Here is a 57,297-nt window from a genome sequence, read left to right on the forward strand (position 1 = left end):
CCCTCAGGTAGTCACCGAGGTAGACGGACAGCGGCTGCACGCCGTCCACCGGCCGTCGCCCCGGCAGGACGCGCACCCGCTGGTCCTACTGCACGGCTGGCCGAGCACCGTGGCCGAGTTCCGCTACGTGATCGACGAGCTGGCGGAACCCGATGATCCTGCCCGGCCGGCGTTCCACGTGGTCGTCCCCTCGCTGCCCGGGTTCGGTTTCTCCGGCCCGCTGCGCGAGGGTGGATGGGGGGCTCACAGGATGGCGCGGGCGATCGACGAGCTGTTGCGCCGCCTCGGGATCAACCGCTACCTGGCCCACGGTGGTGACGCCGGCTACCAGGTCGCAGCCGCACTGGGACGGGTCGCGCCGGAACGCGTGGCGGGCGTGCACCTGAACCTTGGCGGCGTGGGACTGGCCGGACGGCACCGCACGGACGAGCCCGCGGACGAGCAGGAGGCGTTGGCCCTCCGGCGCTACGCCGAGTACGTACAGGACGGCTCGGCGTACGCGCTGCTGAACGCGACGCGTCCGCAGACCGTTGCCTACGGGCTCGCGGACTCGCCGATCGGGCAGCTCGCCTGGATCGCGGAGAAGTTCATGGCATGGGCGGACGCGGCGAGCCCGGTCGCGCAGGACGACGTGTTGACCACGGCCTCGATCTACTGGTTCACCGAGACCGCCGCCTCTTCGGCGCGGTTCTACGGCGAGGAGTACACCCCCAACAGGCCACCGGGTACCGGGCCTGCCCTTGAGCGGACCTATGTGGACGTGCCCACGGCGGTCTCGTCGTTCCCGGGCGAGATCGTGCCTCCGATCCGCCGCTGGGCCGAGGAGCACTACCGCATCGTGCGCTGGACCGAGCACCCGGCAGGCGGCCACTTCTCGGCGCTCGAACGGCCGGATCTGCTGGTCGAGGCGTTACGCGGCTTCGCAGCACAAGTCGCCCCGTCGGTGGCGTGACGACGCACCACTGGGCCCGGGTCCGCGATGACCCGGGCCCAGTGGCGGTGCGGCCTCAGCCGGGCATGAACCGCCCGCCGTCCACGATGAGGATCTGGCCGGAGATGAACTTTGCGTCGTCGCTGGCGAGGAACGCGGCGGTGCTCGCCACGTCCTTGGGTTGAATCCGGCCTTTGATGGGCTGCTGGGCGACCAGCTGCTCGATACGGGACTCGTCGACGGTGCCCGTCAGCGCCTCGGTGGCGATGACCCCGGGTGCGATCGCGTTGACCGTGACCCCCCAGTTGCCCAGCTGGGCGGCGGTGTACTTGGTGAGACCGTTGATCCCGTACTTGGTCCAGGCGTAGCTGTACGACCGCAGGCCGGGGAACTCGTCCGTCGGACCGGTGTAGGTGTAGCTGTAGGCGTTGGTCGAGGACTGATTGATCACACGCCCGTGCGGGCTCTTCACCAGGTACGGAGCTGCGGCGCGCATGACCGCCCACTGGCCCAGGAGGTTCACGTCGGTGATCTTCTCGAGGTACTCGAAGCTGTCGTCCTTCGGCTTCCAATCGCCGAAGATCGCGGCGTTGTTGATCAGGACGTCCAGTCCTCCGAGACGTTCGGCCGCAGCATCGACCGCGGTGTCGACGGAGTCCTTGTCGCCCACGTCGACCGACATGGCGAAGACCTTGCCGCGCTCGGCCAGCTCCGCCGCGGTCTGCTCCGCCAGCTCGATGTTCAGATCGAGGATGGCGACCTGTGCACCCTCGTCGAGGAACCGCTCGACGTAGGCGCGGCCGATGCCGCGTCCGCCGCCGGTGACGATCGTGCGCCTGCCTTCGAGTTTCATGCGGCCTCTTCCTGTTGGGGGAGGGGAACAATGGCGGTGCGCGCCGCGCGGGTCTCGGCCGTGGCCGGGCGGTGGATCGAGGCGAACCGCCGGGCGAGCACCGTCCACGCGTAGTACCGCTGATGCGTCCACGGCCACTGCACGACGTTCTTGCCGCTGGCCGAGGTGTAGAAGTTGTTACAGCCGGACTTCCAGGTCTCCACTTTGGAGATGGCCTCCTGCAGGACGCGCTGGAACCAGGCGTTCGCCTCGGGTCGTACCTCCAGCGTTCCGCCGCCGCGCTTGCGCAGCCTGCGCACGTCCTTGGCCACGTACTCGGCCTGGCGCTCCAGGACGAAAGAGACGACCGTGCCGTGTGTGTTGGGGCCGTAGAGCATGTAGAAGTTGGGAAAGTTCGGTACCGAGATACCCAGGAATGCCTCGGGGTCCAGACCCCACTGGTCGTGCAGGTCCGTCCCGCCCCGGCCGGTGACCTTCACGGTGGTCAGGAACTCGGCGGCGCGGAACCCGGTGGTCAGCACCACCGCGTCCACCTCGTGCTCCTCACCCGTGCTGTCCACGACGCCTCGTGGGGTGATCCGCTCGACGCCGCGAGGGACAAGGCGGACGTTGTCCTGTTTGAGAGCCGGGTAGTAGATGTCAGAGAAGACGTTCCGCTTGCACCGGGGTTGGAACGTCGGGGTCATCGCCTCGGCCAGATCGGGGCGGTCGTCGAACGCCTCGTTGATCCGCGCGGTCAGTCGCTTGCGCTGCGCCTCGATCATCTCGGGGTCGCTGCCGTGGCCCTTGTCCATCGCGCGGATCATGTCGAAGCGGGTCTTGCGGGCCCACCCGAACCGCCTGCGTTCCTTGCGTTCCTCGGGGGTGAGGTCGCGGTCGCCCTTGGGCAGTACCCACGTGGGCTCGCGCTGGAAACTGAGCAGTTCGGCGACCCGCGGTTGTAGTCCGGGAACGACCTGGGTCGCCGAGGCCCCCGCCCCGACGACGGCGACACGTTTGCCGTCCAGTTCCGCCTTCGGGTCCCACCGGGCCGAATGGAACAACGGCCCCTCGAAGGTCTCGATGCCCGGCCAGTCCGGAACCTTCGGGACGTTCAGCATGCCGACGGCGCTCACCACGACGTCGAACCAGTGGGTCTCGTCGTTGTCGAGCGTCACGAGGTACTGCTGTCGCCGCTCGTGCCACTCCGCCGACCGCACGCCCACTCCGAAGCGGATGTGCTCGCGGAGCTGGTAGTCGTCGATCGTCTCTTCGACGTACTGCTGGATCTCCTCCTGGCTGGCATGGGTGCGCGTCCAGTCGTGGGGCTTGAACGAATAGGAGTAGAGGGCCGACGGGATGTCGCACTCGGCGCCCGGGTAGCGGTTGTCCCACCATGTGCCGCCCGGACCCTCGGACTTCTCGAAAACGGTGAAGGTGCGGGTACCGCGGCGCGCCAGATGGACGGCTGCGCCGATCCCTCCGATCCCTCCGCCGATAATCGCGACCTCGATTGCGCGTGCACGTGACATCCGGTTTCCATCCTTCGTCGCATGGCTGGACCTTCTCATGATTACTGATGCTGACGTCAGTGTCACCACCTGCGTCTCACACATCGAGCAGCGCGTAGCTCTCGAGGTCGTCGACCGCGGTGCCCAGCCGGAGACAGAACTCGCGAGTGACGGCGGGCGCGACCTGACGGGTCACCGACCACAGGTAGAAGCCGTACGCCACGGCGGCGCGGTAATCGGTCCAGGCCTGCTCGCGGTCGGGGACGCCGGCTGCGCCGAGTTCGGTCAGGTGATCGAGATAGTGGTCGAGGAGATCGCGTTCGGTCGTGCGCCGTTGCTCGACCGAGAGGGCGGCCCCGACGTGGTAGGCGACATCGATGCTCCAGTGCGAACGTTGCAGCATCTGCCAGTCGATCAGGGCGACCGAGTCGGCCAGGAGGTAGATGTTGCCGGCATGGGCGTCTCCGTGGACGAGGGTTGCGTCCTGGTCGGCGGTGCGGTCCGCGAGTGCTCGCAGGCAGGCCGTGATCCGCTTGGCATCCCGCAGTTCGCCCGGCAGCGAGTCGCCGCGCGGGTCGTCCATCAGATCCTGGTGTTCCGCCTCGGTGCGCAGTGGTGCCGCCGCGAGGTCGTCGAGTCGGTTGCGCAGCCACGAGGGGCCGTCCGGTCGCCCCCAGTTCGCGGCGTGGAGGGTGGCAAGTTCCCGCAGGCTGGAACGCGCTTCCTCGGGCGTGTAGGGCTCCAGCGCAGTGAGGAAGCGACCGCCCTTCTCGACGATGTCCTCCATGATGATCACCCCGTTCCCCTGCTCCTCGTCCACCGCGGCGTACCGGCACGTCGGCACGGCGACACCCACCTTCTCGGCGAGATCGCGGTAGAACGACGTCTCGGTGCGGGTGATCCGGGCGTGCGCCGCGGCGGGCTCGTTCGTGAACAGCCCTTTCAGGCAGTAGTGGCGGTGGGTGCCTGCCTCGGTGTCGATCGTGAACCGGATCTTGGTCGCGACGCCGCCGATCGTGTCGGCGATCGTCACGCCGTGCACGGGCACGTTCAGGGCTTCGGTGAGCCACTCTGGCGAGAGGGCGACGTCCAGGGACATCGGGGCGGGGGACTGTATGACCATCGGGTACCGCGCCTTCGGTCGGGGGGTGGATCGTGCGTGCAGGTGACGGTAACGTCAGTGTTAGCGTAGCGAGGAGGTACGGATGAGCGGAAGGTCGGACGGGCCGATGCTGGCCGAGGTCATGGGGGCCGGGATGCGGTCCGACGAGCAGGGCGCGATCGTCGCGCCGGTGGCACGCGATCTCGACGAGGTGGCAGAAACGCTCACGCAATGGCTTGCGGTGCGCTTGCCCGATGCGTCGGACGTGAGGCTGAGCGGGCTGACGTATCCGCGTGGCTCGGGGCAGTCGGCCGAGACGATCCTGTTCGACGTTCACTACCGCAGCTCCGGCGTCGAGCACCGGGAAGGCCTCGTCATCCGGATCAAGCCGACGACCTTCCGGCTGTTCCGGCACGACCTGTTCGCCGACGAGTTCCGACTGATGCGTGCGTTGCACGAGCACGGTTCGGTGCCGGTGGCGCGGGTGCGCTGGCTCGAAGAGGATCCGTCGATTCTGGGCGCGCCGTTCTTCGTGATGGATCGACTCCCCGGCCGGGTGGCGGTCAGTGTGCCGTCCTATCTGGAGCAGGGTTGGGTCGCCGATGCGACTGCCGCGCAGCGTGCCGTGCTGTGGGAGAACTGCGTGCGGGCGCTCGCAGCTCTGCCGTCGGTGCCGTTGTCCACGGTGCCGTTCCTGGTCCCGGAGAGCGGCGACGGTTTCGGCGGGGAATGGGACCGTTGGGCGGGATTCCTCGACGAGCTCGACACCGCGGAGCGCCCGCTGCCGAAACACCGCGAGATCCTGCGGAAACTCACGGACGCGAAGCCGGACAACCGTCCCGAAGGGATCGTCTGGGGGGATGCGCGGATCGGCAACATGCTCGTCGACGACGATTTCCGGGTCCGCGCCCTGATGGACTGGGAACAACCCTCGGCGGGTGGAGCTCTCCACGACCTGGGCTGGTGGCTGATCAACCAGCGCGGAAAGAGCCTGCCGATGGGCGGGCGGCTGTTGCCGGGAATGCTCGACCGCGCGGACACGATCGCACTCTGGCAACAGGTCACCGGCCTGTCCACCGAGGGCATCGACTGGTACGAAGCGTTCGCCGCTTACAAGATGGCCTGCCTCATGGTCAACCTGTACGACCTGCGCGGTCAGCGTCCGCCGAACGGCGACTACGCGGCCCTGCACCACATCGGGTCGGCCCGCGACCTCCTGGCGGGCGCATGAACGCCGTCAAACTCCGGATCCGCGAGGTCGAGCAGGTCGCGGACGCGGTTGTGGCCGTCACCATGGAGTCCATGGCCGGGCTCGACCTGGCCCCGTGGGAACCCGGTGCGCACGTTGAGGTGGTGCTGCCGTCCGGGCTGGTCCGGCACTATTCGTTGTGCGGGGACCCGGCCGAACGCGGAACCTACCGCGTGGCGGTACTGCGTGAGGACGACGGGCGTGGCGGCTCTCGCGAACTGCACGACGTCGCAACGGCCGGGACAGTGCTCGAGGTCCGGCCGCCCCGCAACGCCTTCCCGCTCGAGCCTGCCGACGGTTACCTCTTCCTGGCGGGCGGGATCGGGATCACCCCGATCCTCCCCATGCTGGGTGCGGCCGAGCGTGCCGGCCTGCCGTGGCGATTGGTCTACGGCGGACGGTCGCGCTCACACATGGCGTTCACCGGCGAATTGGCGGGCTACGGCGACCGGGTGCGGATCATGGCCGACGACGTCGAGGGGCGCCCCGACCTCGCCGCCGAGATCAGTGCGGAGGGCCCCGACCGGCTGGTCTATGCCTGTGGCCCCGCTCCGATGCTCGACCGGGTGGCCGAGGCCGCGGCTGAGGCAGGGGCGGCCGACCGACTGCGTCTCGAACGCTTCGAGGTGGCCGCGGCGGACACCACGGGCGAGCCGTTCGAGGTCGAACTGAGCCGAACCGGTGTCACGGTGCCGGTCGGTGCGGACGAGACCGTGCTCGGGGTCCTCCGGGCGCGGGGCATCACCGTCCCGTTCTCCTGTGAGAACGGCTATTGCGGGACCTGCGAGGCCGTCGTACTCGACGGTGAGCCGGACCACCGTGACACCTACCTCACCGACGACGAAAAGGCCGAGGGTTTCACCACGATGATCTGCGTCAGCCGTTGCGTCGGCCCGCGGCTCGTGCTGGATCTCTGACCGGCCCGAGAGGAACGGTTCGAATGACGACCATCGACCACGCTGTCGTGCTCGGCGGCAGCATCGCGGGCTTGCTGTCGGCGGCGGCTCTTGCCCCTCGGGCACACCGGATCACCGTGGTGGATCGGGATCCGCTGCCGCTCGAGGGGCCCGATGCGCAGGTGGCTCGCCGCGGCGTGCCGCAGGGGGATCAGATCCACCACCTGCTCATGCGCGGTCAGGAGCGGATCGAGGAGCTGCTGCCCGGTATCGGCGACGAGCTGCTGGCCCTGGGCTGCGAGAAGTACGACGACGTGGCGGACTTCTCCCAGTTCGTCGACGGTGCCTGGCGGATGCGCATTCAGAGTGACCTCAAGGTAACCATGTTCCGGCGCCCGCTGTTCGAGTGGGCGATCCGACGCCGGGTTCTGGCGCTGTCGAACGTGACGGTCGTCAAGGGGATGGCGGTGGGCCTGCTCGCCTCATCCGACGGTGCGCGGGTGAGCGGCGCCAAGGTCCGAGGGGCGCCCGGCGGCACCCTGGCGGCCGATCTGGTGGTCGACGCCACCGGCCGCGGGTCGCGTTCGCCGTTCTGGATCGAGGACCTCGGCTACGAGCGGCCGGTCGAGCGGCACGTGCGGATCTACATGGGGTACTCCACCTGGACCGTGCGGCTCCCGGAGGGTGCGCTGCCGAAGGGGCTGGCCGGGATCTCGGCGTCGGCGTCGCCCGCGAACCCGTTCGGGGTGGCGATCCGGCCGTGCGGCAACGGCCTGCACGACGTGGCCGCGTACGGCATGGCGGGGCACTATCCGCCCGACGACCTCGACGCGATGGCGGGCTTCTTCGAGGAGCTCGACAGTCCGGTGATCGCCGACGTGATGAAGAAGGCCGTGCCGGCCAGCGAGATCGTGCCGTACCGGATGCCGGGCAACCAGCGTCGAATGTGGGAGGACCTGCCGCGTCGGCCCGAGAATCTGGTCGTCGTCGGCGATGCGGTGACGTCGTTCAACCCGATCTACGGCCAGGGGATGACGATGGCCGCACTGGGCGCGGGTGTGCTGGGGGACGCGCTCGCCGAGGCCGGGACGCTCGACGGTCTCGCCGAGACAGTGCAAGCCCGGCTCGGCCCACTCGCCCAGGTCGCGTGGGACCTCGCCGTCGGTGCGGACTCGGTGTACCCGCAGGCCGAGTACGAGAACGTGGAACCGCCCAGCGCGCGCGATCGTGACCGGGCTCGGGCACAGAGCGCGGCCCAGAGCGCAGAGGGCGCCGTGCGCGTCGCGATGCGGGCCACGGCGCTCTACATGGATCCGGCCTACCTCGGCTCACCGGTGGTGCAGGAGACCATCGACCGATGGCTGACGAGCGGGCATAAGCCGGCCCCCGAGGTCACCGATCCGACCGATCCGCCGGATGTCACTCCAGGGGTTGTCCGTGCCGCGGACCTGCTGGAGCCCGCGACCGCGGCAGGTAGGCTGGCCGGATGAGCACGCGCGGCCCGATTGCCTCGAATTCCTCGGCACCCGCGGACACCGAGCCCGCCCCGACACGGCGGCGGGCTCCCACTCGTCGGCGCGGGGACGCGGCAACCACCCGTTCCCACCTGCTGGAATCAGCCCGCGCACTTGCGGATGCGCGGAGCGTCCCCGACTTCACCGTCGACGACATCGCCGCAGGCGCCGGCGTCTCCCGGGCCGCGTTCTACATGCATTTCGAGAACAAGCTGGCGATATGCGAGGAAGTCGCCCAGACCGCTCAGGCGGCGTTCCTCGCGACGTTGCGCTCGTTCGAGCGCGGTGCCGACCTGCGGGCGACGATCCGGGCCGGGGTGCAGTCCTACATCGACGGCTACCGCAACGATCGCCCGGGAATGCGGATGACACTGGAACTGGCCTATGCCGAGCCGTCCGTCCGCGACCTCGTGCACGAGACACGGTCCACTGTGTACGGCATGTGGCAGGACGAGTTCAGCCGCGCCGTCGAGACAGGCGAGTGCCCACCGTTCGATGTGCCGGTGGTCACCCGGTTGCTTGTCGGAATGCTCGAGACCTACTGCGTCCGGACCACCCGTACCGACGAGTACGTCGGTACGGGGGCGGAGGACGGCGACGGTGCCGACGTCGTCTGCGAACTCTGGTTCCGGTCGCTGGGGATCGGCGACTGAACGGTCACCGGGAACGCGGTCCGAACGGTGCTCCTGCGGCGCGGACGTTGCATCCGAGCCCGGTCTTCGTCGGGGGCGTAGCGGACGCCCCTTGCCCGGCAACGCTCGCCCTCCTAATATGAGTGCACTTTTATGCTTGCCGGTGCAAAGGAGCAACGATGAGCGGTCTCGAGTTCGGTGCCGACGGGAAGACGCGCGTCGTTGCCGGCGGCCTGCGATTCCCCGAGGGTGGCGCGATCGACGCGGACGGGTCGGTGATCGTTCCGGAGGTCGAAGGCGGCTCTCTGCGGCGGGTCACTCCGCACCGTGGTGTTGTCGAGACGGTCGCGGAGGCCGGCGGGGGCGCCAACGGGTGTGCGTTCGGCCCGGACGGCGCGATCTACGTCAGCAACAACGGTGGATATCTGTTCTCCGAACAGGACGGCCAGCGCTTCCCGTGCGGTGCCGTGGACGGCAAGGTGCGCGGTCGTATTCAGCGCGTCGATCCGGGTGACGGTAGTGTGCGGACTCTGTTCACCGAGTCGGAGGGCGAGGAGCTCGGCGGGCTCAACGAGCTCGTCTTCGACGCGTCGGGCGCGGCTTACGTCGCGGACACAACCGCCGGCCGGATCCATTACATGGATCCCATCGCCGGGGTCATCAGGATCGCCGTCGACGGCATGTACGGGCCCAACGGGGTGGGACTGTCGCCGGACGGCGCCCGGCTGTACGTCTCCGAGACCCACAGCGGTCGGGTTCGGAGTTATGTGGTGAACGGCCCCGGCGAACTGACCGAGCTTCCGGATCTGTACCGCCACCCGATGGAGGGCTACGCGTGGGACGGCCTGGCTGTCGACGGGGAGGGGCACGTGTGCGTCGCCGACCTGTTGCGTTCGGGCGTCACCGTGCTGTCCCCGGCCGGGGAGGAGATCGCCCGGTTCCGCACCCCGGAGCCGGACCGGAGCGTGACCAACCTGTGCTTCGGCACGAGCAGTGCCTACGTCAGCTCGGCAGGTCGTGGCCTGCTTTACGAGCTGCCTTGGCCGTGGCGTGTGCTGCGGCTCAATTTCCAGCCCTGAGCCTGGTTCGCCGCGTCGACGGTCCGGTCCGTTGAGTGGGACTGAGGCCCTGGCAGTGCGCCGTACGGGAGATACAGTGTCCCCAATATAGGCTCCGGCGCCCAGTTGTGGAGCCACTCCGAAGGGAGATCGATGACCACGCACGACCAGGCGGCCGGTGTCGACGAGGAGTTCTTGCAGCGGGCCCTGGACGACGCGGACCTCAACGCACTGCGTATGGCGGTGTATCAGGTGACCGGGGACAGCGAGTTGCTCGGTCTGGAACTCGATACAGTCCCGATGTACGGCGGGGCGTTGACCCAGTACGTCGTCGCGGAGCAGGACCACGAGCTGGTCAAGCGGAAGGCCTCGGAGTTCCTGCGGTCCTTGCCCTCGGAATTCGAGGCCTCACCGCCCGACGATGCCCAGCTTCGCCGGATGTGTGAGGCGTTCCGCAACGAGAAGCTCGACGAACGGACCTGGCGGTATCGCCGTGGTCTCGCCGCCTTCGACGAGTTCCCGCGGCAGGCGCAGTGGACGGACGGGCGGCCTGAGATTCCCGAGGACTTCCACGTGGCGATCGTCGGCGCCGGGTTCAACGGGATCGCGATGGGGGTGCAGCTGACGCAGCTGGGCATTCCGTACACGATCTACGAGCGTCGCGACTCCCTCGGCGGCACCTGGGACCGCAACGCCTATCCGGACGTACGGGTGGACACGTCGGTCTTCCTGTACCAGTTCTTCTTCGAGAAGAACTACCCATGGAGCGAGTACTTCGCCCGGGCCGAGGAAGTCAAGGCGTACCTGGTCCACATCGCGGAGAAGTACGGCGTCGCCGAGCACATCTCCTATGACAGTGACGTCACCGCGGCCACGTTCGATGCGGACTCCGGGACCTGGAACCTCGATGTGACGGTCGGAGGAGAAGCCCAACGGGCCGTCGCGACTGCGGTGGTCACCGCGAGCGGGTTGTTCTCGACACCGAAGCGGCTGGATACTCCCGGGATCGAGGAGTTCACCGGGCAGATCCTCCACACCGCGGAGTGCACCGGCCAGGAGGACCTCGACGGGAAACGGGTCGCGATCATCGGCAACGGCTCCACCGGGGTCCAGATGATGGCCTCGGTGCAGCGGCGGGCGGCCCAGGTCGACGTCTACCAGCGCACTCCACAGTGGATCAGCCCGCGCGACCGTTACGGCGATCCGATCACACCGGAGACCCGCTGGCTCCTGGACACGATGCCGTACTACTGGAACTGGTACTGCTACTCGACCGCGACCCTGCGCCTGGACGGGCAGCTCCTGCAGGAACCCGATGGAGACTGGAAGGCTGCCGGCGGCCTGGTGAACGCGGCCAACGACTCCTACCGCAAGGACCTCATCGCGTACATCAAGGCGCAGCTGCCGGGGCAGCCGGAGCTGTGGGAGCAGCTGATCCCGTCGCACGCCCCGCTGGCCCGCCGGATGATCGTGGACAACGGTTGGTACGCCGCGCTGCGCGAGGACAACGTCGAGCTTGTCACCGCGGGCATCGAGCGGTTCACTCCGACAGGAATTCGCGCGGCGGACGGCACCGAGCGGGACTACGACGTGGTGTTCACCGCCACGGGTTTCGAGGTACAGAAGTACCTGTGGCCCACGGAGTACCGCGGCCTGAACGGCGCCAGCCTGGAGGAACGGTGGGCGGATCCGGAAGGCGGCGGCCCGCGGGCCTACCTGTCGCTGACGGTGCCGGATTTCCCCAACCTGTTCGTGATGTACGGCCCGAACTCCCAGAACCGGGCCGGCTCGCTGATCGTCTGGATCGAGTCCTGGGCCCGCTACATCGCCGAGGGCCTGATCCACCTCATCGAGGGCGGGCACCGGTATCTGTCGGTCCGCGAGGACGTGTTCGAGGACTACAACAAGCGCCTGGACGAGGCCATGCTCTCGCTGATCTGGTACGACGAGGGGTCCCGGGACAAGAACTACTACGTCAACGCATTCGGTAGACAACAGGTCAACATCCCGTGGCGGCTCGAGGAGCAGCACGAACTCTACGAGCGATTCAACCCAGGAGACTACGATGTCGTCTGACACGCTTCGGGTGCACGATCCCGCCCCCTTCTTCCGCGGAACCCTCCCGGAGTCGGCGCCGGGTTCCCGGATCCCGGCGGCGGCCTCCGGCAAGCTGCCGACCGACACCGTCGCCGCGGCGCGGGTGCCCGCGGGTGTGCACCTGGCCCTCGTCGGGACCGCGACGGCTGTCGATATCGCCGTACTCGGGGGCGAGCGCACGAGTGTCCCGGCGCCGACGGTCGCCGAAGTTCTGTTGGCACGCTGCGGGACGGCGACGACCAAGGTCTCGGTGCCCGTGAGTGGTGGTGTGGTACGGCTGCCGCTTCCCGAACGTGATCCGGACGAGATCGTCCGGATTCACCTTCCCGAGGCCGTGGAGACCGAGGTCGAGGCGCTCCTTCCGGTCGACGGCTCGATCGTTCCGGCCCCGCGCGGCCCCAGGTGGGTGGTGTACGGGGATTCGATCGTCCAGGGATGGTCGGTCACCGAGCCGGGGCTCGCATGGCCTTCGCTCGTCGCCAACGAGCTGGGATTGGACTTGGTCAACCTCGGCTTTGCCGGGGCTGCACGCGGAGAGCTGCCGGCTGCGGATGTGGTGGGACGTTCGGAGGCAACTGCCGTCGCTCTCGCGTGGGGCACCAACGCCTGGTCGTCCGTCCCGACGGACTCGTGGGCCGTCGCGGAGACAATGCGGCTCTTCCTCCGTGCGGTGCGCCAGGGATCACCGATGACACCGATCGTCGTGGTGAGCCCCATCGTCCGGCCGGCGGCCGAGGACACCCCCAACCGGTTCGACACCACTCATCGGGCCTTGCGCGGGGCACTGGAGGACGCGGTCCACGCGTATGTGGACAGTACGGGCGATTCTCGCGTCACGCTGGTGCCCGGAGGGGAACTTGTGTCCCCCGAGCACTTGGCCGACGGCATTCACCCGGACGACACCGGGCACCGGATCATCGCCGATGCCCTCGCTCCGGCTGTGGCGGCCTCGATCCCGGCCGCCGCGACCATCTGAGGGAGGCATCATGAACGGTCGCCTCACCGGCCGGACGGCGCTCGTCACGGGAGCAGCCCGGGGGATGGGTGCGTCGATCGCGGCGCGACTTGTCGGAGAGGGGGCGCAGGTGCTTCTCACCGACATCGACGACGCGGAGGGCAAGCGAACCGCCCGTGAGCTCGAGGGCGAGTACCAGCACCTCGACGTGACGTCCGCCGACGACTGGGCGGCGGCCGCGGACACCGTGCGGCAGGACCGGGGCCTGCTGGACATCCTGGTGAACAACGCCGGCATCGGCAGCCGCCCGACGCGCTTCGACGAGCTCGACCTCGAGCAGCACCGGAGGCTGTTCGAGGTGAACGTGCACGGACCGTTCCTGGGGATGCGGCTCCTGTTGCCGCTACTGGAACGCTCGGGATGTGCGTCGGTCGTGAACATCTCGTCGATAGACGGACTGACGGGCGTCGCAGGAATGGCGAGCTATGCCGCTTCGAAGCACGCGCTGACCGGGTTGACCCGGTCGGTGGCGTTGGAGGTCGGCGATCTCGGTATCCGGGTCAACTCGGTCCATCCGGGCATCATCGAGACACCGATGGTCGCCGGCGTGGGGGAGGCACGGCTCGCCCGTCTCCGGCGGACCGTGGATCGCCAGCCGACCGCACGGATGGGGCTGCCCGAAGAGGTGGCGGCCATGACGTGCTTCCTGGCATCGGACGACGCCGCCTACTGCACCGGCTCACAGTTCACTGTGGACGGTGGTCACCTCGCCGGCCCCTGGCGGGAGTCGCCCGCCTGACCCGACTCGGCTGCTCGGCCCGGCCGGCAGTGGATCCTGACCGACAGCGGCGGGCAAGGGCGCCTGCCGGGAGAGGATGATCATGTCCCAGGAGACGCGGCCGGCGCTGACGCCGACGGCACCCCCGAGACGTGTAGCGACGGCCGGACTGCTGGGTACGTTCATCGAGTTCTACGACTACACGCTCTACGCGTTCCTGGTCGTGTACCTCGCTCCTCAGTTCTTCCCGGCGGACGATCCGGCCACAGGGATCCTCGCGACCCTCGGAGTGTTCGGTGCCGGGTACGTCGCCCGTCCGCTGGGGGCGGTCTTCTTCGGCTGGTTGGGCGACCGGCACGGGCGTCGGTTCGCCCTGCTGACCACGATCACCGGGATGGGCGGGGCAACCACGTTGATGGGCGTCCTGCCCACCTACACCCAGATCGGCTTCGTCGCTCCACTCCTGCTCGTGGTGACCAGGTTGGCCCAAGGCTTCTCCGCAGGCGGGGAGGTCGGCGGTGCCTCGACGTTCGTCGCCGAGTCGGACGGCGGCCGCCGACGGGGGTTGATGCAGTCGTTCGTGCCCATGGGGTCCGCGTTCGGGGTGGCGGCCGCGCCCGCCGCGGTCGGACTGACAGCCGGCGTGCTCGGTCCCGAGGCGATGGCGGCGTGGGGCTGGCGTGTCCCGCTGTTGTTCTCGGCCGTGCTGGCAGTGCTGGTGCTGATCTACCGGTCCCGGATCGAGGACTCGGCGGAGTTCCGCACACTCAAGGAACGAGAAGGCACCCGTCGGGCTCCCTTCATGGCTGCGATCCGAGGGCACTGGCGGATGATCCTCGTGGCGGCCACGCTGAACCTGGCCAACACCATGATCCTCGCCGTACTCGTGAACTACATGAACGTGTACCTGCTGAGCACGCTGGGCCTCGGGGCGAACCTCGTGTACTGGTTGTCGGCCTGCTGTCTGCTGATCTCGGCGGGCGGATTCCTCCTGGGTGGGAGTTGGCTCGATCGGTACGGCAGGCGATCGACGATGCTGGTCGGCTACGGTGTCGCCGCCGCCCTCGTCTTTCCGCTTTTCCTCGCAATGGGCGGGCTCGTCGACGGCGGGACGTTCGCCGTCATCGGGGCAGGCATGGTCTACACGCTGGCGCTGGCGTTCAGTTATTTCTCGGCGCCTGTGCTGTTCGTGACGATGTCACAGGCGTTTCCGGTCGAGGTGCGCTACACCTCGACCGCGGTGGCATACAACCTCGGGGCGGTCCTCGGAGGTGGCGTCACCCCCGCCCTCGCCTCCTGGTTGGCGGCGTCGGGTGGACCGTGGGCGACCGGGTGGCTGGTCGTCGGCGCCTGCGTGCTGGGCATCGTGGTGGTGCTCGTACTCACTCGGCGCTCGCGGGAGTTGGCAGCCGAACCGAACGGCTGAGTTCGATCGCCGGCCGGTGCGTCGTCGTGATGTGGGTCCCCCGGTTAGGCCGACCGACTGCCGACGTCGTTCCGGCCGGGCGGAGGCCGTGAGTTGCGGGCGGCGATGGCCGGCCACGTCCAGCAGTTGCCGCCCGAGTGCCGGGTCGTGCGACCTCCGCCTGCGCGGGCACCGCGGGTGCTCGGGCAGGCGGAGTGCACGTCAATCGCTGAGCACCTCGTCCAATCCGCCGTCGGTGATCCACCGGCGGACGAGCTCGCTGAACTCGAGAGCCCCGCCTCCGTAGGATTCGTTGCGCTTGCGGGGCATTCCTTCCTCGTTGAAGTACCCGGGGGTGCACTCGGCCTGGAATGCCTCCATGTCGGCGGCCTTCGCGCGGATGGTGTCGACCCAAGCCGTCTGCGCCTGTTCCGTGGGCTCGACCAGGGCGCCGCGCTTCTCGGCCTCGGTGACCATGGCACCGAGGTGCTCGGCTCGTTCCTCGAGGACGTGCCCGTAGTTCACCGTAATGGTGTTCTGGGTCGTGACCAGCTGAAACAGGTTCGGGAACCCGCGACTGGTGGCACCGTGCAACGTCCGCATGCCGTCGGCCCAGTAGTCGTGCAGGGTGATCCCATCCCGACCGCGGATCATCTTGCGGGCTCGGCCGGCAGCGTCCACGCCGAGTTCGAAGCCGGTGCCGAAGATCAGCACGTCGACAGGGTGCTCGACGCCGCCGACGACGACCCCTCGTGCCGTGATCCGCTCGACGCCCTGACCGTCGGTGTCGATGAGGCGGACGTTGTCGCGATTGAAGGCCTGGAGGTAGGTGTCACTGAAGCACGGGCGCTTGCATAGGTGGCGGTACCAAGGCTGCAGGGCTGCGGCCGTCCCGGGATCGGCGACGATGTCGGCGACCCGTTGGCGCATCTCGGTCATCTTCTGATGATCGGCCACCTCGAAGGCGAAGGCGGGGTCCGGTCCGCCCTTGCCGGACATCAGCAGTTTGCGTCCGCGGACCGGTGCGGTGTCGGTCCACTTGTCGCGCACGAGGTCCTCGTCGGCTGCACCGCCGGTGATGAGCGTGATGAAGTTGTCGCGTCGACGCCGCTGCCAACCCGACTCCCTGGTGGTGCGCTTCCACCAGGCTGGGTCGGTGGGCGAGTCATCACGTGTATCCACTGTGGACGGAGTTCGCTGCACCACGAGCAACTCGCCGCAGTGCGGTGCGATACTTGGCACGACCTGTACCGAGGTCGCGCCCGTGCCGATGACGGCGACGCGCTTGTCGGCCAGTCCCGGATATTCGGGAACATCCTCGGAGCCGCCGGTGTAGGTGTAGTCCCAACGGCTGGTGTGGAAGGCGCGGCCTTCGAACTCGTCGATGCCGGGGAGTCCGGGGAGCTTCGGGGTGCCGAACAGGCCGCTCGACACGACCACGTAGCGGGCGAGGAAGTCATCGCCACGGTCGGTCGAAACCCGCCAGCGGGAGCGTTCGTCGTCCCACTTCAGGCCGGTGACGGCAGTGTGGAGGAGCGCGTCGCGGTTCAAGTCGAAGTGGTCGGCGATGCGCTCGGCGTGCCGGCGGACCTCGGCGCCAGGAGCATACTTGCGCGAGGGCATCCCGCCGACCTCCTCGAGGAGGGGAAGGTAGATATAGGACTCGATGTCGCAGGCCACGCCGGGATAGCGGTTCCAGTACCAGGTGCCGCCCACGCCTCCGGCGGTGTCGATCAACCGGATGCTGCTCAGGCCTGCTTTGCGTAGATGGGCTCCGGCGAGCAGGCCACCGAACCCGGCTCCGATCACTGCCGCGTCGATTTCGTCGGTAAGTGGCGGGCGCTGACGCGGGCCGTCCGACCAGGGGTCGTCGGCGTAGTCGGCCAGCTCACCCGCCGCTCGCTGGTACTGGGAGTTCCCCTCGGGCCGAAGTCGCTTGTCCCGCTCGGCGCGGTAGCGGGACCGAATCGCCTCCACGGCCTGCGGTGTCCAGTGGTCGATCTCGTTCTCGGGCATCCGCGCGTCGTCCTCGTCGCTCGTCGGCTGGTCGCGTGACCACGGCGCCGTAGTCACGCTCGTACCCGAGTGAAGCAGCCCGAGGAAGGCATTGCTACAACTCAATACCGCTCAGCGGGCCGGATCGACGCAAAATTCAACTGGATTAGGATACTTTTAAGGTTCTCCCGTCGAGAGGATCCTGGCATGCCCGGACGTTTGGAAGGCAAGGTCGCCTTCGTAACCGGTGCCGCCCGCGGCCAAGGCCGCAGCCATGCGGTGCGGCTCGCCGAGGAAGGCGCCGATATCCTCGCCGTCGACATCTGCCGCGACTTCCCGTCGGTCCCGTATCCGATGGCGACGAGCGAGGATCTCGAGGCGACGCGGCGACAGGTCGAGAAGCTCGGTCGGCGGATCGTGGCGGTCCGGGCGGACGTCCGGGAGCGAGCCGAGCTGGTCGCGGCGGTCGAGACGGGCCTGGCCGAGCTCGGCGGGTTGGACGTCGTGGTGGCGAACGCGGGAATCCTGCCGGTGGCCTCGGAGGGTCGGGAGGCACAGGACTTCGTCGATGCGGTCGACGTCGACCTCGTGGGCGTGATGAACACGGTCGCGGCAGCGCTGCCGCACTTGGGGCGCTTCGCCTCGATCGTGATCACCGGCTCCACCGCAGCGTTCATGTCGGGCACCACGGGCAACTCCGCGATGGGACCGGGCGGTGACGGCTACGGCTGGGCGAAACGCTGCCTCGTCTCGTACTGCGAGCAGATGGCGGTCCACCTCGCGGACCGGTTCGTCCGGGTCAACGCGGTGCACCCGAGCAACTGCGACACCGACATGTTGCACAACCGCGTGAACTACGCAGCCTTCCGCCCGGACTTGGAGGAGCCCACGCGGGAGGACGTCCTCCCGGGGTTCACCGGGTTCCACGCCATGCCGGTGCCCTACGTCGACCCGGTCGACATCTCGAACACCGTCCTGTTCCTCGCCTCGGACGAGGCCCGTTTCATCACCGGTCAGCAGCTGCGGGTCGACGCGGGCGCGCTGCTGAGGACCCGCCAGTGACCCGCTCTCGAGAAGGACAGGCATGACAACGCTCCCGCCTCTGGCCGGGCTGACCGTCGTGAGCCTGGAACAGGCCGTCGCGGCCCCGTTCGCGACCCGCCAGCTCGCCGATCTCGGGGCCCGCGTGATCAAGATCGAGCGGCCCGGCAGCGGCGACTTCGCCCGCGGCTACGACGAGGTCGTGCACGGCAACTCCAGCTACTTCGTCTGGCTCAACCGCGGAAAGGAGTCCCTCACCCTCGATGTGAAGTCCCCCGATGGGCGCGCGATCCTGGGTGAGTTGCTCGACGGGGCGGACGTGCTGGTGCAGAACCTCGGACCGGGTGCCGCCCAGCGGCTGGGGATCGACGCCCCCGCGCTGGCACACCGCCACCCTCGGGTCATCCCGTGCACGGTCTCGGGCTGGGGTACCACCGGCCCGTGGGCGGACCGCAAGGCCTACGACCTGCTTGTCCAGTGTGAGGCGGGGCTGTTGTCGATCACCGGCACCGAGGCCGAGACGGTGAAGGTCGGGATATCCGTCGCGGACATCGCCGCCGGGATGTACGCCTACTCCGGCATCCTCACCGCCCTGCTCCGGCGGGCGACCACCGGTGCGGTGTCCGCCGTGGAGGTGTCGCTGTTCGAGGCGCTCGCCGAATGGATGGGCGCGCCCGCCACCTACACCCGCTACGGCCCGAGCCAGCCTTCGCGCGTCGGTGCCCAGCACGCCACGATCGTCCCGTACGGCCCCTATGACACGGCCGATGGGCAGATCCTGCTCGCCGTGCAGAACGACCGTGAGTGGCGCGCGCTGTGCACGGCCGTACTCGACGATCCGTCGATTGCGGACGATCCCCGGTTCGCCGTGAACTCGGCGCGGGTGGAGCATCGGACCGAGCTCAACGCATTGATCGCGGCCAGACTGGCCACGTTCACCACCGCGGCCGCAGGCGCGGTGCTGGATGAGGCGGGGGTGGCGAACGCCGGGATCAACCAGCTCGAGGACTTCCTGGAGCATCCGGTGCTCGCGGGCCGTGGGCGTTGGCACGAGGTCGCGGTGCCCGGTGGCACGGCTGCGGCACTGCAGCCGCCCGCGGACCTCGCGGACGTGGAGCCGGTGATGGGCGCGGTTCCCGCCGTGGGGGAGCACTCGGACGCGATCCTGCACGACCTCGGCCGAAGCCCGGCTGACGTGGCGACCCTGCGGGAGCGCGGGGTCGTCTGAGGGGGAGGTGCGGCCGGTGGCACTCGTGCTCGTAAAGGAGTGCCACCGGCTGTTCACTCGGCGAGGACGTCGTCCATCCCGCCGTTCGAGCGCCAGGCGCGGACCAGTTCGGCGAATTCCATGGCCCCGCCACCGAAGTGGTTGGTGGATTTCGGCGGCTGGCCCTCCAGGTTGTAGTAGCCCGGGGTGCACTCGGCCTGGAACGCGCTCATGTCGATCCGCCGGGCGTGGATGGTGTCGATCCAGGCCTGCTCGGCCTTCGCGGTGGGCTCGACGAGCACGCCGCGCCGCTCCGCCTCGGCCACGACCGCGGCCAGATTCTCGGACTGTTCCTGGAGGTTGTGCGCGAAGTTGAACGAGACGGCGTTCTGCGTGCTGCCGAGCTGGAACAGGTTCGGGAATTCGCGCGAGACCCAGCCGTGCAGGGTGCGCAGCCCGTCCGCCCAGTATTCCGCCAGCGGCAGGCCCTTGCGGCCCAGTATGTCGGCGCCGGCTCGAACGATCGGGTCTGCTTCGACCTCGAACCCGGTGGCGAAAACGATCACATCGACCGGGTGCTCGACTCCGTCGACCACCAGCGCCGTCTCGGTGATCCGGTCCACCCCGCGGCCCTTCGTGTCCACCAGGCGCACATTGTCGCGGTTGAAGGCCTGCAGGTAGACATCGCTGAAGCAAGGGCGCTTGCACATCTGCCGATACCAGGGCTGGAGTGCGGCCGCGGTGTCGGGGTCGGCGACGATGTCGGCGACACGCGCGCGGATCTCGGACATCTTCTGGTGGTCGGCGAGCTCCATCGCGGTGGCGACGTCCTCTCCGGTACCGCTCATGAGTCGCTGCCGACCGCGCGCCGTCGCGGAGTCGGTCCACTGGTCTCCGATGAGGTCCTCATCGGCGTGGGCTCCACTGACCAGGGCGAGGAAATTGTCCTGACGGGCCCGCTGCCACCCCGGTTGGGCGGTCATCCTGGCCCACCATTCGCCGTCGGTCTCCCGGTCGCCACGGATGTCGACGGCCGACGGAGTGCGCTGCACGACCAGGAGTTCGGCGCAGGACGTGGCAATCGTCGGCACGATCTGCACGGCGGTGGCCCCGGTGCCGATCAGGGCGACTCGCTTGCCAGCCAGCCCCGGGTACTCGCGTGTCTTCTCGTCACCGCCGGTGAATTCGTAGTCCCAGCGACTCGTGTGGAAGGCGTGGCCGCCGAACTCCTCGAGGCCCGGGATGCCGGGCAGCTTCGGATTGTTGAACGGACCGCTGGAGACCACGGCGTACCGCGCGGTGAAGGCGTCACCGCGGTCGGTGCCGACCCGCCATCGGGACAGCTCGTCGTCCCAGTGCAGGGAAGTGACCTGGGTCTGGAACAACGCGTCCTGGTAGAGGTCGAAGTGCTCGGCGATCCGCTCGGCGTGGCGACGGATCTCGTGGCCGGGGGCGTACTTGCGGCTCGGCATGCCGCCGATCTCCTCCAACAGCGGGAGGTAAATGGAGGCATCGATGTCGCAGGCCACGCCGGGGTAGCGGTTCCAGTACCACGTCCCTCCGACTCCGCCGGCGGCATCGACGAGCCGGATCCGGCCGAGGCCGGCCTTGCGGAGGTTCGCTGCCGAGGTGAGTCCGCCGAAGCCGGAACCGAGGATCACGGCGTCCACCTCGTCGGTCACCGGCTCGCGCTCGGCGAGTGGCTCCGACCAAGGATCGTCGGCATATTCGGCAAGGTCGCCGACCGGCTTCTGGTACTGGGCGACACCGTCCGGGCGCAGTCGTCGCTCTCGCTCGATCCGATACTTTTCCCGGATGGCCTCAAGGTCGTCGGGCTGCCAGGGTCCGGGGTCTGGGGTCCGCTGCTGGTGGGGCATACGCGCGTCGTCCTTGTCGCTCGTAGGGGTGGTCATGCTGAGCCGCTGGTTCCGTGCCCTCGCCGCGATCGAGTACCGGAAGCTCGGGGTCGGCGCGACCATCGTTGCCAGAGTTGCGGCCGTGAGGCCGATGCGACGCTCTCCACCACCGCTGCGCCGGAAACACGCCATTTTCCGGTCATCCTTGACCTTTCGTCGAGCGGAGGTTCATGGACTCGGGACATGCAATGAATCGGGTCGGCGAACTCATCGTGCTCGGGGGACGTCGGTGTCCGGGCCCGCGTGCTTCGGGTCGGGGTGAGACACCAGGACGTTACGGAGGTGCGGGTGACGTTCACAAGTCACGCATCCCGCTCTTCGGTACATCCGACTGCACAAGGGCACTCGGGCGGTTCAATGCGGAATGCCCACTCGTCGTCGCCGGGCCGGCTCCGTCGGGTGTCTTCCTCGAGCAGAAGGGACTTTTGAGGGTGCCGAACGAGGAGCAGTCGCGTTGGGAGCGCGGAAAGCAGGTCATGGATGCGGTCTACGGAGCCGGATTCTCCGCTCGATATCCGGAAGATGCGGCTGGTCCGCCGTTTCTCCTCGAGACCGTGGAGCACCTGTTTGCAGACATCTGGGCCAGACCGGGACTTTCCATCAGAGACCGCCGCCTGCTGGTGATCGGTGCCACGACCATGCTCGGCCGTCAGGATCTCGTTCAGGTCCAAGCGCTCGGAGCTCTGCGCAATGGAGAACTCGACCCGGAGGCCCTGCGCGAGGCAGTCCTCCACTTGGGTTTCTACGCCGGTTGGGGCAACGCCACCACAGTGATGGCAGGCTGCGAAGCAGCCATCTCGTCCTACTGCGAAGAGACTGCAGCCGATGCGGGCTCACGGACAACTGCGTCAACGGACGAGGCATGACACCACAGGCCGATGTCACCGGCCGGATCGGATGATCCCGGCGGGGAGGGGCCGGAGGGTCATCAGCCCTGCCCGTGGACCCGGCCTATGCAGCGAGAATCACCTCGGCCGAGTCCGCTCGAAGACAGGTATTCGGTGGCGCTCCTTGCCGATAGCTATTCCCGGCCTCGCGCAGGAGTTTCAGTCGCCGCTGCCCGACGTCATCCGACCGATATCTCAACGTTGAGGAGAACAACTATGGCCGCTGATAATCGTTTCGTCACCGAGAAAAGCACTGTCGGTGCTTGGCTGGCTCATTCCGGGGGAGCACAGGTGCTCCACGAATTCGCAGAGAAGGCGGGCCTGTCCCAAGACTCGCTGCGAATGCTCCGGAAGATACCCGTGAACCGGCTCTTGAGCTCGCAGCTGCCTGATGGGGCGCTGGAACAGATGGTCAAGCGCGCCAACGGCGGTGAGATTCCCGCTCATGACGCAGCGACGGATACGGGGTGGCAGGAGAGAATCACTCCCTCACGGTTCGACGGCAAGACTGCCGTTATCACCGGTGCGGGTTCAGGTATCGGACGGGCTGTGGCCTGCAGAATCGCCAGGGAGGGTGGACGAGTCGTCGCCGTAGACATCTCGGAGGAAGGGCTGAAAGGACTCCAGCAGCAGCATCCGGATGCGGAGATCTGTCCTGTCGCGGCTGATATCGCCGCTGCCGAAGGTGTCGAGGCCATCGTTTCAGCGGCTGAGGGCAGAGTGGATGCTCTCGGCAACGTCGCTGGTCTCTCCGACGATTTCAGCGCCCTTCATGAGTTGAGCGACGAAGTTCTCCACCGGGTGTTCGAGGTCAACGTCTTCGGTCTGATGAAACTCACCCGCGCCGTGCTCCCCCTGATGATGGAGGCCGGCTCGGGTACCGTGGTGAATGTGGCCTCCGAAGCCGCTATGCGTGGCTCCTCCTCGGGCGTTGCCTACACCGCCTCGAAGTCGGCGGTCCTCGGCGTGACGCGGAGCATGGCCTACATGTACGAGCCTTTCGGAATCAGGGTCAACACGCTGGCGCCGGGAGGAACGGTGACCGGTATGCGCCCCGTCGTCGATGACGAGAGTTATGGCCCGGGGCGCATTCGCAGCTTCCAGACGGATACCCCGGTGGCGCTGCCGGAGGAGCCTGCTGCGTCCATCACGTTCCTGCTGAGTGATGACAGCGTGAATGTGACCGGTGCTCTGCTGACCGCCGACGGTGGCCAGTCGGTGTACTGAGTCGTCCCAGGAACCGAGTCATGGTTGGCGAGGCCGGCTTCCGGACAGGTAGCCGGGTGCCCGGCTGGTTCGCACCGTCGTCGGCCTCGCCACCGACCTCGTTCAGCAGCTGTGGCGGTCTCAGCTACTTTTCTCCGTTCCGACGATGGAGATGAAGGAAACGCAGTCTCCCGGGGCGCCGCCGAGATTGTGGGTCAGTGCCAGGCCGCGGTCCGCGGTTGCGACCTGGCGGGCGCCTGCCTCGTGGCGCAGCTGCGTCCAGCACTCGAACAGCATCCGCAGACCGCTGGCGCCGATGGGGTGCCCGAAGCTCTTCAGCCCACCGTCCGGATTGACCGGCAGGTCACCGTCCCGGTCGAACGCCCCGGCCAGCACGTCTTTGTAGCCCGTTCCACGTGCGGAGAACCCGAGGTCCTCCATCAGCACGATCTCGGTGGGGGTGAAGCAGTCGTGCACCTCTGCGAGGGCGAGTTCGTGGCGCGGGTCGGTGATGCCCGCTTGCGCATAGGCGTCCTTCGCACACAGTTCGACCTCGGTGAAGGTCGTGTAGTCGTAGGACTGATCGAAGCCGCCCGAGCCGTAGCCCGAGGCCAGTGACAGGGCCTTCACGAACAGCGGCTTGTCCGTGTATTTGTAGGCATCCTCCGCGCGGACGAGCACGGCCGCGGCAGCGCCGTCGGACACCCCGGAACAATCGAACACGCCGAGTTGGCCTGCGACCACAGGTGCCTTCTCGATGGTCTCGACCGACACCTCCTTCCGGTATTGCGCGCGGGGGTTGAGCGCGCCGTTCGCGTGGTTCTTCCACGCCACGTGGCTCATCGCGGTCCGGAAGTCCTCGGGTGACACGTCGTAGCGGTCTTGGTAGGCGGGTCCGAGCAGGCTGAAGTTGGCAGGCGCCGAGGTGGTGATCCGAGTGCCGTCGTCCTGCGGACGTGGGGAGGGCAAACCGGAGAACCCGTTGTCCTTCAGCTTCTCCGCACCCACGGCCATGGCGACGTCCACGGCACCGGACGCCACGGCGTAGACGGCGTTGCGGAACGCGTCGGAGCCTGTGGCACACATGTTCTCCACCCGCGTGACCGGCTTTCCGGCCAGTTTCAGAGGGCGGGAAAGTGTCAGCCCCGAGATGCCGGAGATGTAGGTTCCCATCCAGTAGGCGTCGACGTCGTCGCCGTCCATCCCCGCGCCCTTCCAGGCATCGGTCACGGCCTCGACGATCAGATCGTCCACGCTGCGGTCGAAGCGTTCCCCGAAGGGGGTACACCCCACGGAGACGACGGCGACACGGTCGCTCAACGAGTGAATCGCCATGGGCGTGCCTTCCAGAAGTAGTTGTGGATGCCCTCGGTGGTGACCAGCCGGCGGAAGGTCAACATCACGGTGTCGCCGACCGCCACCTCGGCCGGGTCGACGTCGGTGAGCTCGATCTGCACGCGGCCTCCGACCTCGAGGTCGAGCACTGCGCTGACCAGTGGCGGACTCGGGGTGAAGGCCAGGCGATCGACAGTGACCGTGACGACTGTTCCGCGCCCGCCTGCGGCCCGCACCTCGGCGAAATCGTCCTCGGCCCGGCAGCGGAGGCAGATGCGCGGGAGTGGGAACTGCACCGTGCCGCAGACCTGGCAGCGGCCGCCGACGAAGCCGTGCTTGAAGGCGGTGTTGCGCGCAGCGAACGGTGCAGACGGTCGTACCGGGTCCGGTCGGCGAGGCTTCTCCCTGTCGAGCCGGCCACGCCACAGCAGGTACGTCGGATATCCGACGGCCAAGGGGTCGGCGAGTGCGTCGCGCAGGCCCGGTCGGCCCGCGCGATGGCCCGGCAACGCCTCGCCTGCGCGGAGCAGGAACGCGTCCGCCCCGTCCGCCAATGAGACGACGAGCAGCGTCTCTCCCGGTGCCGCCCGGTCCAGCAGGTCCGCCAGGACCAGACCCAAGTGCGCGGCGCCGGCGTTGCCGACCAGGTCCAGCAGATCGAGGGTGTCCGCCCGAGCGCCGGTCTGCTTGGCCAACGACCCGGTGGCCGCTTTCACCGCGCGACCGTGCGGGCCTGCCACCGCGACGGCGTCGACGTCCGCGGCCGGCAGGTCCGCCGCCTTGAGCACATCGTCGACCGCACGGGCCGCCAGTCGGGTGTACTCGCCCTGACCGAATCGTTCTTCCCACGCGGTGGAGCCGAGTTCGCCCGGTAGCCGCCACCGGTCGAGGAACTCCGCGCTGGTGCTTGCCGTGCCGAGCACCTCGGCCAGGACAGGGCCCGGGGCGAACGTGAACGCCGCGGCGGCGTCGCCGCCCGTGCGTTCGTCCGCGCCGCCGGTCAATCCGTCCCGCACATCCGCCAATACGGCCAGCCCGCCGCTGCGGCTCGCCGCGCGCAGGGCCGCAGGGGCCGAGCGTACCGAGGCGCCCAAGTCGTAGGCGGGCACGTTCTCGGCGAGGCCGAGAGCACAGTGCAGCAGGGTGGCATTCGTCTTGTCCACATAGGCCGGTGCGGTGGTGGCGAACCAGAGGTCCGCAGGCTGGCCGCCGACGGCCAGCGCGGCCTCCACTCCCATCGTGGTGGAATCCTGGTCGTAGGCGGCGACCGTGCGGGTTCCGCGGGCTGTGTCCCCGGTCGCGGCCGCGGCCTCGTTCCGGTCGAGCCGGTAGCGCGGCACGTACGAGGCGTATCCCGTGATTCCGGGCGAGTTCGACTCAGCCAAAGCGTCCTCCCGAGACATGCAGGACCTCACCGGTGATGAAGCCCGACGTCGGCGAAGCGAGGAACGTGACTGCTCCGGCGACGTCGTCCGGCTGGCCGATCCGCTTGATGCTGTTGTCCTTGACCGCGCGCTCCTCGATGGCCGCGAACGTGTCCAGGCCGCGCAGCGAGGCAGTCTCGACCAGCCCGGGGGCGATCGAGTTCGCCGTGATGCCCTTGCGGCCCAGCTCCTTCGCGACGCTGCGGGTCAGACCGACCACGCCGGCCTTGGCTGCGGAGTAGTTGGCCTGTCCGGGGTTCCCGTGCCAGGCGCGCGAAGCGATGGTGATGATCCGGCCGTAGCCTGCCGCGACCATCGGACGAGCGGCGGCCCGGACCGTGGTGAACGTTCCGGACAGGCACACGTCGAGTACCGCGCGCCACTGCTCGTCGGTCATGTCGAGCAACCGGCCGTCCCGCGGGAAACCATGGCTGGTGAGCAGGATGTGGAGCCCGCCGTGGCGGGCGGCGACGTCCGCGACGGCCTGTTCGACGGCCGCGGAGTCGGTGACGTCGACCCCCACACCTTCGGCGGCGTACCCGCCTGCCCTCAGCTTCTCCGCGGCCGCCTGCGCGGATTCCGTGGCCAGGTCGGCCAGGACGACCGTGGCGCCCTCGGCCGCGAGCCAAGCGCCGGCGGCCGAGCCGAGCCCGCCCGCCCCGCCGGTGATCAGGGCGACCTGCCCTTCGAGTGAACCGTTCATCAGACTCCGATCAGAGGGAACGGGCGATGAGGTCCTTCATGACCTCGTTCGCCCCGCCGTAGATCTTCTGGGCCCGCGCGTCCGCATACATCCTCGCGATCGGGTACTCGCGCATGTACCCGTAACCGCCGAACAGCTGCAGGCAGCGGTCGATCACATCGCACTGGGTCTGGGTGAGCCAGTACTTGGCCATCGAGGCCGTCGTCGCATCGAGCTCCCCGCGTGAGTGCCTGGCCACGCAGTCGTCGAAGAAGATGCGGCCGATCCGGACCGCCGTGGCGCACTCGGCCAGTTCGAACCGGGTGTTCTGCATGTCGAAGAGCGGGGCTCCGAAGGCTTCGCGTTCCTTCGTGTAGCGGATGGTGTGCTCCAGCGCGACGTCCGCCGCGACGATGGCGCCGAGACCGATGAACAGTCGTTCCTGGGAGAGCTGCTTCATCAGCATCCGGAAGCCCGCGCCCTCCTCGCCGAGGAGGTTGGTTGCGGGCACCCGGACGCCGTCGAAGAACAGCTCCGAGGTGTCCGCGGCCTGCTGGCCGATCTTGTCCAGGACGCGTCCTCGGCGGAATCCGGGAGCGTCGGCCGGGACGAGTAGTAGTGAGACGCCCTTGGCGCCGGCGTCCGGGTCGGTCTTGGCCGCGACGACGACGAGGTCGGCAGTGCCGCCGTTGGTGATGAACGTCTTCGAACCGTCGATGACGTAGGAGTCGCCGTCGCGTACGGCCCTCGTCCGGATCGCCTTGAGATCCGAGCCCGCCGTGGGTTCGGTCATCGCGATGGCGGCGATCGCCTCGCCGGACACCATCTTCGGCAGCCAGGTCCGCTTCTGCTCCTCCGAGCCGAACGCAAGGATGTAGTCCGCCACAATGCCACTGTGGACGGAGTTGCCGAAGCCGCGATCGATCGTGCGGCCCTGTGCCTCCATGATGGCGATGTGGTGCAGGAAAGTGCCGCCGGGGCCGCCGTACTCCTCGGGGACCATCGCGCACAGCAGGCCCAGTTCGCCGGCTTGGCGCCAGAATTCCTTGTCGACGAAATGCTGGGATTCCCACTTCTCCATCTGCGGCATGCCGACATCGGTGAAGAATTGTGTCGCAGTGTCCCGCAGGAGAGTCAGTTCCTCGGTCTCCCACGGAGATACGTATGTCGCGTTCATGTGGCGTCCTCCACCAGGGCACTGCCTTGCAGCGTGACGGTCCCGTCGGCCAGTGTGACGGTCAGCTCGATGGTCGCGGTGCCGTCGGCCACCGCGGTGACGGTGCCGTTGCAGGTCGGCTGCCCGTGTACCGGGGTGACCGCCACGAACCGCACCGAGTACTCGCGCAGCCGTTCCTGCGGGAACCAACCGGTCAGTGCGCGGCCGAGATAGGCCATCGACAACATCCCGTGCGCGAAGACGTCCGGGTGGCCCGCCTGCTGCGCGGCGTCGACGTCGATGTGCATGGGATTGTGGTCGCCGGAAGCACCCGCATAGAGCGCCAATGTGGTGCGGCTGATCGGGGGGAGCGTGAGAGGGGGCAGCTCGGTGCCGACGATCATCGGATCACCACCACGTTCCGCAGCTCGGCGATGGGATCGCCGTCCCTGGTGACGGCGCAATCCCGGACGAGGAAGCGCAGCGCGCCGCCCTTCTTTTCGTAGTAGTCCGCGAACCGTGGCCGGAAGCTCAGCACGTCACCCGAGTAGCAGGGGGCGTGATATCGGAAACTCTGTTCGCCGTGCAGGACCGAGCCGATGTCGATGCCCAGTTTGTCGATGATCCGCGGTACCTCCGGGTGTTGGCGCTCGAGGCCGAACAGGTACGTGGGCGGGACCAGTAGCCCGGGCAGGCCCGCCCTCGCCGCCGCGGCCGGGTCGTGGTGCACCGGGTCGTTCATCCCGACGACCTTGGTGAACAGTCGCAGCAGCGCGGTCTCGACAAGTACCTCGTGCGGACCGAAGTCCGTGCCGACCAGCTCCGCCGGTGACACCGTGTCGACTCTTGTCATCGCTCTCCCGCCGCGTCGTCGCCGCTGACCCTGCCGATAGAACCAGCAGAAGGTTAAAGAGGTCAATGTTTTGCGTGTAACCCGGGGTTGATGGACGGTCAGAGCTAGCCCGAAGGCTGTAATCATGGTACTTAATAAGGTGATACGCGCCGAACCAGCGAGGAGGACGCGGGTGACGAGCACCGAGGAAACGCCGGCGGAGGCCTTCGGGGTCCTCACCGAGGCAGCGATCGAGCGGTCTCGTCGCCGTCTCGGGGTTCCCCTGCGGCAACCCAACCCGCCGCACAACTACGAGGTGACCTGGGACGGGTCGCGCCACTTCGCCTACGGCTACGGTGACGACAATCCCTTGTACTGCGACCCCGAGTACGCGGCCGGCACCCGTTGGGGCGGCCTGATCGCGCCGCCGACGTTCCTCTACACGATGGGAGAGGACGCGGCCCCGCCCCCGAGTCCGGAAACGAAGGCCCTGCTGAAGGGGGACCCCTTCGCCGGGCTGGGCTCGTACCAGGCGGCCATGGAGTTCGAGTGGTGGCGCCCGTTGGCGCTGGGTGACCGCTGCCGGCAGCTCCGTACCCAGGTGGGCGTGGCGCCCAAGGAGTCTCGCTTCGGCGGGCGCACCGTTCACGTGACGCACGATTTCCTCTACACGAACGGTGCGGGAGAGATGACCGCGCTACGTCGTGGCACGTGGGTCAACGCCGAGCGGCACAGCTCGAAGAAACGGGCCAAGGAGGAGCTGGTCCAAGAGGCCTACACCGATGAGCAGCTCTCGGAGGTCGAGGCGGCGTACGCCGCCGAGAGCCGCCGCGGCGCCGAGCCGCGCTACTTCGAGGACGTCGCTGTCGGCGACGTACTCCAGCAGCGCGCGAAAGGCCCGCTCACCACGACGGACGTGGTCGTGTGGCATCTGGGCTGGGGGATGCAGCTCACCCCACCCGGCGCCTTCGGGATCCTGGCAAAGGTCAAGCGCAAGGCCCCCGGGCTCTTCCCGCGCAATGTGCTGAACGTCCCGGACACCGTGCAACGACTGCATTGGGACCCGGTGCGTGCACAGGAGCTGGGACTACCGAACTCCTACGACTACGGAGGTATGCGGGAGACCTGGCTCGCCCACATCGTCACGGACTGGATGGGTGACGACGCGTGGCTCTGGAAGCTGCGGTGTGAACACCGCAAGTTCAACTACATCGGTGACTTGACCTGGGTCCGCGGCGAGGTCGTGGACAAGCAGGTCGTCGACGGGCGGCACGAGGCGCACCTTGCGGTGCGCTGCGAGAACCAACGTGGCGAGGTCACCACGCTCGGTACCGCCGTGGTGCTGTTGCCCACCAGGGAGCGGGCGGTCGAGCTGCCCACGCCGCCTGCGCCGGACCTCGACGGCATGGTGGCGCACGAGCTCGAACGCTTCGGCGTCGGCTGAAGGGGAAGAACATGCGGCTGGATGTACCGGTTGAGCTCGAGGCGTTCCGCAAGCAGGTGCGCGCGTTCGTGGAGCAGCACGCCCCGGGGCGTAAGACCAAAGCGGGTGTGCGCGCGCCGGAGACTGAGCAGCTGCCGGCGATCCGCGAATGGACCGCCGCGCTGTTCGAGGCCGGCTATCTGGGGATCGACTGGCCCGCGGAATACGGAGGAAGGCCGGATGCCCACCCGCTCGAACCCTTCATCGTCGTCGAGGAGATCACCCGGGCGCGTACCTGGCTCCCCATCGGTGCAGCGACGCTGGCCGCTGCGGCGATCATCGAGCACGGCACCGACGCGCAGCGAGACCGTTTCCTGCCGCGCATCCGTGCCGGTCAGGACGTGTGGTGTCAGCTGTTCAGCGAGCCCGGCGCGGGAAGCGACCTCGCCGCGCTGAGCACTCGCGCCCGCCTCGACGGTGACCACTGGGTGGTCGACGGGCAGAAGGTCTGGACGACCAACGGACACCACGCGGACATGGGCTATCTGCTCGCCCGTACCGATCCCACGGCGTCGAAGCATCGCGGGATCACGGCGTTCGTACTGGCGATGGATTCCCCCGGCGTGCGGGTTCGGCCGCTGCGCGAGATCACCGGCACCACGGACTTCAACGAGGTGTTCCTCGACGGTGTCCGGATTCCGAGGGAGAACGTGCTCGGCCCGGTCGACGGTGGCTGGCGCGTCGGGATGAGCAGTCTCGGGCACGAGCGGTCCGGCGTCGCGGCACGCGGTGTCGAATTGGTGGCGGTTCTGCAGGACCTGCTGACACTGGCCGGGCAGCGCCGTGTCTCCGGCCGGCCCGCGTTGGAGGACTCCGCGACCCGCCGGACCATCGGTGCGCTCGCCACTCGGGTGCAGGTCAACACCGCGCTTGTCGCCATGGCCAAGTCGCACATGGCCGCCGGCTCGGACGGCCCGGTCGACGCCTTGTGCGGCAAGATCTTCTTCAGCGAGACCAACCACGACCTCGCGCAGTACGGGATGATGCTGCAGGGCATCGACGGCATCCTCACCGAGACGGATCCCGACGTGCTCAGCGGGGGATGGTGGCAGGACGCGCATCTCTACTCGCGCGCGTACACCATCGCGGGCGGAGCCAACGAGGTTTTGCGCAACCAGATCGCCGAGCGAGGCCTCGGCCTGCCCAGGGAGGCGCGCTGAGCCGATGCACTTCACGATGCGCTTCGACTTCCGCAACCCGGACATCGGCGGGGACTCGACCGCCGATCAGTATGCCGCCGCGTTGGACATGGTGGAGTGGGCGGATTCGAGAGGGTTCGAGGAGGTGTGCCTCTCCGAGCACCACGGGGCGGACGACGACTACCTTCCCAGTCCGTTGCCGATGCTGGCGGCGATGGCGGCCCGCACCAGCCGGGTGCGCCTGCGCATCGTAGCCATGATCGGGCCGTTCTACGACCCGCTGCGGATGGCCGAGGACCTGGCCGTCCTCGACCATCTGAGCCGCGGCCGGGTGGAGGTGGTGGTGGGAAACGGCTACGTCGCCGAGGAGTTCGCGATGTTCGATGTACCGCTGGCCGAGCGGGCCCGGCGGGTCACCGATCTCGTCACCACCGTGAAGGCGGCGCTGAGCGGGGAACCGTTCGAGTACCGCGGGCGACGCACTCGGCTCACGCCCGCTCCCTACCGGCGCGGCGGACCCCGCATCTCCCTCGGAGGTGCGGTGCCGGCAGTGGCCCGTCGCGCTGCCCGCATCGCGGACGGTTTCGAACCCGTCGTGTCGGCCTCCTGGGAGGACTACCGGGCCGAGGTCGTCCGGCTGGGCAGCAGTGACCCCGGCCCCGCCGCGCCGCGGCCGCAGGGCATCGTCTTCCTCGCGGAGAACCCGGACGAGGCGTGGCGGGCCCTGGCTCCGCATTTCCTCCACGAGATGAATTCCTACGGGCGTCAGCTCGCGGCGGCAGGGGATGGCTCGCCCGGCCCGTACCGGGAGGTGGAGGACGTCGCCGCACTGCGAGACGGTGGTCGTTACCGGGTGCTGTCCCCGGCGGAGCTGGTCACCGAGCTTCGTGCCGATCCGTCCCGTCCGGTTCAACTGCACCCGCTGTGCGGCGGCATTCCCGTCGCACAGGGATGGCAGAGCCTGCAGTTGTTCGGCGAGCAGGTACTCCCGGAGCTGCACCACACGTGAGCCGCCGACCGGCCGGTCAGTGCCACCAGGTGTCGAGCGCCTGCAAATGACGTCGCATCCGGTGCCGGGCGATGCCGGTGTCTCCGGAGACGATCGCGTCGAGGATCGCCTTGTGGACCCGGCGCACCTCCTCGGCGACAGCCGGTGCGGGCGGCCGTTCGGCACGACTGTGCCGGGACCAGAGCTCGGTGATGATCCGCAGGAACAGCGAGAGGACCGGGTTGCCAGCCAGATCGACCAGCTCGGCGTGGAACCGGTCTCCGGACTCGTCCCCGTGCACGCCGCGTTCCAGGACGGAGCCGAGTCGCTCGGCGGTCAGTGCGGTGGGTACCTCGGCCGCAGCCTTGATGCAGCCGAGCTCCACGGCTTCGCGCACCACCCGGAGGTCCTGTCCGGTCAGGCCCTGGTAATCGAGGTACAGGGCCATGGTGCGGATGCTCGCGGTGGGATCCGGTGTCTCGACGAGCAGTCCGCCGCCCGGTCCCCGGCGCATCCGCGCCACGCTGTGGTGCTCGAGCAGGCGAACCGCTTCGCGCAACACCGCTCGCGAGACGTCGTAGCGCTCGAGGAGATCGGCTTCCGAGCCGAAGACGCTCCCGATCTGCCAACCGTCTGCGGCGATGTCGTCGTGCAGCCGCTCGGCGACCACCTCGGCCAGCTTCCGCCCGGACGCTTCGGCGGGTTCCCGGAGCGGCTGGGCCTCCCGCGAGGATCGTGCCCGGTGGGCGAGCAGCCACTCCTGGACGTCGGCCAGGTGGGACACCACGCGGGTCTCCGCAGCGGCGACGTCGCCGGAGATGATGGCGTCCACGATCTCGGTGTGTCGACGGTGGGCGTCCGCCGTGGCGGCGTCCGCCGCACTCCGGGAGATGCGTCGGGTGCGCGCGTAACGGTAGGTGAGCCGGATCGATACCTCGGTGAACAGCGCGAGGACCGGGTTGCCGGAGAGCGTCGCGAGCCGCGTGTGGATCTCGTCGTCCCGCCCGGAGCCGAAACCCAGCAGCTGCTCCTCGGCCGCGAGTTGCTCGCGCAGCGCCGCGATTCCTTCCTCGGAAATCTGTTCGGTGGCGAGTCGGGCGGCGAGCGGCTCCAGCAGCAGCCGGGCTTCCAGTAGATCGTCGACGCTGGTGCCCAGGTACTCGAGGTAGATCACCAGGGCGCGGGTCGCCGGGCCGGCGTCGGGGGCCGTGACCACGAGCCCGCCGTTCGGTCCGCGTCGCATCCGTCCGACCTGGTGATGCTCGACCAGTCGGACGGCCTCCCGGAACACCGCTCGGGATACCCCGAAACGCTCGCGTAGCGCGGTCTCCGACCCCAGCACTTCGCCGATCGGCCAGTGGCGGTCGATGACCTCGTTCTCCAGCTCACGCGCGATCCGGGCGGCCAGCTTGTTCTCAGTGGTCGCGGTCGATTCCTGGTCGGCGTTGTCCGGGGATGCGGTGGGTGTGCTCGTCATTGCTCGTCCACACGGGGATACCGCACGCCGTGGGGTGAACTCTGCTCGCCGTACACCGATCCTCCCGATCTCAGGTGTATTCAGCGTACGGTATTGACCGCTTCTGCGCGGTAGACGGGTCGCGTGTCGCGCGTTCGCGCATGTGAGCGCTCCCATAGTACGGCGGTATCGCTCGATGGGACTGGAAACTTCTGTCGATCGCCCGGCCGAGGTACGCTCGCCGTAATTGAGAATACTCTTCGCCGTGCTGGCGGGACGGAGGGCGTCCTGGAGATGGTCGCGAGACTGGATCCCGACGCGTTGACGACGGTCACCTACGAGCTGACGGGACACGTCGCGGTCGTGACATTGGATCGACCCGAGGCCATGAACAGCTTCAACCAGACGATGTGCGACGAGTTCGCGGCGATCTGGGCCGAGGTGAAGGCCGACGACGCGGTGCACGTCGTGCTGTTGCGCGCCGCAGGGGAGCGGGCGTTCTGCACCGGTGTGGACGTGAAGGAAGGGCTGGCGCACGTCGAGAACGTCTGGGGTCGGGTCGATCCCGGGGAAAAGCTTTCCCCGAAGCTGAACCACGTGTGGAAGCCGCTCGTGGTGGCCGTCCACGGGATGGCGGCAGGTGGAGCCTTCTACTGGCTCAACGAGGCGGACATCGTGCTCTGCTCGGACGATGCCACGTTCTTCGATCCGCACGTCACCTACGGGATGACCGCGGCGCTGGAGCCCATCGGGCTGGCCCGCCGGATTCCCCTCGGTGAGGTGATGCGCATCGCGTTGATGGGGCTGGACGAGCGGATGTCCCCGGAGCGGGCCCTGCAGATCGGGCTCGTGAGCGAGGTCGTGCGCCCGTCCGCGCTGTGGAAGCGGGCCGCGGAGATCGCCGAGACGGTGGCAGCGAAGCCGCCCGCCGCCGTGCAGGGCACTGTTCGGGCGGTCTGGGAGTCGCTCGACTCCGCACGTACCCAGGCGCTGCGGACCGGCTTGTCCTACACCCAGATCGGCAACCCGATCGGGATGGCGCAGGTCGACCGGGCGAGTGTGCGTCGATCCGACTGGCACCTGCGGTGACGGAGCAGAAGAGTTACCGGAATAAGAGCGATCTGATCTCTCTGGATCGAGTAGGGCGCCGTCATGGGCGCCGGAGAGGGTGACTCCGTGGGAATCCGTGACCGGCTGCGTGAGCTCATACGGGAGGCACCGGCAGAGGCCCCGGTCGTCGAGTTCGAGGACGACTGGTGGACGTGGGGTCGGCTGCACCGAGCGGTCGAGACGATCACTCGCGCCCTCGACGACGCGGGGGTGGGGGCAGGGGCCCGGGTCGGCCTGGTGCTGGAGAACAGGCCGGAGCACATCGCCGCGCTCGTCGCGGTGTTGGCGTCCGACCGCACCGTGGTGACACTCAGCCCGCTGCAGCCGGACGCCCGGCTCGCGGCGGATGTCGAGCGGGCGTCGCTGCCGGTGGTCGTCGGTGCGGCGACGAAGCTCGCCGGGATCGTCGACACCGTCACCGTCGGTGGGGTGGCGCTCGAGCTCGACCAGGACGCGGATGTGTCGGTGCGTGCCGGGAGCCCGTCGGCGGGAGCCGACACCGCGCCGGGTGTCGCCATCGAGATGCTCACCTCCGGCACCACCGGGCCGCCCAAACGGGTTCGGCTCTCGGACCGTCAGTTGGACGAGTCGTTGGTATCGAGTGGCCAGGTCGCGCGCGAGGATCGGCTGCTCAGCCGAGCGGTCACGATCGCGGCCACGCCGATGGTCCACATCGGTGGCATGTGGCGCGTCATCGGCGCGCTGTCGGCGGGCCGGCGGATCGCGTTGATGGCCAAATTCGCCGTCGAGCCGTGGGTCACCGCTGTCGAGCGGCATCGGCCGAAGGCGGCCGGTCTTGTCCCGGCCGGACTGCGGGCCGTGCTCGACGCCGGCACGCCACCCGCGCGGCTGTCGTCCCTCAAAGCCGTCACCTCCGGAACGACGGCCTGCCCGCCCGATCTTGCCGATCGGTTCTGGCGCACGTATGGAATCCGGGTGCTGATGACCTACGGCGCGACCGAGTTCGCAGGCGCTGTGGCCGGCTGGACCTACAGCATGCACGAGCAGTGGTGGGAGAAGAAGGCGGGCAGTGCGGGCCGGGCTTTCGGCAACTCCGCGCTGCGGATCACCGCGCCGGACGGGACCGAGCTCGCCACGGGGGACGTGGGCCATCTCGAGGTGCGCACCGGCCAGTCGGCGGTCGGCTCCGCGGAATGGGTCCGCACCTCTGACCTGGCACGGATCGACGCGGACGGTTTCCTGTGGATCGAAGGGCGCGCGGACGATGCGATCGTCCGGGGCGGGTTCAAGGTGCAGCCGGCGGTCGTGTCGGCGGTCCTGGAGTCCCACGCCGCCGTCCGGGAGGCTGCAGTGGCGGCTCTGCCGCACGAACGTCTCGGTGCTGTCCCGGTGGCGGGCGTGGAGCTCGAGCCAGGGGCCGAGATGGACCGCGACGCGCTGGTGGCCGAGCTCGTGGCGCTCTGCAGGCATGAGCTCACCCCCTACGAGGTTCCCGCCCACGTCGTCGTGACCGACGGCCTGCCACGTACGCCGTCGTCCAAGGTGAGCCGGGTCGACCTGGTGGAGTTGGTGCGGTCCCGCATCGGTGCGACGGCCGGCGTATGAGATATGGCCGGGGCATCGCCAGTGCCCCGGCCATATCGCTACTGCCCCATGGGGTAGGGGTACTTGCTTCCGGTTCCACCGTCCACGACCAAGGTCTGGCCGGTGACCCACCCGGAGAGCGGACTGAGGAAGAACAGTAGTGCCGAGGCGATGTCGTCCGGCATCCCGACCCTGCCCAGTGGAACGAGTTTGGACGCCTCGTCGTAGTAGCCCGCTTCCGGGTGTCGCTCGGCGATCCGCGGCGTGTAGGTCTGCCCGGGTGCGACCACGTTGACCCGAATGCTCTGCGGCCCCAGCTCGACGGCGGCGGACGCGGCGAGATTGGACACCGCCGCTTTGGCCGCACCGTATATCGCGTGCTTCGGGGCCGACCGAGTGCCGGAGATGGAACCGACCAGTGCGATCGACCCGCCCCCGTCGGTCATGGCGCGGGCTCCGATTTGCACCGCGAGATAGACGTGGCGCAGGTTGAGCGCGATGCCGCGGTCGAACACGTCGTCGTCCGAGTCCTCGATTGAAGCGAACGTCGAAATTCCGATGATGTCGGCGAGTCCGTGCAGCGGGCCGAATCGGTCGACGGACTCGCTGACGACGCGTTCGACATCGGCTCGACGGGTGGCGTCGCCGACCAGAGCGAGGCCACCGACCTCGTCCGCGACCCGCTTGGCGCGCTCGGCGTCGGTGTCGACCACCGTGACGTTCGCACCGAGTGCCGATGCGGCTGCCGCGGTCTGGTGGCCGATGCCGAGTCCGCCTCCCAGGACGAGCACGTGTCTGCCGTCCAGGCGGAGCCGGTCCGCGTAGTCGGTGGGCTCCTCGGTGGAGTGGGCCATCGTCGCTACCTCCGTTGGCTGAGCGGGTTCCGTAAGGACCCGGGGACAGAAATTGAGTATAGTGAATTCGGGTGTGGTGGATCGAGTTCTGCGGCGAGAGGGCTGCCGGGCGCCGTGCACCGCCCTCGCTCATCGGGAGGAGAGGTATGGACCTCAGCACTGTCTTCGGGATGCAGGACAGAGTTGCGATCGTCACCGGCGCCGCGGGCGGGATCGGCGCGGCGAGCGCGGAGGTGCTCGCCGCGGCGGGCGCCGTGGTCGTGGTCGCCGACCGGGACGGCGAGGCCGCGGAGCGGGTCTCGGCGGCGATCACCGAGACAGGTGGCCGGGCGCGGTCGGAGCGGGTCGACGTGGCCGAGCCTGCCTCGCTCGAGGCGCTCGTGGCGGACACCGTCGCCGCGTACGGCCGACTCGACGCACTGGTCAACAACGCCGGGATCATGCTGAGGCGGCCGTTGGCCGAGGTGTCCGTCGCGGAGTTCGAGCGGATGCTCGCGACGAACCTGACGAGCATCCTGGTCGGCACGCAGGCCGCCGCGCGGGTGATGGGACCGGGTGGCGCGATCGTCAACTCGCTGTCCACGATCATCGACTACAGCACCCGGGAGACCGGCTCTTACGCTGCGACCAAGAAGGGCGGGGAGGCGCTGACCCGTACGTTCGCCGTCGAGCTGGGACCCGCCGGGATCCGGGTGAACGGGATCGCCCCGGGTTGGACCCCCTCGGGGATGACTCAGGCGAGTGCCACGCGGCCCGACGGCACCCTTGACGAGGACGCATTCGGAGCGCTCGAGGAACGGATGGCGGCGGTGTCCCCGCTCGCCGGGGTTACCGAACCGCTGGACTGTGCGTACGCGGTGCTCTACCTGTGTTCGCAGGCCAGCCGATTCGTGACCGGCCACGTCCTGCGGGTCAACGGTGGGGCATCGATGGCCTGACCCGGACGGCGCGCGCCGGTCATCACGTTTCTCACGGCGTCGCCGGGGCGCCTGCCTCGGCCCGGAGACGGTCCCGGAGTTCGAACTTGCGGACCTTGCCCGACGGAGCACGGGGCAGGTCGTCGACCACCTCGAGACGGGTGGGGGCCTTCTGGGGGGCGACACCGCTGCGGGCGAACAGGGCCCGGACCTCGTCCAGGTCCAGCTCCGCTCCGTCGCTGAGCACGACGAACGCGGCCACCGCCTCGCCGTAGTGCGGGTCGGGTGCGGCCACCACGGAGACGTGGCGGACTCGCGGATGAGTGGCCAGGATGTCTTCGACCTCTTTGGACGAGATGTTCTCGCCGCCCCGGATGATCAGGTCCTTGATCCGGTCGGTCACCGTGAGATAGCCCTCGGCGTCGAGCCTGCCGACGTCGCCTGTGCGGTACCAGCCTCCGGGCAGGAACGCGGCGAGGTCGTGCGTGGGGTCGCGGTAGCCGACGAACTGGCTGGGCCCGCGGGTGACGATCTCGCCGACCTCGCCGATGGGTACGGGCGCGAAGGTCTCGTCGACGATCCGGATCTCGTCGCCGAACCGAACTCGCCCGTCGGTGCGGCCACGTCGTTGCGGTGTGGCGTCCAGCGGGGCGGTCGCGCTGCGCGGGTGTTCGGTGCTGCCGTACGCGCGGGACACGACGGTGCCGGCGGCGTCCGCCCGCTCGATCAGCGATGGCGTGACGTTGGCCCCGCCGACCTGGATCGAGCGCAGGCTGGAGATGTCGCGGCCGGTGGCTGCTGCGGCGTCGAGGATGGCCTCGACGTGCAGCGGCGTGCCGCTGGTGAGGCTGCAGCGGTACTCCTCGATGAGGGCGACCGCGAGCTCGGGCTGCCACCGGTCCATCACCACCGTGTGGGTGCCCGCGGTGATGCTGCCGCACAGCGCCAGCAGACCGGCGACGTGCCCAGCGGGCCACGGGATCATCCTCGTGTCCCGCTCGGGTCCGGTCATCGCGTCACCCTTGCGGAGCTCGGCCAGCAACGTGTTGTGGGTGTGTTGCACGCCCTTCGGGACGCCGGTGGTGCCGGAGGTGTAGATGATCGCGCTGACGGTGTCGGCGCCGACCTCGTGTGTGGCCGGAGGCACCGTGCCGTGGGCATTCAACTCCTTCCACGGCACGGTGCCTTCCGGGGCTTCACCCAGCACCACGACGTGCGCGAGGTCCGGCAGGTCGCCGAGCTGTCCGATCCGTTCGACGAAGTCGATCGAGCGCCAGCGGTCGGGCACGATGAGCAGCTTGGCTCGAGAGTCCCGCAGGATGTGGCGGACTTCGCCGGGGCCGTAGATGTGCGTGACGGGAACGAGAGTGGCGCCCGCCAACCAGATTCCGAAGTACGCCTCGAGCAGCTCGGGCCGGTTCGGCATCTGCACGGCAACGACGTCGCCGGGGCCGACACCGAGCGCACGGAGCCCGCAGGCGACCTGCTGCCCGCGGGTGACGACCTCGGCGAGGGTGAACTCGCGCCGGTCGGCCTCGGATGCGAAGACGATCCGGGTGTCCCCGAGGCCCCGAGCGGCTTTCACGAGTGTGTCGGCGAGGGTGAGGGAGGAGTAGTGGCCCTCCTCGTACCAGCGCGTCCGTAGAAATGCGAGGTCCCGAGCGCGTTGCTCCGGGGTCAGGGCCACGGCTACCAGCTCCTCGTTCGACGTCGATGTCCGATGCTGCGCTCCCGTGCCCCTTGAAGGTATATCAGTACACACAACTACCGCTAGATGTGTGACCTGACCTGTGGGACGGGGCAGGTCGCATTTCCAATGAGGTATACTCTTTATGTTCGTGCCACACCGCGGTGGACCCGGGAGGACGCGCGTGACCCTCGCAGTCAGCGACGAGCAGGAGGAGCTGCGGCGCTCGGTGCGCCGACTGCTCACCGACAGGGCGTCCACGGCGGACGTTCGGCGGGTGATGGAGACCGATGAAGGGCACGATCCCTCCGTCTGGGCACTCATGGCGGACCAGTTGGGACTGCCCGCGATCGCCCTGCCCGAGGAGTACGGCGGCCTCGGCTTCGGAGTGGCAGAGCTGAGCATCGTGCTCGAGGAACTCGGTGGCGCGCTGAGCCCCGAGCCGTTCCTGTCCTCGATCGCTCTCGCCGCCCGCACTCTCGCACTCAGTGGCGACACGGAGGCGGCCGCGCGGTGGCTGCCCGGCCTCGCGGACGGCACCCGCACGGCCGCGTTCGCGGTGAGCGAGCCGGGCCGGGACTGGACTCTGGAGCAGTCGACGACCAGGTTCGACGGGACGGGCCTCACCGGCGTCAAGACCTTCGTGATCGACGGTGAGCGGGCGGACCTCCTGCTCGTCACCGCAGCCACCGACGAGGGGCCCGGCCTGTTCGTCGTGGAGCCGGACGCCACGGTGGAGCGCACACGGCTCGGTGTACTGGACCCCACCCGTCGGCAGGCACGCATCACCTTCGACGCGACCCCCGCCCTCCGGGTCGACACCGCTCCGTCGCGGCTGCGCCAGGCGCTGGACCTGGGTGTGATCGCCGTGGCGGCCGAACAGGTCGGCGTGGCTCAGGCCTGCCTGGACCTGACCGTGGAGTACGCCAAGGTCAGGACGCAGTTCGGCCGACCCATCGGGTCGTTCCAGGCGATCAAGCACAAGTGCGCCGATCTGGTGCTGGAGCTCGAGGCAGCCCGTTCCGCGCAGCAGCACGCGACCGTGCTCGCGGACGGAGGCGCGGACACCGATCCGGCCGATCTCGCCGCTGCGGCCGCGGTCTGCGGCTCGTGGTGCGGGGAGGTCGCCGTGCACGTCGCCAAGGAGGCGATCCAGATCCACGGCGGGGTCGGCTACACCTGGGAACACGACGCCCACCTCTACCTCAAGCGGGCCAAGTCGACCGAGCTGCTGTTCGGTACGCCCGCGGCCCACCGGGCCCGGCTTGCGGACCTGCTCGGCATCGGAGGAGGAGCACGATGAGCACCGCGATGGACACCCAGGCCCCGGTCGTCGAGACGGACGAGGAGTTCCGCGCGCGGCTACGGGCCTTCCTCACCGAGCACCACCCCGGGAAGCGTCCACGCGACGCCGTCGAACGTCTGGCCTGGCAGAAGCGCTGGCGCGCCACTCTGTTCGACGCCGGGTTCGCCGGCCCGAGCTGGCCTCGCGAGTACGGCGGTATGGATCTGTCTTTCCGCCGGCAGGTCATCTACCAGGAGGAATACAACCGGGCTCGGGTGCCGGGTCCGCAGGGTACCGGCCTGGGAATCGCCGCGCCGACGATCATCACCTATGGCACCGAGGAGCAGAAGCGGCGCTGGCTCCGGCCGATGTTGCGGGGTGACAAAGTGTGGGCACAGGGCTACTCCGAGCCCGAGGCGGGCTCGGACCTGCACGCCCTGCGCACGACCGCCCGGCTCGAGGGCGATCACTACGTGGTCAACGGGCAGAAGGTCTGGAACACCTATGCCGACATCGCGGACGTGCTGTTCTGCCTGGTCCGCACGGGCACACCGGAATCCCGCCAGCACGGCATCACCTACCTGATCGTCGACGCGCGCGCCCCGGGCGTGACCGTCCGGCCGCTGCGGGACCTCACCGGCGCGGTCCACTTCTCCGAGATCTTCCTCGAGAACGTGCGGGTGCCGGTCACGGACCGGGTGGGTGAGGAGAACGACGGCTGGCGACTCGCCAGGACGTCCCTGGGACACGAACGTGCCGCGGGTGCGATGAACCAGGCGGCGCTCTACCGCCGGGTGCTCGACGAACTGATCGCGCTGGCCGAGGAACGCGGGCTGGCCGCGGACGCCGTCGTCCGGGACCGGTTGGCACAGTTCGAGATCCGGGTCCGGCTCATGCGCTCCAACGCCATGCGCACCATCGACACGATCCGCACGCACGGCGAGCCCGGTCCGGCGTCCTCGACGTCCCGGCTGTTCATCACCACCTTCGAGCAGGACCTGCACGAGTTCGCCGTGGACATGCTCGGTGCCGACGCCCTGCTGACGCGGGAGGACCCGGGGGCCGTGCAGCGTGGTCGCTGGATCAACGGGTTCCTGTCCACCCGGGCGTCGACGATCGGCGCGGGTACCTCGGAGATTCAGCGCAACACCATCGCCGAGCAGGTTCTCGGGCTGCCGCACGACCCGGCGATGCCGAGCTGAGGCGGCCGCACCCGAACGACCGACAGAAAGGGGGCGCCGTGGGCGTCACAGTGGGAATGCCGTGGCCCGGTGCCGAGATCGCCGCCGAGGCCGAAGCCGTCGGGTTCGGAGCCTTCTGTACCGGCGAGTTCGTGGATCACGAGGCCTATGCCCGGCTGGGGGAGATGGTCGGGGCGACATCGTCGGCGCGGGTGGGGACGGCGATCGCCTACGCCTTCGCCCGCACCCCCTACGCGCACGCCACCGCCGCGCGTACGCTCGCCGCGCGCGCACCCGGCCGCGTCTTCCTGGGTCTCGGGTCCGGGGCCTTCACCATCAACCGGGACTGGTTCGGGGTGCCCGCGGACCGGCCCGTCGCGCGCACGGCGGACCTGGTCCGCGCGGTCCGCACCTGGCTGCACGCCGAGAACGGTGAGCGGGTGCGTTACGAGGGCGAGTTCTACTCGATCGACGCGGACGTACGCGCCCCCGTGCTCGGCCGGGTTGACGTTCCCGTGCTGCTCGGCGGGTTCAACAAGGGGATGGCCGCGGCCGCGGGCCGGGTGGCGGACGGGATCATCGGTCACGGGTTGTTCACCCGCAGCTGGTGGGACGACGTCGTGCGGCCCGCCGTGGCCAAGGGGCGTACCGAGTCCGACCGTGTAGAGCCCCACCTCGAACACGGCTGGGTGATCACGGCCGTGGACGACGAGGCGCCCGAGCGCGCCGTCGCGGATGCCCGGCGGATGATCGCTTTCTACCTGACGGTCAAGACCTACGACCCGTACGTCGCCCACCACGGCTGGGAGGAACCCGTCGCAGCGCTGCGGGCGGCCTTCCGGAGTGGCGACACCGAGGGGATGGCGGCCGCGGTCACCGATGAGATGGTCGAGGCGATCGCCGTGTGCGGCACCACGGCCACTGCGCGCGAGATGCTGGCCGCGCGCGCCGGATCGCTGCCCGCCGACGTCGCCTATCTCGCTCCGCCGTCGTTCATGGTCAGCGGTCGGCGCAAGGCCGCATACTTCCGGGCGAGCCTGGGATTGCGCGACGCGGTCCTTTCCTGACGGAGCCTTTCCGACAGTGCCCTTTCCGACAGTGCCCGCCCGTCGGCCGACTTGTCGCCGGCGGGCGGGCACTGTGTCAGGCGTTCGGAGCGTCAGGCGGTCGAAGGGTCGGGCGGTCGGGGGTCAGGTGGTTTGCAGGAGGCCGACCAGGCGGTCGTCGTGCACGGCGGCGCCGCCGTGCAATGCAGCGTCCACCGTGGCGCGGCGCAGGTAGAGGTGCAGGTCGTGCTCCCAGGTGAAGCCGATGCCACCGTGTAGCTGAAGTGCCCAGCCCGCGACCCGGGTCGCTGCGGTGCCGGCGAACGACGCGGCGGCCGCGGCGGCTCGGGTCGCGTCCGGCGCGTCGGCGTCGATCGCCATCGCGGCGTAGTGCACCGCCGCTCGGGTGGCGTGCACGTCGATCGCCATGGTGGCGGTGGCCTGCTTGACGGCCTGGAACGATCCGATGGGCCGGTCGAACTGATGCCGCGTCGTCACGTGACCGACGGTCAGTGACAGCATCTGCTCCATGGCGCCGAGCGCGTCGGCGGCGGTCAGCACCGCCGCATCGTCGGTCAGCAGCTGCACTGCCGCCGGGTCGTCGTCGATCAGCCGGTCCGCCGGGACGACCACGTCGTCGAAGGTGACCTCGTGGAACGATCGGGTCAGGTCGAGTACCTCCTGCCGCCGCACCCGGACCCGCGGGTCCTCGAGGTCTACGAGCAACAGGGCGAGCCGGTCGCCGAGCACGGCGCTGACCAGCACCCACCACGCCTGCCGGGCGTGCTGGACGGCGCACTTCCGGCCGGTCACTCGGTAAGCTCCGTCAACCAGCTGCGCGGTCGTCCCGATGTCCTGCGGCCGGCCGGTTCGGCCGGGCTCGTCGAGCGCGACACTCGCGACGGTCCCTTCGGCAAGCCCCGGCAGCAGCGCGGCCTGGGCCGCGGCATTTCCGCCGCGGGCCAGGGCCCGGGACGTCAGCGTCGTGGGGACGAAGGGATTCGGGGCTGCAGCTCGCCCGAGTTCCTCGGCCACGAGCACCAGTTCGGCGAGGCCCTGTCCGGTGCCGCCGAAGCGGTCGGGGACCGCGAGTCCGGTCCAGCCCAGTTCGCACCCCAGTTGCCACAAGGCCTCGTCGTACGGGTCGTCGCCGCGGTCCACATGCGTCCTGTCGATGGTCGTCCGGTCCGCGAGCATGCTGCGCGAGGCCTCGCGCAGCATCGCCTGCTCGTCGGTGAGCTCGAAATCCACGGGGCCTCCGTCTGTTCGTACCGTTCGATAACAGAGTATCCTCTTCTGAGGGCGGCGCGTCGAGGCGCGAGCAGCCCGGCGTTCCGTACAGCGACTGACGAAGAGGTCTGCCGATGACGAGTCACCGGGACACGTTCCCCGTTCGGATCCCCCCGCGTCCCCGGGCCGAGTGGGACGAGGAGGTCGAAGCGGCCTTCTCCGTACTGACCCGGCCCGGCGGGGCCAAACGCGATCCGAGTACCCCTCGGCCGCCGTCGAACATCATGGACGTCTTCGCGCATCACCCGAATCTGGCGAGGGGCTGGATGACCCTCAACAGTCACCTGTTCAACTCCACGCTGCCGGCGCGGGTGCGCGAACTGGTGACCATCCGCATCGCGTGGCTGCGCCGGGGCGAGTACGAATGGGTCCAGCACGTCCGCATGGGCAAGGCCGTCGGTCTGACCGAGGAGGAGATCGCGGCGGTCTCGGGCGGGTCGGAGTCGGTCGCCTGGGACCGGAGTGACGCCGCGGTCCTGCGAGCGACCGACGAGTACGCGCAGGATCACTACGTGTCCGACGAGACGTGGGCGGAGCTGGCCGCGGACCTGAGCACCCAGCAGCTCATGGATCTGCTGTTCACCATCGGGGCGTACGACATGCTCGCGATCGCGATGAACTCGTTCGGCCTGCAGCTCGACGAGGGCATGACAGGCTTTCCGGAGTCGACATGAGCCTCACCTTCGCCGAGGTGGCCGAGGAACTGCGGGCGATCATCGCCGCGCATGCCCAGGCCCAGGACGACGGCCGGGCGGACGACCTCACCGCCCTCTACCACCCACAGGGCTCGTTCACCGTGCCCGGAGTCGGTACCTACGAGGGCACCGAGACCATTCGTGAGACATGGAAGGCCTGGGCGCCCACCCGGCTGCAGCGTCACGTCATCACCAACACGGTGATCACCGAATGGTCGGCCGAGCAGGCGAAGGCGACCAGCGATGTGGTGATGCTGACGCACAGCGATGCGGGCTGGGCCGTCGGCATCGTCGCCCGCTACTTCGACACCTTCCGGAACTCCGGGGCCGGCTGGAAGATCTGGCGGCGCGACGAGGAGTTCTTCGGCTGGACCCCGCCCACGGCGTGAGCGTCGGGGCCGCGGTGGCGAGTCACCCCCGCCGGCCACTCAAGTCCGTAGAGGACTGTCGTGGCCGGTGGGGCGGCCCGGGAATGAGGATCGTCGACAGACAACGATACGACCGTGGAGACCGCCGCGTGGGCCCGATCAGGAGGGCTGAAGCCAGATCTGGTCGACCCTCGGCGATCCGCGCCCGTACACCGCGATTCCCCCGACGTCCTCGCGGGCATACAGCGTCTGTGCGAGACCCTGGAAGTAGACGATCGGGGACAACTCGGCCAATCGTCGCTGAACGACCTCGTAGTGCTCGGTCAGTTCGGCGTCGTCGTTGGTGCGCCTGCTTGCGTCGAGTGCCCGGTTCATCTCCGGGTCGTCGATGCCGCTGTAGTTGTTGCCCGCCCCACCGCGCAGCCGGATCCACAACCCGTTGGCAGGCACCGAGCTGGTGATGGCCTCGAAATCGCGGCTCGCGAAGATCCCGCCGATCTCGGCGTGCTCGATGGTCCGGATCTTGAGGGTGAGGTTCCGGAGGTCGCCGAGCTGGGTCTGCACGCTCTGTGCCATGCGTTGGGCCGATGGACTCGAGTACACCGTGAGGCTGAACGTCAGCGGCGTGCCCTCGGCGGCGAGTTCGTCCAGCAGGGTCTGGGCCCGGCTCTTGTCGGTGGTGTGCAGCGGGATGTCCTTGTAGTAGGGCGACTCCTTCGGAAACAGGTGTGTCGGGACGACACCGGTGCCCTGGTTGACGGCGTCGTCAACCAGCTCGAGGTCGAGCGCGTGGTTGATTGCCTGGCGTGCCCGGACGTCGTCGAACGGTGCCTGCTGTGTGTTGAAGACGATCGCGATTCCGCCGCCGATGTCGGAGCGTGCGACCTGCATGCCCGAATCGGTGGCGCGGGCGATCGCCGGGGACTGGGCCTCCTGCGCGAGGTCCGCGCCGTCGTTGAGGACGGTGTCGAGGCGCTGCTCTTCGTCCGCGATCATGCGGATCTCGAGGGCGTCGAGGTAGGGCCTGGGCTGGTCGAAATAGTTGTCGTTGCGTTCCAGCGCGATCACGTCCTGACGGCGCCACTCGGTGAGTGTGAACGGTCCGGCGCCGATCGGGCGGTCGTTGACCTCCTCGGCGCCTTTCCGGAGAGTGTCGGGCTTCGCGATCCAGTTGAGGGCGGTTTCGACGATCTCGGTGCTGAACTGTGCATTGGGGTTGCGCAGCGCGATCTTCAGTGTGCGGTCGTCGGTGACGGTCAGTTCATCGATCTCCCGGGCATTGCCGGCGTAGGGTGACCCCGTGGCCGGGTCGGCCATACGCTCCCAGTTGAACTTCACGTCCTCCGCGGTGAACGGGGTTCCGTCCGAGTGGACGAGATCCGGTTTCAGAGTGAGGGTGAAGGTGGCGCCCGCATCCGAGGTCTCGAGGCTTTCGGCGAGGACATGGGTGAGCTCGCCGGTCTCCGGGTCGTTGACGATCAGCTGCCCGTAGAGGGCGTTGCCGACGGCCGCGGTGTAGTTGACGTCGTTGGACAGCAGGGCCGGGTCCAGGCTGCGGGGGTCGTCCTGGATCAGCAGCCGCGCGGTACCGCCGGACACGGGGTCTCCGGCCGGGCCGGTGGCTGCGGACTCTTCGCCGCCACCTCCGCACGCGGCAAGAGCGAACATGCAGGTGGCGGCGAACGCGGCCGCTCTCACACGAGTTCTCACGGGCTCTCCTCGACGAGTCTTCGTTGACGGGACGGTGCGGATAAGGTCGTGTCACCGACGAGCGGCGACACCGACCGCCCTCGGCAGGTGCGCCCACCACGGCGGCACGTGCCGAGGGCCGCGGTGGTTCGGCCCGGTTCGCGAGCGCCCCTATTCCGTGCCGTCCTCGTGCGCCATCCAGTGGACGAATCGGTGGAGCGGGTACATCGCGTCGTGCGGATTGCCGATGGTGCTCGGGCCGGCCTCGCCCAGCCGCACGACGCGCTGGGCGCCCCCGCTCGCCAGTCGGTCGCGGTAGTCCGCCATCCGGTGGAACGGGTAGAAGCCGACGGTCTGGGTGGCCACGTTCACGTACTTCACCGCGTCGTCCAGAGAATCGACCCGGACCACGTTGGCGGTTTTGTTGACGGGATGGAAGTCGACCGGCTCGTCCGAGCGGATGACCACGCCGGTCCCGTCCGTCCGGCCCCAGACCCGGTAGTCATCGTCCAGCATGGACAGGGTTTCGATCTGTTCGCGAAGGTCGCGGTCGAGTGGTCGGCGGTCGCTCGAGTCCGCGGCCCGCTCGACGATGCGGCCGTGCAACGCCGCCGCGAAGCGGTCCGCCTCCTGGTCCGTGCCTTCCAGGAAGATGAAACGACTCGCGACACATGCTTCCTGGTTGAGCGTCATGACGTCCGACGAGGCCCAGTCGACGGTCTGCGCAAACACGTCGTCGGCGGCGAAGGCCTCGCGCCCCACCATGGAGATCGATGTCTTGGGGTCGAAGGACACCAGCTGGAACCCGGGCCCGAGGTACTGGATGACGTTGTCGATGGCGGACCCGCCTCCCCAGGCGACGACCTTGTCGAAGTACTGGGGCCGATAGAGCGCCTGTTCGACCGAGGCGTCCCCGCCCCGCCAGTAGACGGCGGACATCGCCCGGACGATCGGGTGGCCCGGGTCGACCTCCGCCATGGTGCGCAGGACCGCGACCGTCGAGAACGGGTCACTCGAGGGCATTTTGAACAGGTTCACGGCCTTGACCAGCGCGCCCTCGGCGATTGACTTGATCGCCGCGCCGGGGGAGTTGCCCGGCATCACGTGCACCAGGCGCGGGCCGAACGCGCGCACGAAGCTCCGGCGCCCGGTGTGGTCGCGTTGCGGGACCCATTCGTCGAGGGCGCGCGGATCGGGGAAGTTGCGCTCCACCAGGGTGGTCAGCGTCTGCTTGTCGAGCGTCTGGGCGGCGTAGGCGGCCTGTTTGAAGAGTAGCTCGGCGGGCAGAACGTGCGTCGCGGCCATTCGTTCGACGCATTCCTGCATGATGGCGTTGGACGGGTCCGCGATGCGTTGGCCGGTCTCGACCAGGAAGTCGATGATCTCCGCCACCGGGGTATCGAGCAGCGGCGGCAGCTCGGTGCGCGGGGCGACCAGTCCGTCGAGCTGCAGTTGCGGTGTTCGGAACCCGACACCCAGTTCCCGTGAATGATGGACATCCCCGTCCGGGGCCGATGCCATGCCGACGAGGGTGCCGCGCACGAAGAACGGTGCATCGACGAGGATCTGCGGTTCGTTCTGCGTGGCGGTCATGCGATCCCCCGAACATAGGCATCGACCGTGCCGGCGCATCCGATCTTGTCGTCTCCGGCGATGTCGGTGTATCGGGTCACGTTGTCCCGGACCGAGGGTCCGCGGCGGCCGCAGGCGCAGGAGCCGAAATCCAGTGAGATCTTGTCACCGCTGATGACTCCGCCCCACCGGCCGTCGATCGAGAGATCGACGAACGCGGCTCGGCCTTCCACCTCGCCGGTGCAGGGCAGCACCGTCTCACCGGTGTCGTCGAGGACAAGGGGGACCACCCACGGTGGTACGTGGTATCGGCCTCCCTCACGGCACCGCGGCATCGCCGTGTGCAGCTCCTGCATCGCGTAGTTCATGTAGAGCCCGTGGTCGGCGGCGACGTTGAAGGTCTCCAACACGAACTCGCGGTGGTCCGTGGGCAGGTCCGCGCCCTTGCTTCCGCCGCCGAGGTACATCGAGTTCTCCGGGCGGAAGTCCTTCCCGCTGTACCCCTTGTCTCGCACGGCTTTCGCGAGCTCGTAAGCCCCGGACCACATGCCTGAGACGTGGAGTTTGCGGTCGCGCGCGGCAATCGCGTAGTCGGCGGCGTCGAGCGTGGCCTGTTCCAGCAGCCGGGCCCGTTCGGCCGAGGTCTCCTCGTAGCTGCGCAGTTCGTCCGGCTTCGCCGTGCCCGCTGCGACTTCCTGTCGCAGCACCGTCATGGCGGTGAGGGCCCCGACGGTCACCGGTGGCATCGGCGACCGGAACGGTTCGTAATCCGGGTCGGCGAGTGCGTCCCGGTAGGCACCTCCGGTCGCGATGTTGCGGGGGACGACGGCGGTGGCACCACCGCCGCTGACCAGCACGCGGTCCTGCGCGGGCGCGATGCCGGACCCCCAGGTGAACGCGGCCATGGTGTCCTTGCGAATCCAGTCCAGATCGGACTGTGAGGCGACCAGCATCGCCGACTTGCCGGTGGTTCCGCTGGAACACGAGACGAACAGGCCGCTGGGCTGCAATGCCTCCACCCACTCGTCGATGCCGGCCACCGAGTCGGGGTCGAGGTTCGGGACGCGGTGCGTGGACACCGTGTCCAACCATCGGCAGAGTCGGTCCCAGCGGCCGGCGGACAGGAAGCTCTCCGGATAGCTCTTGTACGCGGTGTGCGGGAACAGCAGCGGCGCGATGTCGTCACGGCTGCGGACGACGTCGAGCCCGGCCTCCTCGGCGCGGCGGTTCAGCAGCCGGATGGCGGGCCGACGTTCCTGGAAGCGCTCCTCGGTGGCCTCCACCTGGATCTGCTGGAGATCCTCGAACGGGATGTCGAAGCGGTCCTGCGAGTCCGCGAGATCGAGCAGGTTGTCGACGGCTTTCCCCACGGGTGTCCTCCTGACCTCGTCGTCACTGGGGACCTAGAGTGGTACTGGGCCGTTCCATTATGCATGACGAGATGGAGGGAGCAATACTATTAAGGCTACTGAAAAACCGAAGCGCGTCGGCAGGCCTACGCGTGAGCAGCAGGCGCGACGGCGGGAGGAACTGCTCGAGGTGGCACTCGGAGTGTTCCTGGAGAAGGGCTTCGATCAAGCGACGGTGGAGGAGATCGCGGCGGGTACGTCGATGTCCAAGCGGACCGTCTATGCGCAGTACGCGGACAAATCTGCACTGTTCGTCGCGGCCGTCGAGCGGGCGGTCGAACGCTTCACCATGTCTCGGGAGGATGTCGAGGCCGTCATCACCGACGACCTTGCCGAGTCGCTCGTTGCGGTCGCGCGACTGCGGGTGGTCAATCTCGGTACGCCGTCGGCCATCCTGCTGCAGAGGGTACTGATATCGCAGTCCTATCGCTTTCCGGAGCTGTATCCGGCGGCGACGGAGAGCTTCATGGCCCCGGTGGCCCAGGTCCTCGGTGACCTCTTCGAGCGTCACCGGTCGGAGCTCGACATCAGTGATCCGTGGCGCGCCACCGTCGCGTTCCTGGGGCTTGCAGTGGGCGGGCCGTCCCGTGCCGTCGTGACGGGCCGCGCCGACGTGCTCGGCCCGGAGCTCGACGAGACCATCCGCTACGCCGTCTCACTGTTCCTCGACGGCGTACGCCGTCGCTGAGCCTCGCAACCGGCGTACGCCGGTTGCGAGGCCCTGTCTCAGATGTAGGAGCCGCCGTTCACGCCCATCAGCTGGCCGGTGAAGTAGGACGCTTCGTCCGACCGCAGGAACATGGCTGCAGCGGCGATGTCATCACCGGTGCCGAGCCGCCGCACCGGGATGCGGGCACTCGCCTCCTCCACCGAGCTGAGCCTGCCCTCCGCTCGTCCCGCTGCGTGCATGGGCGTCTCGATGGAGGACGGCGCGATGTTGTTCACCGTGATCCCCTGGGGGCCGAACTCGAGTGCCAGGGACTTTGTCAGAGCGAACACCCCTCCCTTCGACGAGGCGTAGTGAACCATCCGCGGGCCGCCTCGCTGGGCGCTCGACGAGCTGATCAGAATGATCCGCCCCCAGCCGGCCTCGATCATGTCCGGGATCACGGACTGGACACAGTGGAACGTTCCGGTCAGGTTCACATCCATCATCTTCTGCCATGCCTCGGTCGTGATCTCGAGGAACGGCGTGAAGTCGGTGATTCCTGCGCTCGTGGCGAGAACCCCGATCGGGCCCAGCTCCGCTCGGATCTTCCCGACGGTCGTGTCGACCTGTGCCCGGTCGCTCACATCGGTTTTGAACGCGACGGCCCGTCCGCCCTCCGATCGGATCTCGTCCGCCGCCGACTCGGCGGCGTCGCCGTCCCAGTCCACGACGGCGACGGCGTCGCCGCGCTGGGCGAGTTGCAGGCAGATCGACCGGCCCATGCCGGATCCGCCGCCGGTGACCATGGCGATCTTCATCGGGAGACTCCCCTCGTGAGGTGCGGTGTGTGATTCTCGGCTCGGGGGTGCGCCGGCGGCGGAATCATGGCTGCGTCCACAACATGTCCACGCGCGGCGAGCCCTTGCCGTAGAGCTCGATCCCGCCGACGTCGGTGTTGCCGTAGGCCGCCATGGCGAGCCCGGTATAGAAGATGACCGGGGTGAGTTCGCTCAGGCGCTGCTGCACCGTCTTGTACTTGGCGGCGACCTCGTCCTGGTCGGTGGCCCGGCGGGCGGCGTCGAGCGCCTGGTTCAGTTGAGGGTCGTCCACGCCGCTGTAGTTGTTGCCCGCTTCGCCGCGCAGCCGGAGCCACAGCGCGGTATCGGGGATCGAACTGGTCAGGATGTCGAAGTCGCCGGCTGCCAGAACCTGGCCGGTTTCGGCGATCTCGATGGCCCGGGTCTTCATCGTCACGCCCTTCAGGGCGCTGAGCTGGGTCTGCATGCTCTGCGCCAGCCGTTGGGCGGCCGGCGAGGAGTAGATCGTCATGGTGAAGTCGAGGGGCTTGCCCTCGGCGGCGAGTTCGTCGAGCAGAGCCTGAGCCCGGTCGGGGTCATGCCGGTGCAGCGGGATGTCCTGGAAGAACGGCGAGTTCTTCGGAAACAGTGTGTTCGGGACGGTTCCCGTGCCATCGTTCACGGCGTCGTTGATCAGGTTCAGATCGAGCCCGTAGGACAGGGCCTTGCGGGCCCGGACGTCGTCGAAGGGAGCTTTGTCGTTGTTCAGCACCAGCGCAACGCCGCCACCCATGGATGTCCGAGCGACCTGGAGCCCCTGCTGTTCCGCACCGGAGATCGCGGGAAACTGCGTCTCCTGTGCGAGATCCGCTCCACCGCTGACGACGGTGTTGAGGCGCTGTTCCTCGTCCTGGACCATGCCGATCTCCAGCGTGTCGAGATACGGCCTGGGTTTGTCGAAGTAGGACTTGTTGCGCGAGAACACCATCGCGTCCTGACGGCGCCATTCAGTGAGGACGAACGGACCCGCGCCGATGGGTCGGGAGTTGATCTCCTCGGGTCCGGCCTGGATGGTCTCGGGCTTGGCGATCCAATTGAGCGAGGTTTCGTAGATCTCGGATGCGAATTGGGTGTTGGGATTACGAAGCTTGATGGTGAGCGTGCGATCGTCGACGGCTTTCAGCGACTCGATCTCGCGAGCGTTACCCGCGTAGCTCGAGGCGGCCGCCGGGTCGGCGATGTGTTCCCAGTTGAACTTGACATCGTCGGCGGTCAAGGGGGAGCCGTCGGAGTACTCCAGACCTTCTTTCAGAGTCAGGGTGAACGTCTCGCCGGCGTCCTTCGAGGTCAGGTCCTGTGCGAGGAGGTACGAGATCTCGCCGGTGTCCTGGTCGTTGACGATCAGTTGGCCGTAAAGGGCGTTGCCGACCGACGCCGTGAAAGCTGCTTCGTTCGAGAGCATCGCAGGATCCAGACTGCGCGGGTCGTCCTGGATGAGGATGCGAGCGGACCCTCCCTGCACCGGGTCTCCGGAAGGACCGACCCCGGCTCCGGCTCCACCACCGCCGCACGCGGTCAGGGTGAGCAGCCCCGCCAGTACGACGGCGGTTGTCTTCACACGTGATCTCATGGCCTATTGCCTCCGCGAGTCTTCATTGACGTCGGATGAATGGAGAAACACTCAGCTCAGGAAACCCTGGTAGCCGGAGGACACGGCCTCGCCGATCGCCTCCATCATCTTGGGTTTGCCGCCGGGGTTCAGCAGGAATGCCTTGGCTTTGCCGGCTGTGTTGCCCCCGTAGTACTGGCCGTGCTCCTCGAAGCGTGAGTACTGGCGGAAGTTCTCGATCATCGTCATCCAGGCCTCTTCGGCGTGGCGGGGGACCTCGATCCGGCGTTTTCCGTGATCGCGGGCGTGGACCAACAGTTCGGTCACGAAGTCCACCTGGGTGCCGCCGTAGCGCGGGTTGTTCCCGGCCGCGCCGTGCGGGCCGCCGGGAAAGAACAGGTTCGGGAAGCCGCTGGCCATGACACCGATCCAGGTGATCGGGCCGTCCGCCCACTTCTCCGTCAGCTCGAGCCCGTCGGTGCCCGTCACGCCCATGCGGCGCAGGGCACCGGTGCCGAAGTCGAATCCGGTGGCCCAGACGATGATGTCGTACTCGCGCAGTCCCTTCGCCGTCTCGACCCCGGTCTCGGTGACCCGGGTGATCGGCTCCTCACGTAACGACACCAGCTCGACATGCGGCTTGTTGAACATCTCGAAGTAGCCGGTGACGAACGGGGGCCGCAGACCGCCGTAGGCGTGGTTCCGCGGGATCAGTTTGTCGGCGGTCTCCTCGTCGTCGACGAGCGAGCGGATCTTCTTCTCCAGGAACGCGCAGAACTCGGCGTTCGCCTCGTCGTCGAGCATCATGTCGGTGTAGTTCGTGGTCATCTTCGCGAAGCCGGGGCTGCGCCAGATCTTCTCGTAGAAGGCCTCGCGTTCCTCGGGCGTGTCCTCGAAGGTCTTGCGGTCGTGAGCCTCGTGCAGGAACCCGACGTTGGAGGCCTCCAACGTCTCCTTGATCGAGGCGAACTCCGCCTTGAGTTCGGCTTGCCGCTCCGCCGATATGGGTTTGTTGTTCAGTGGAGTCGCCCAGCTCGGGGTGCGCTGGTAGACGGTCAACGTGGCGACTTCGTCGGCAATGGCGGGCGCGATCTGCACACCGCTGGAACCGGTGCCGATGACCGCGACCCGCTTGCCGCGGAAATCGACCGGCTCCTTCGGCCACAGTCCTGTGTGGTACGCCTCGCCCGCGAAGTCCTCGCGGCCCGGCACGTCGGGGAACTGTGGGACCGACAGCACGCCGGTGGTGCTGACGAAGTGCCTCGCACGGACGATGTGGCCGTCCTCGGTGTTCAGGGTCCAGCCGGCGGACTCCTCGTCCCAGACGGCGGCGACGACCTTGCTGCCGAATCGGATGTGGCGGCGCAGATCGAATCGGTCGGTGACGTGGTTGAGGTATCGCTCGGTCTCCGGCTGCCCGGCGAACTCCTCGGACCACTCCCAGTCTCGCCACAGCTCTTCGGAGAAGAGATAGCCGTAGGTGTAGCTCTCGGAGTCGAACCGGCACCCGGGATAGCGGTTCCAGTACCAGGTGCCTCCCACACCGTTGCCCTGCTCGAGCAGACGGACGGTGAAGCCGGCCTCTCGCGCGCGGTAGAGCTGGTAGATGCCGAGGATCCCGGCGCCCACGACGACGACATCGACGTCTTCGGCAACCTCGGGGGAACGGTCAGCCATGTGGTCCATCACCTGTCTCGTGTCCTCGTTCCGGTCAGCCCAGAGTGAACGGGTCGCGGGTGCCTCCGGAGAGCTCCACCCAGACCGACTTCGTCTCGGTGTAGGCGTGCACCGCGTCGATCCCGTTCTCCCGGCCCAGCCCGCTCTGCTTCTGCCCGCCGAAGGGCACATCCGGGCCCACCGTGCGGTATGCGTTGATCCACACCGTGCCCGCTTTCAGGGCGTGCGCGACGCGGTGCCCGCGGTGGATGTCCTTGGTCCACACGGAACCGGCGAGTCCGTATCGGGTGTCGTTCGCCAGCGCGATCGCTTCCTCTTCGGTCTCGAACGGCAGCACCGCGAGCACCGGACCGAACACTTCCTCGCAGGCGATCTCGGTGGCCGGAGTCAGACCGGTCAGTACCGTCGGCCGGACGAAGAAGCCACCCAGCTCGGGATCTGGACCGCCGCCGGTCGCGGCGATCGCCCCGTCACCCAACGCGGTGGTGAGCATGTCGGTGACCTTGGTGTATTGGGGGGCGTTGGCGATCGGCCCCATCTCGGTGGCGGGGTCGGTCGGGTCGCCCAGTGCGATGGTCTCCGCCCGCGCTACGACTTTGGCGACCAGCTCGTCGTGGACCGACCTGTGCACCAGCAGGCGGGAGCCCGCCATGCAGGTCTGGCCGGACGCGGCGAACACGCCCGCGATCACACCGTTGGCCGCCGCGTCGAGGTCCGCGTCCGGGAAGACCAGTTGTGCCGATTTGCCACCGAGTTCCAGGGTGACCCGGGCCAGGTGGCCGGCCGCTGCCTTGGCGACGGACATCCCGGTGGGCGTGGAGCCGGTGAAGGCGATCTTGTCGACGTCGGGGTGGGCGACGAGCGCCTGACCGGTGGCGGGCCCGTCCCCGGTCACGACGTTGAACACGCCTGGCGGGAAGCCGGCTTCCTCGACCAGGGCCGCGAAAGCGATCGTGCTGATCGGGGCGTGCTCGCTGGGCTTGACGACGAACGTGCAGCCTGCCGCGAGCGCGGGGGCGAGCTTCCAAGTCAGCAGAAGCAGCGGGGAGTTCCACGGGGTGATGGCGCCGACGACACCGACCGGTTCCCGACGGGTGTAGGCGAAGAAGTTCGGCTTGTCACCGGGGACCGCGGAGCCCTCGAGCTTGTCGGCGAGACCGGCGAAGTAGTGGAACCACTGTGGAAGCGCGGTCAACTGGCCGGACATCTCCCGCAGGAGCTTTCCGGTGTCCCGGGTCTCGAGCAGGGCCAGGTGCTCGGCATCGCGTGCGATCAGGTCGGCGAGCCTGCGCATCAGAGCAGCCCGGCTCGCGCCGGAGAGCGTGCTCCACGGGCCGCTCAAGGCCGCACGCGCGGCGGAAACCGCTGCGTCCACATCGGACTCATCGCCGTCGGGGAGGCTGGCCCAGTTGGTTCCGCTGAACGGGTCGGTGGTGGTGAAGCGGCGCCCCGAGCGTGCTTCGACCTGCTCACCCGCGATTGCCATCGCGTACGGGGTCGGGTGTTGCGCCGCGGCGGTGGGGGAGTCGGTGGACGTGCTCATGCGGTGAGGCTCCTCGGCCGACCGCGGGCACCGGGCGTCGGTCGGACGCTGCGGGCCGCTGTCGGAGGTCGTCGCTGATTCGGGATGGGACGTCACAGGTGCGGAGCTGTCGTGTACCTGGCTGACTTGTCCGCCGAGGGCCGCATTTGTGCGGCCGAATTTTGATCGAGTGTGTCTCGGCCTAGCAGGCCTGTCAACGAACCATTCCAGTTGACAGGACGGAGCTATCCGACGACTATTGGCCGCACATTTCATGCCAGCGCAACGGTGCGCGAGGAGAAGGCGTATGAAGACGTCGGGAGACCCGGGCCTCGGCCTCTTGTTCTTCGGTACGGACGAGTCGTGGCCTCTGGTGGAGTTCGCGGAGGCCGCCGAGGAGCGCGGGTTCGATGCGCTCGCCCTCCCGGAGCACAGCCATATGCCGGTCGCCAGCAGGTACCCCCTCGGGGAGTTACCGGACCGCTACCGCCGGGTACTGGATCCCTACATCGGCATGTCCATGGTCGCGGCCCGGACCACGTTGGAGATCGCCACGTGTGTGTCGTTGCTCGCGCAGCACGACCCGATCACTCACGCGAAGACGGTCGCGACTCTCGACCATCTCTCCGGTGGCCGGCTCACGCTCGGTATCGGCTACGGCTGGAATCGCGCCGAGCTGGCCGACCAC

49 protein-coding genes (2 of these 49 only partly in view) are annotated in these 57,297 nt (G+C 68.5%); 27 read left to right on the forward strand and 22 right to left on the reverse strand.

All coding sequences use genetic code 11. The features are described from left to right. Positions 1-952: the 3' portion of an epoxide hydrolase family protein gene (locus FB384_RS22230; protein ID WP_183786771.1), read on the forward strand. 215 nt of this gene lie to the left of the window's left edge; 952 of the gene's 1,167 nt are visible here — the last part of the coding sequence; its start codon lies off the left edge, out of view; the stop codon is at positions 950-952. A gap of 55 nt (positions 953-1,007) precedes the next feature. Here the strand turns inward: FB384_RS22230 and FB384_RS22235 are convergent, their stop codons facing one another. The 3 genes from FB384_RS22235 to FB384_RS22245 form a co-directional block, all read right to left on the reverse strand. Continuing rightward, the gene (locus tag FB384_RS22235; protein WP_183786772.1) at positions 1,008-1,784 is read right to left on the reverse strand and encodes an SDR family NAD(P)-dependent oxidoreductase; all 777 of its coding nucleotides are present in this window, start codon (positions 1,782-1,784) and stop codon (positions 1,008-1,010) included. Beyond that, positions 1,781-3,295 carry a flavin-containing monooxygenase gene (locus FB384_RS22240; RefSeq protein ID WP_183786773.1) on the reverse strand — a complete coding sequence of 505 codons (1,515 nt, stop codon included), beginning with the start codon at positions 3,293-3,295 and terminating at the stop codon, positions 1,781-1,783. Before FB384_RS22240 ends, FB384_RS22235 begins: the two co-directional genes overlap by 4 nt. Positions 3,296-3,371: 76 nt before the next feature. Then, the gene (locus FB384_RS22245) at positions 3,372-4,373 is read right to left on the reverse strand and encodes a phosphotransferase (protein WP_183786774.1); all 1,002 of its coding nucleotides are present in this window, start codon (positions 4,371-4,373) and stop codon (positions 3,372-3,374) included. A gap of 106 nt (positions 4,374-4,479) precedes the next feature. Between FB384_RS22245 and FB384_RS22250 the strand changes: the two genes are divergently transcribed. From FB384_RS22250 to FB384_RS22290, 9 genes are all read left to right on the forward strand, one after another. Further along, positions 4,480-5,607: a phosphotransferase family protein gene (locus tag FB384_RS22250; RefSeq protein ID WP_183786775.1), complete on the forward strand. Its 1,128-nt coding sequence runs from the start codon at positions 4,480-4,482 to the stop codon at positions 5,605-5,607. Beyond that, the gene (locus FB384_RS22255; protein WP_183786776.1) at positions 5,604-6,542 is read left to right on the forward strand and encodes a PDR/VanB family oxidoreductase; all 939 of its coding nucleotides are present in this window, start codon (positions 5,604-5,606) and stop codon (positions 6,540-6,542) included. The genes FB384_RS22250 and FB384_RS22255 overlap by 4 nt, the downstream gene beginning before the upstream one ends. Before the next feature lie 23 nt (positions 6,543-6,565). Continuing rightward, positions 6,566-8,011: an NAD(P)/FAD-dependent oxidoreductase gene (locus FB384_RS22260; RefSeq protein ID WP_183786777.1), complete on the forward strand. Its 1,446-nt coding sequence runs from the start codon at positions 6,566-6,568 to the stop codon at positions 8,009-8,011. Continuing rightward, the gene (locus FB384_RS22265) at positions 8,008-8,688 is read left to right on the forward strand and encodes a TetR/AcrR family transcriptional regulator (RefSeq protein ID WP_183786778.1); all 681 of its coding nucleotides are present in this window, start codon (positions 8,008-8,010) and stop codon (positions 8,686-8,688) included. The genes FB384_RS22260 and FB384_RS22265 overlap by 4 nt, the downstream gene beginning before the upstream one ends. 158 nt (positions 8,689-8,846) lie before the next feature. Continuing rightward, on the forward strand, positions 8,847-9,746 hold the full coding sequence (locus FB384_RS22270; RefSeq protein ID WP_183786779.1) for an SMP-30/gluconolactonase/LRE family protein: 900 nt from the start codon (positions 8,847-8,849) through the stop codon (positions 9,744-9,746). Positions 9,747-9,878: 132 nt separating this feature from the next. Further along, positions 9,879-11,801, forward strand: a complete 1,923-nt coding sequence (locus tag FB384_RS22275; protein WP_183786780.1) for a flavin-containing monooxygenase — start codon at positions 9,879-9,881, stop codon at positions 11,799-11,801. Beyond that, the gene (locus FB384_RS22280; RefSeq protein ID WP_183786781.1) at positions 11,791-12,798 is read left to right on the forward strand and encodes an SGNH/GDSL hydrolase family protein; all 1,008 of its coding nucleotides are present in this window, start codon (positions 11,791-11,793) and stop codon (positions 12,796-12,798) included. Before FB384_RS22275 ends, FB384_RS22280 begins: the two co-directional genes overlap by 11 nt. A gap of 10 nt (positions 12,799-12,808) precedes the next feature. Next, positions 12,809-13,576, forward strand: coding sequence for an SDR family NAD(P)-dependent oxidoreductase (locus tag FB384_RS22285; protein WP_183786782.1), 768 nt, complete (start codon positions 12,809-12,811; stop codon positions 13,574-13,576). Between the two features lie 82 nt (positions 13,577-13,658). Continuing rightward, positions 13,659-14,981 (forward strand): MFS transporter, encoded by a 1,323-nt coding sequence (locus FB384_RS22290; protein WP_183786783.1) that lies wholly within the window; start codon positions 13,659-13,661, stop codon positions 14,979-14,981. A gap of 201 nt (positions 14,982-15,182) precedes the next feature. On the opposite strand, the gene FB384_RS22295 is transcribed toward FB384_RS22290, so the two are convergent. Further along, the gene (locus FB384_RS22295; RefSeq protein ID WP_323985404.1) at positions 15,183-17,033 is read right to left on the reverse strand and encodes a flavin-containing monooxygenase; all 1,851 of its coding nucleotides are present in this window, start codon (positions 17,031-17,033) and stop codon (positions 15,183-15,185) included. 129 nt (positions 17,034-17,162) lie between these two features. Between FB384_RS22295 and FB384_RS22300 the strand changes: the two genes are divergently transcribed. Together FB384_RS22300 and FB384_RS22305 are read left to right on the forward strand one after the other, a co-directional pair. Further along, the gene (locus FB384_RS22300; RefSeq protein ID WP_183786784.1) at positions 17,163-18,017 is read left to right on the forward strand and encodes a mycofactocin-coupled SDR family oxidoreductase; all 855 of its coding nucleotides are present in this window, start codon (positions 17,163-17,165) and stop codon (positions 18,015-18,017) included. 22 nt (positions 18,018-18,039) lie between these two features. After that, entirely contained in the window at positions 18,040-19,224 is a 1,185-nt protein-coding gene (locus FB384_RS22305; protein WP_183786785.1) for a CaiB/BaiF CoA transferase family protein, read from the forward strand. Between the two features lie 53 nt (positions 19,225-19,277). On the opposite strand, the gene FB384_RS22310 is transcribed toward FB384_RS22305, so the two are convergent. Further along, positions 19,278-21,116 carry a flavin-containing monooxygenase gene (locus FB384_RS22310; protein ID WP_228726598.1) on the reverse strand — a complete coding sequence of 613 codons (1,839 nt, stop codon included), beginning with the start codon at positions 21,114-21,116 and terminating at the stop codon, positions 19,278-19,280. A gap of 434 nt (positions 21,117-21,550) precedes the next feature. Here FB384_RS22310 and FB384_RS22315 point away from each other — a divergent pair, with 434 nt between their 5' ends. Continuing rightward, positions 21,551-21,985, forward strand: coding sequence for a carboxymuconolactone decarboxylase family protein (locus FB384_RS22315; RefSeq protein ID WP_323985405.1), 435 nt, complete (start codon positions 21,551-21,553; stop codon positions 21,983-21,985). A 237-nt stretch (positions 21,986-22,222) separates the two neighbouring features. Further along, positions 22,223-23,233 (forward strand): SDR family NAD(P)-dependent oxidoreductase, encoded by a 1,011-nt coding sequence (locus FB384_RS22320; RefSeq protein WP_183786786.1) that lies wholly within the window; start codon positions 22,223-22,225, stop codon positions 23,231-23,233. A 120-nt stretch (positions 23,234-23,353) separates the two neighbouring features. Here the strand turns inward: FB384_RS22320 and FB384_RS22325 are convergent, their stop codons facing one another. The 6 genes from FB384_RS22325 to FB384_RS22350 are packed head-to-tail and all read right to left on the reverse strand — an operon-like array spanning position 23,354 to position 28,662. Further along, positions 23,354-24,547, reverse strand: a complete 1,194-nt coding sequence (locus tag FB384_RS22325; protein WP_183786787.1) for an acetyl-CoA acetyltransferase — start codon at positions 24,545-24,547, stop codon at positions 23,354-23,356. Further along, positions 24,529-25,932 (reverse strand): OB-fold domain-containing protein, encoded by a 1,404-nt coding sequence (locus tag FB384_RS22330; RefSeq protein ID WP_221213552.1) that lies wholly within the window; start codon positions 25,930-25,932, stop codon positions 24,529-24,531. The genes FB384_RS22325 and FB384_RS22330 overlap by 19 nt, the downstream gene beginning before the upstream one ends. After that, a complete protein-coding gene (locus FB384_RS22335) occupies positions 25,925-26,674 on the reverse strand; it encodes an SDR family oxidoreductase (RefSeq protein WP_183786789.1) in 750 nt (249 codons plus the stop codon). Before FB384_RS22335 ends, FB384_RS22330 begins: the two co-directional genes overlap by 8 nt. A 10-nt stretch (positions 26,675-26,684) precedes the next feature. Then, positions 26,685-27,830 (reverse strand): acyl-CoA dehydrogenase family protein, encoded by a 1,146-nt coding sequence (locus tag FB384_RS22340; protein WP_183786790.1) that lies wholly within the window; start codon positions 27,828-27,830, stop codon positions 26,685-26,687. After that, a complete protein-coding gene (locus FB384_RS22345; protein ID WP_183786791.1) occupies positions 27,827-28,213 on the reverse strand; it encodes a MaoC/PaaZ C-terminal domain-containing protein in 387 nt (128 codons plus the stop codon). Before FB384_RS22345 ends, FB384_RS22340 begins: the two co-directional genes overlap by 4 nt. Further along, a complete protein-coding gene (locus FB384_RS22350) occupies positions 28,210-28,662 on the reverse strand; it encodes a MaoC family dehydratase N-terminal domain-containing protein (RefSeq protein ID WP_183786792.1) in 453 nt (150 codons plus the stop codon). The genes FB384_RS22345 and FB384_RS22350 overlap by 4 nt, the downstream gene beginning before the upstream one ends. A gap of 172 nt (positions 28,663-28,834) precedes the next feature. Here FB384_RS22350 and FB384_RS22355 point away from each other — a divergent pair, with 172 nt between their 5' ends. Genes FB384_RS22355 through FB384_RS22365 form a run of 3 tightly spaced genes read left to right on the forward strand, consistent with a single transcriptional unit; the run spans position 28,835 to position 32,272 of the window. Continuing rightward, entirely contained in the window at positions 28,835-30,085 is a 1,251-nt protein-coding gene (locus FB384_RS22355; protein ID WP_323985406.1) for an FAS1-like dehydratase domain-containing protein, read from the forward strand. 11 nt (positions 30,086-30,096) lie between these two features. After that, complete coding sequence (locus FB384_RS22360; protein WP_183786794.1) at positions 30,097-31,284, forward strand: acyl-CoA dehydrogenase family protein; 1,188 nt, start codon at positions 30,097-30,099, stop codon at positions 31,282-31,284. A 4-nt stretch (positions 31,285-31,288) separates the two neighbouring features. Continuing rightward, positions 31,289-32,272 (forward strand): LLM class flavin-dependent oxidoreductase, encoded by a 984-nt coding sequence (locus FB384_RS22365; RefSeq protein ID WP_183786795.1) that lies wholly within the window; start codon positions 31,289-31,291, stop codon positions 32,270-32,272. A 16-nt stretch (positions 32,273-32,288) separates the two neighbouring features. On the opposite strand, the gene FB384_RS22370 is transcribed toward FB384_RS22365, so the two are convergent. Then, positions 32,289-33,728: a FadR/GntR family transcriptional regulator gene (locus FB384_RS22370; protein WP_183786796.1), complete on the reverse strand. Its 1,440-nt coding sequence runs from the start codon at positions 33,726-33,728 to the stop codon at positions 32,289-32,291. 273 nt (positions 33,729-34,001) lie between these two features. On the opposite strand from FB384_RS22370, the gene FB384_RS22375 reads away from it, so the two are divergent. Together FB384_RS22375 and FB384_RS22380 are read left to right on the forward strand one after the other, a co-directional pair. Beyond that, on the forward strand, positions 34,002-34,796 hold the full coding sequence (locus FB384_RS22375) for an enoyl-CoA hydratase/isomerase family protein (protein ID WP_183786797.1): 795 nt from the start codon (positions 34,002-34,004) through the stop codon (positions 34,794-34,796). Between the two features lie 87 nt (positions 34,797-34,883). Beyond that, complete coding sequence (locus FB384_RS22380) at positions 34,884-36,383, forward strand: class I adenylate-forming enzyme family protein (protein WP_183786798.1); 1,500 nt, start codon at positions 34,884-34,886, stop codon at positions 36,381-36,383. A gap of 38 nt (positions 36,384-36,421) precedes the next feature. Here FB384_RS22380 and FB384_RS22385 read toward each other — a convergent pair whose 3' ends face one another. Then, positions 36,422-37,216: an SDR family NAD(P)-dependent oxidoreductase gene (locus FB384_RS22385; protein WP_183786799.1), complete on the reverse strand. Its 795-nt coding sequence runs from the start codon at positions 37,214-37,216 to the stop codon at positions 36,422-36,424. Positions 37,217-37,362: 146 nt separating this feature from the next. Here FB384_RS22385 and FB384_RS22390 point away from each other — a divergent pair, with 146 nt between their 5' ends. Next, positions 37,363-38,154, forward strand: coding sequence for an SDR family NAD(P)-dependent oxidoreductase (locus FB384_RS22390; protein ID WP_183786800.1), 792 nt, complete (start codon positions 37,363-37,365; stop codon positions 38,152-38,154). 31 nt (positions 38,155-38,185) lie between these two features. Here the strand turns inward: FB384_RS22390 and FB384_RS22395 are convergent, their stop codons facing one another. Beyond that, complete coding sequence (locus tag FB384_RS22395; RefSeq protein ID WP_183786801.1) at positions 38,186-39,820, reverse strand: AMP-binding protein; 1,635 nt, start codon at positions 39,818-39,820, stop codon at positions 38,186-38,188. Between the two features lie 184 nt (positions 39,821-40,004). Here FB384_RS22395 and FB384_RS22400 point away from each other — a divergent pair, with 184 nt between their 5' ends. The 3 genes from FB384_RS22400 to FB384_RS22410 are packed head-to-tail and all read left to right on the forward strand — an operon-like array spanning position 40,005 to position 43,353. Further along, on the forward strand, positions 40,005-41,123 hold the full coding sequence (locus tag FB384_RS22400; protein ID WP_323985407.1) for an acyl-CoA dehydrogenase family protein: 1,119 nt from the start codon (positions 40,005-40,007) through the stop codon (positions 41,121-41,123). After that, positions 41,120-42,307 carry an acyl-CoA dehydrogenase family protein gene (locus FB384_RS22405; protein ID WP_183786803.1) on the forward strand — a complete coding sequence of 396 codons (1,188 nt, stop codon included), beginning with the start codon at positions 41,120-41,122 and terminating at the stop codon, positions 42,305-42,307. Before FB384_RS22400 ends, FB384_RS22405 begins: the two co-directional genes overlap by 4 nt. Before the next feature lie 38 nt (positions 42,308-42,345). Next, complete coding sequence (locus tag FB384_RS22410; RefSeq protein ID WP_323985408.1) at positions 42,346-43,353, forward strand: LLM class flavin-dependent oxidoreductase; 1,008 nt, start codon at positions 42,346-42,348, stop codon at positions 43,351-43,353. A 123-nt stretch (positions 43,354-43,476) separates the two neighbouring features. Here FB384_RS22410 and FB384_RS27385 read toward each other — a convergent pair whose 3' ends face one another. Then, on the reverse strand, positions 43,477-44,583 hold the full coding sequence (locus FB384_RS27385) for an acyl-CoA dehydrogenase family protein (protein WP_183786804.1): 1,107 nt from the start codon (positions 44,581-44,583) through the stop codon (positions 43,477-43,479). Between the two features lie 113 nt (positions 44,584-44,696). Between FB384_RS27385 and FB384_RS22420 the strand changes: the two genes are divergently transcribed. Further along, positions 44,697-45,296: a carboxymuconolactone decarboxylase family protein gene (locus tag FB384_RS22420; protein ID WP_183786805.1), complete on the forward strand. Its 600-nt coding sequence runs from the start codon at positions 44,697-44,699 to the stop codon at positions 45,294-45,296. Then, the gene (locus tag FB384_RS22425) at positions 45,293-45,706 is read left to right on the forward strand and encodes a nuclear transport factor 2 family protein (RefSeq protein ID WP_183786806.1); all 414 of its coding nucleotides are present in this window, start codon (positions 45,293-45,295) and stop codon (positions 45,704-45,706) included. The genes FB384_RS22420 and FB384_RS22425 overlap by 4 nt, the downstream gene beginning before the upstream one ends. Before the next feature lie 138 nt (positions 45,707-45,844). On the opposite strand, the gene FB384_RS22430 is transcribed toward FB384_RS22425, so the two are convergent. The 3 genes from FB384_RS22430 to FB384_RS22440 form a co-directional block, all read right to left on the reverse strand. Beyond that, on the reverse strand, positions 45,845-47,395 hold the full coding sequence (locus FB384_RS22430) for an ABC transporter substrate-binding protein (protein ID WP_183786807.1): 1,551 nt from the start codon (positions 47,393-47,395) through the stop codon (positions 45,845-45,847). Positions 47,396-47,545: 150 nt separating this feature from the next. Next, positions 47,546-48,967, reverse strand: coding sequence for an acyl-CoA reductase (locus FB384_RS22435; RefSeq protein WP_183786808.1), 1,422 nt, complete (start codon positions 48,965-48,967; stop codon positions 47,546-47,548). After that, positions 48,964-50,316, reverse strand: a complete 1,353-nt coding sequence (locus FB384_RS22440) for a hypothetical protein (RefSeq protein WP_183786809.1) — start codon at positions 50,314-50,316, stop codon at positions 48,964-48,966. The genes FB384_RS22435 and FB384_RS22440 overlap by 4 nt, the downstream gene beginning before the upstream one ends. 169 nt (positions 50,317-50,485) lie before the next feature. Between FB384_RS22440 and FB384_RS22445 the strand changes: the two genes are divergently transcribed. Next, positions 50,486-51,043, forward strand: a complete 558-nt coding sequence (locus tag FB384_RS22445; protein WP_183786810.1) for a TetR/AcrR family transcriptional regulator — start codon at positions 50,486-50,488, stop codon at positions 51,041-51,043. A gap of 38 nt (positions 51,044-51,081) precedes the next feature. Here FB384_RS22445 and FB384_RS22450 read toward each other — a convergent pair whose 3' ends face one another. The 4 genes from FB384_RS22450 to FB384_RS22465 all read right to left on the reverse strand — a co-directional run bounded on the left by FB384_RS22450 (position 51,082) and on the right by FB384_RS22465 (position 56,630). Continuing rightward, positions 51,082-51,822 carry an SDR family NAD(P)-dependent oxidoreductase gene (locus tag FB384_RS22450; RefSeq protein ID WP_183786811.1) on the reverse strand — a complete coding sequence of 247 codons (741 nt, stop codon included), beginning with the start codon at positions 51,820-51,822 and terminating at the stop codon, positions 51,082-51,084. A 64-nt stretch (positions 51,823-51,886) separates the two neighbouring features. After that, positions 51,887-53,419, reverse strand: coding sequence for an ABC transporter substrate-binding protein (locus FB384_RS22455; RefSeq protein WP_183786812.1), 1,533 nt, complete (start codon positions 53,417-53,419; stop codon positions 51,887-51,889). A gap of 63 nt (positions 53,420-53,482) precedes the next feature. Beyond that, positions 53,483-55,087 (reverse strand): flavin-containing monooxygenase, encoded by a 1,605-nt coding sequence (locus tag FB384_RS22460; protein ID WP_183786813.1) that lies wholly within the window; start codon positions 55,085-55,087, stop codon positions 53,483-53,485. Positions 55,088-55,121: 34 nt separating this feature from the next. Next, a complete protein-coding gene (locus FB384_RS22465; RefSeq protein ID WP_183786814.1) occupies positions 55,122-56,630 on the reverse strand; it encodes an aldehyde dehydrogenase in 1,509 nt (502 codons plus the stop codon). Between the two features lie 286 nt (positions 56,631-56,916). On the opposite strand from FB384_RS22465, the gene FB384_RS22470 reads away from it, so the two are divergent. Then, positions 56,917-57,297 carry the start of a TIGR03619 family F420-dependent LLM class oxidoreductase gene (locus FB384_RS22470; protein ID WP_183786815.1) on the forward strand. Its footprint extends 480 nt past the window's final position, so only the first 381 of its 861 coding nucleotides appear in the window; the start codon lies at positions 56,917-56,919; the stop codon falls past the right edge of the window.

It is taken from the genome of Prauserella sediminis (assembly GCF_014195435.1).
GTDB classification, from domain to species: domain Bacteria; phylum Actinomycetota; class Actinomycetes; order Mycobacteriales; family Pseudonocardiaceae; genus Prauserella; species Prauserella salsuginis.

What these genes read in the sequence shown, in the direction of transcription:
- FB384_RS22235 (WP_183786772.1), bottom strand. Translation starts at nt 1,784, where the DNA reads ATGAAACTCGAAGGCAGGCGCACGATCGTCACCGGCGGCGGACGCGGC.
- FB384_RS22240 (WP_183786773.1), bottom strand. Translation starts at nt 3,295, where the DNA reads ATGTCACGTGCACGCGCAATCGAGGTCGCGATTATCGGCGGAGGGATC.
- FB384_RS22245 (WP_183786774.1), bottom strand. Translation starts at nt 4,373, where the DNA reads ATGTCCCTGGACGTCGCCCTCTCGCCAGAGTGGCTCACCGAAGCCCTG.
- FB384_RS22250 (WP_183786775.1), top strand. Translation starts at nt 4,480, where the DNA reads ATGAGCGGAAGGTCGGACGGGCCGATGCTGGCCGAGGTCATGGGGGCC.
- FB384_RS22255 (WP_183786776.1), top strand. Translation starts at nt 5,604, where the DNA reads ATGAACGCCGTCAAACTCCGGATCCGCGAGGTCGAGCAGGTCGCGGAC.
- FB384_RS22260 (WP_183786777.1), top strand. Translation starts at nt 6,566, where the DNA reads ATGACGACCATCGACCACGCTGTCGTGCTCGGCGGCAGCATCGCGGGC.
- FB384_RS22265 (WP_183786778.1), top strand. Translation starts at nt 8,008, where the DNA reads ATGAGCACGCGCGGCCCGATTGCCTCGAATTCCTCGGCACCCGCGGAC.
- FB384_RS22270 (WP_183786779.1), top strand. Translation starts at nt 8,847, where the DNA reads ATGAGCGGTCTCGAGTTCGGTGCCGACGGGAAGACGCGCGTCGTTGCC.
- FB384_RS22275 (WP_183786780.1), top strand. Translation starts at nt 9,879, where the DNA reads ATGACCACGCACGACCAGGCGGCCGGTGTCGACGAGGAGTTCTTGCAG.
- FB384_RS22280 (WP_183786781.1), top strand. Translation starts at nt 11,791, where the DNA reads ATGTCGTCTGACACGCTTCGGGTGCACGATCCCGCCCCCTTCTTCCGC.
- FB384_RS22285 (WP_183786782.1), top strand. Translation starts at nt 12,809, where the DNA reads ATGAACGGTCGCCTCACCGGCCGGACGGCGCTCGTCACGGGAGCAGCC.
- FB384_RS22290 (WP_183786783.1), top strand. Translation starts at nt 13,659, where the DNA reads ATGTCCCAGGAGACGCGGCCGGCGCTGACGCCGACGGCACCCCCGAGA.
- FB384_RS22300 (WP_183786784.1), top strand. Translation starts at nt 17,163, where the DNA reads ATGCCCGGACGTTTGGAAGGCAAGGTCGCCTTCGTAACCGGTGCCGCC.
- FB384_RS22305 (WP_183786785.1), top strand. Translation starts at nt 18,040, where the DNA reads ATGACAACGCTCCCGCCTCTGGCCGGGCTGACCGTCGTGAGCCTGGAA.
- FB384_RS22310 (WP_228726598.1), bottom strand. Translation starts at nt 21,116, where the DNA reads ATGACCACCCCTACGAGCGACAAGGACGACGCGCGTATGCCCCACCAG.
- FB384_RS22320 (WP_183786786.1), top strand. Translation starts at nt 22,223, where the DNA reads ATGGCCGCTGATAATCGTTTCGTCACCGAGAAAAGCACTGTCGGTGCT.
- FB384_RS22325 (WP_183786787.1), bottom strand. Translation starts at nt 24,547, where the DNA reads ATGGCGATTCACTCGTTGAGCGACCGTGTCGCCGTCGTCTCCGTGGGG.
- FB384_RS22335 (WP_183786789.1), bottom strand. Translation starts at nt 26,674, where the DNA reads ATGAACGGTTCACTCGAAGGGCAGGTCGCCCTGATCACCGGCGGGGCG.
- FB384_RS22340 (WP_183786790.1), bottom strand. Translation starts at nt 27,830, where the DNA reads ATGAACGCGACATACGTATCTCCGTGGGAGACCGAGGAACTGACTCTC.
- FB384_RS22345 (WP_183786791.1), bottom strand. Translation starts at nt 28,213, where the DNA reads ATGATCGTCGGCACCGAGCTGCCCCCTCTCACGCTCCCCCCGATCAGC.
- FB384_RS22350 (WP_183786792.1), bottom strand. Translation starts at nt 28,662, where the DNA reads ATGACAAGAGTCGACACGGTGTCACCGGCGGAGCTGGTCGGCACGGAC.
- FB384_RS22360 (WP_183786794.1), top strand. Translation starts at nt 30,097, where the DNA reads ATGCGGCTGGATGTACCGGTTGAGCTCGAGGCGTTCCGCAAGCAGGTG.
- FB384_RS22365 (WP_183786795.1), top strand. Translation starts at nt 31,289, where the DNA reads ATGCACTTCACGATGCGCTTCGACTTCCGCAACCCGGACATCGGCGGG.
- FB384_RS22370 (WP_183786796.1), bottom strand. Translation starts at nt 33,728, where the DNA reads ATGACGAGCACACCCACCGCATCCCCGGACAACGCCGACCAGGAATCG.
- FB384_RS22375 (WP_183786797.1), top strand. Translation starts at nt 34,002, where the DNA reads ATGGTCGCGAGACTGGATCCCGACGCGTTGACGACGGTCACCTACGAG.
- FB384_RS22385 (WP_183786799.1), bottom strand. Translation starts at nt 37,216, where the DNA reads ATGGCCCACTCCACCGAGGAGCCCACCGACTACGCGGACCGGCTCCGC.
- FB384_RS22390 (WP_183786800.1), top strand. Translation starts at nt 37,363, where the DNA reads ATGGACCTCAGCACTGTCTTCGGGATGCAGGACAGAGTTGCGATCGTC.
- FB384_RS22405 (WP_183786803.1), top strand. Translation starts at nt 41,120, where the DNA reads ATGAGCACCGCGATGGACACCCAGGCCCCGGTCGTCGAGACGGACGAG.
- FB384_RS22420 (WP_183786805.1), top strand. Translation starts at nt 44,697, where the DNA reads ATGACGAGTCACCGGGACACGTTCCCCGTTCGGATCCCCCCGCGTCCC.
- FB384_RS22425 (WP_183786806.1), top strand. Translation starts at nt 45,293, where the DNA reads ATGAGCCTCACCTTCGCCGAGGTGGCCGAGGAACTGCGGGCGATCATC.
- FB384_RS22435 (WP_183786808.1), bottom strand. Translation starts at nt 48,967, where the DNA reads ATGACCGCCACGCAGAACGAACCGCAGATCCTCGTCGATGCACCGTTC.
- FB384_RS22450 (WP_183786811.1), bottom strand. Translation starts at nt 51,822, where the DNA reads ATGAAGATCGCCATGGTCACCGGCGGCGGATCCGGCATGGGCCGGTCG.
- FB384_RS22460 (WP_183786813.1), bottom strand. Translation starts at nt 55,087, where the DNA reads ATGGCTGACCGTTCCCCCGAGGTTGCCGAAGACGTCGATGTCGTCGTC.
- FB384_RS22465 (WP_183786814.1), bottom strand. Translation starts at nt 56,630, where the DNA reads ATGAGCACGTCCACCGACTCCCCCACCGCCGCGGCGCAACACCCGACC.